This window comes from Rhodococcus sp. NPDC057297, assembly GCF_042667435.1.
Classification (GTDB): domain Bacteria; phylum Actinomycetota; class Actinomycetes; order Mycobacteriales; family Mycobacteriaceae; genus Rhodococcoides.
Window position 1 is genome coordinate 173,015 of the sequence record NZ_JBHUZE010000004.1, and the last position, 57,671, is coordinate 230,685.

57 protein-coding genes (2 of these 57 running past the window's edge) are annotated in these 57,671 nt (G+C 64.1%); 25 read left to right on the top strand and 32 right to left on the bottom strand.

Translation table 11 applies throughout. The features are described from left to right. Positions 1-1,283, top strand: partial view of an MATE family efflux transporter gene (locus tag ACFULT_RS14235; protein WP_378481747.1) — the 3' portion only. It extends 67 nt beyond the left edge of the window; 1,283 of the gene's 1,350 nt are visible here — the last part of the coding sequence; its start codon lies off the left edge, out of view; the stop codon is at positions 1,281-1,283. On the opposite strand, the gene ACFULT_RS14240 is transcribed toward ACFULT_RS14235, so the two are convergent. From ACFULT_RS14240 to ACFULT_RS14260, 5 genes are read right to left on the bottom strand one after another with little or no spacing between them, the layout of a single operon-like run. After that, entirely contained in the window at positions 1,265-2,338 is a 1,074-nt protein-coding gene (locus tag ACFULT_RS14240) for a sulfate/molybdate ABC transporter ATP-binding protein (RefSeq protein WP_378481748.1), read from the bottom strand. The genes ACFULT_RS14235 and ACFULT_RS14240 overlap by 19 nt on opposite strands. Before the next feature lie 13 nt (positions 2,339-2,351). Continuing rightward, the gene (locus ACFULT_RS14245) at positions 2,352-3,161 is read right to left on the bottom strand and encodes an ABC transporter permease (protein WP_378481749.1); all 810 of its coding nucleotides are present in this window, start codon (positions 3,159-3,161) and stop codon (positions 2,352-2,354) included. Beyond that, positions 3,158-3,970 (bottom strand): molybdate ABC transporter substrate-binding protein, encoded by an 813-nt coding sequence (gene modA / locus ACFULT_RS14250; protein ID WP_378481750.1) that lies wholly within the window; start codon positions 3,968-3,970, stop codon positions 3,158-3,160. The genes ACFULT_RS14245 and modA overlap by 4 nt, the downstream gene beginning before the upstream one ends. A 28-nt stretch (positions 3,971-3,998) precedes the next feature. Beyond that, on the bottom strand, positions 3,999-4,397 hold the full coding sequence (locus ACFULT_RS14255; protein ID WP_378481751.1) for a molybdopterin-binding protein: 399 nt from the start codon (positions 4,395-4,397) through the stop codon (positions 3,999-4,001). Positions 4,398-4,439: 42 nt separating this feature from the next. Continuing rightward, positions 4,440-4,619 (bottom strand): hypothetical protein, encoded by a 180-nt coding sequence (locus ACFULT_RS14260; RefSeq protein WP_037112771.1) that lies wholly within the window; start codon positions 4,617-4,619, stop codon positions 4,440-4,442. Positions 4,620-4,781: 162 nt separating this feature from the next. On the opposite strand from ACFULT_RS14260, the gene ACFULT_RS14265 reads away from it, so the two are divergent. The 3 genes from ACFULT_RS14265 to truB are packed head-to-tail and all read left to right on the top strand — an operon-like array spanning position 4,782 to position 7,317. Next, complete coding sequence (locus ACFULT_RS14265; protein ID WP_037113326.1) at positions 4,782-5,705, top strand: metallophosphoesterase; 924 nt, start codon at positions 4,782-4,784, stop codon at positions 5,703-5,705. Then, the gene (gene npt, locus ACFULT_RS14270; protein WP_037112775.1) at positions 5,702-6,364 is read left to right on the top strand and encodes a 4'-phosphopantetheinyl transferase Npt; all 663 of its coding nucleotides are present in this window, start codon (positions 5,702-5,704) and stop codon (positions 6,362-6,364) included. The genes ACFULT_RS14265 and npt overlap by 4 nt, the downstream gene beginning before the upstream one ends. Positions 6,365-6,390: 26 nt before the next feature. Next, positions 6,391-7,317 (top strand): tRNA pseudouridine(55) synthase TruB, encoded by a 927-nt coding sequence (gene truB, locus ACFULT_RS14275; protein WP_378481752.1) that lies wholly within the window; start codon positions 6,391-6,393, stop codon positions 7,315-7,317. Positions 7,318-7,327: 10 nt separating this feature from the next. Here truB and ACFULT_RS14280 read toward each other — a convergent pair whose 3' ends face one another. Genes ACFULT_RS14280 through ACFULT_RS14295 form a run of 4 tightly spaced genes read right to left on the bottom strand, consistent with a single transcriptional unit; the run spans position 7,328 to position 10,623 of the window. Further along, positions 7,328-8,038 carry a metal-dependent transcriptional regulator gene (locus tag ACFULT_RS14280; RefSeq protein WP_037112780.1) on the bottom strand — a complete coding sequence of 237 codons (711 nt, stop codon included), beginning with the start codon at positions 8,036-8,038 and terminating at the stop codon, positions 7,328-7,330. A 52-nt stretch (positions 8,039-8,090) separates the two neighbouring features. Then, positions 8,091-8,948 (bottom strand): metal ABC transporter permease, encoded by an 858-nt coding sequence (locus ACFULT_RS14285; RefSeq protein WP_378481753.1) that lies wholly within the window; start codon positions 8,946-8,948, stop codon positions 8,091-8,093. A gap of 2 nt (positions 8,949-8,950) precedes the next feature. Beyond that, entirely contained in the window at positions 8,951-9,694 is a 744-nt protein-coding gene (locus ACFULT_RS14290; RefSeq protein WP_037112785.1) for a metal ABC transporter ATP-binding protein, read from the bottom strand. Continuing rightward, complete coding sequence (locus ACFULT_RS14295) at positions 9,691-10,623, bottom strand: metal ABC transporter substrate-binding protein (RefSeq protein ID WP_037112787.1); 933 nt, start codon at positions 10,621-10,623, stop codon at positions 9,691-9,693. Before ACFULT_RS14295 ends, ACFULT_RS14290 begins: the two co-directional genes overlap by 4 nt. 103 nt (positions 10,624-10,726) lie before the next feature. Between ACFULT_RS14295 and ACFULT_RS14300 the strand changes: the two genes are divergently transcribed. The 4 genes from ACFULT_RS14300 to ACFULT_RS14315 all read left to right on the top strand — a co-directional run bounded on the left by ACFULT_RS14300 (position 10,727) and on the right by ACFULT_RS14315 (position 16,029). Next, positions 10,727-11,695, top strand: a complete 969-nt coding sequence (locus tag ACFULT_RS14300; protein WP_378481754.1) for a bifunctional riboflavin kinase/FAD synthetase — start codon at positions 10,727-10,729, stop codon at positions 11,693-11,695. 104 nt (positions 11,696-11,799) lie between these two features. Then, the gene (gene rpsO, locus ACFULT_RS14305; protein WP_020110253.1) at positions 11,800-12,069 is read left to right on the top strand and encodes a 30S ribosomal protein S15; all 270 of its coding nucleotides are present in this window, start codon (positions 11,800-11,802) and stop codon (positions 12,067-12,069) included. Between the two features lie 332 nt (positions 12,070-12,401). After that, entirely contained in the window at positions 12,402-14,675 is a 2,274-nt protein-coding gene (locus tag ACFULT_RS14310) for a polyribonucleotide nucleotidyltransferase (RefSeq protein WP_020110252.1), read from the top strand. A 73-nt stretch (positions 14,676-14,748) separates the two neighbouring features. Continuing rightward, positions 14,749-16,029 (top strand): pitrilysin family protein, encoded by a 1,281-nt coding sequence (locus tag ACFULT_RS14315; RefSeq protein WP_230595734.1) that lies wholly within the window; start codon positions 14,749-14,751, stop codon positions 16,027-16,029. Here the strand turns inward: ACFULT_RS14315 and ACFULT_RS14320 are convergent. Beyond that, entirely contained in the window at positions 15,993-16,616 is a 624-nt protein-coding gene (locus ACFULT_RS14320) for a TetR/AcrR family transcriptional regulator (RefSeq protein WP_378481755.1), read from the bottom strand. The genes ACFULT_RS14315 and ACFULT_RS14320 overlap by 37 nt on opposite strands. Positions 16,617-16,693: 77 nt before the next feature. Between ACFULT_RS14320 and ACFULT_RS14325 the strand changes: the two genes are divergently transcribed. Further along, positions 16,694-17,365 carry a 1-acyl-sn-glycerol-3-phosphate acyltransferase gene (locus tag ACFULT_RS14325; RefSeq protein ID WP_094721784.1) on the top strand — a complete coding sequence of 224 codons (672 nt, stop codon included), beginning with the start codon at positions 16,694-16,696 and terminating at the stop codon, positions 17,363-17,365. On the opposite strand, the gene ACFULT_RS14330 is transcribed toward ACFULT_RS14325, so the two are convergent. From ACFULT_RS14330 to ACFULT_RS14350, 5 genes are all read right to left on the bottom strand, one after another. Further along, complete coding sequence (locus tag ACFULT_RS14330; RefSeq protein WP_037113328.1) at positions 17,352-18,089, bottom strand: polyprenol monophosphomannose synthase; 738 nt, start codon at positions 18,087-18,089, stop codon at positions 17,352-17,354. The two genes, ACFULT_RS14325 and ACFULT_RS14330, sit on opposite strands and share 14 nt — an antisense overlap. A 123-nt stretch (positions 18,090-18,212) precedes the next feature. Continuing rightward, positions 18,213-19,034 (bottom strand): 2-phosphosulfolactate phosphatase, encoded by an 822-nt coding sequence (locus tag ACFULT_RS14335; RefSeq protein ID WP_378481756.1) that lies wholly within the window; start codon positions 19,032-19,034, stop codon positions 18,213-18,215. Then, positions 19,031-19,207 (bottom strand): hypothetical protein, encoded by a 177-nt coding sequence (locus tag ACFULT_RS14340; RefSeq protein ID WP_019664168.1) that lies wholly within the window; start codon positions 19,205-19,207, stop codon positions 19,031-19,033. The genes ACFULT_RS14335 and ACFULT_RS14340 overlap by 4 nt, the downstream gene beginning before the upstream one ends. 45 nt (positions 19,208-19,252) lie before the next feature. Beyond that, positions 19,253-20,338: a GGDEF domain-containing protein gene (locus ACFULT_RS14345; protein WP_037112795.1), complete on the bottom strand. Its 1,086-nt coding sequence runs from the start codon at positions 20,336-20,338 to the stop codon at positions 19,253-19,255. A 103-nt stretch (positions 20,339-20,441) separates the two neighbouring features. Then, the gene (locus ACFULT_RS14350) at positions 20,442-21,431 is read right to left on the bottom strand and encodes an endonuclease/exonuclease/phosphatase family protein (RefSeq protein ID WP_378481757.1); all 990 of its coding nucleotides are present in this window, start codon (positions 21,429-21,431) and stop codon (positions 20,442-20,444) included. Between the two features lie 208 nt (positions 21,432-21,639). Here ACFULT_RS14350 and ACFULT_RS14355 point away from each other — a divergent pair, with 208 nt between their 5' ends. Both ACFULT_RS14355 and ACFULT_RS14360 read left to right on the top strand, forming a co-directional pair. Further along, positions 21,640-23,055, top strand: coding sequence for a sugar porter family MFS transporter (locus tag ACFULT_RS14355; protein ID WP_094721783.1), 1,416 nt, complete (start codon positions 21,640-21,642; stop codon positions 23,053-23,055). Between the two features lie 29 nt (positions 23,056-23,084). After that, positions 23,085-23,441: a universal stress protein gene (locus ACFULT_RS14360; protein ID WP_037112798.1), complete on the top strand. Its 357-nt coding sequence runs from the start codon at positions 23,085-23,087 to the stop codon at positions 23,439-23,441. Positions 23,442-23,444: 3 nt separating this feature from the next. Here the strand turns inward: ACFULT_RS14360 and nuoN are convergent, their stop codons facing one another. The 16 genes from nuoN to ACFULT_RS14440 form a co-directional block, all read right to left on the bottom strand. Further along, entirely contained in the window at positions 23,445-25,022 is a 1,578-nt protein-coding gene (gene nuoN, locus ACFULT_RS14365; protein ID WP_037112799.1) for an NADH-quinone oxidoreductase subunit NuoN, read from the bottom strand. After that, positions 25,019-26,545 carry an NADH-quinone oxidoreductase subunit M gene (locus tag ACFULT_RS14370; protein WP_378481758.1) on the bottom strand — a complete coding sequence of 509 codons (1,527 nt, stop codon included), beginning with the start codon at positions 26,543-26,545 and terminating at the stop codon, positions 25,019-25,021. The genes nuoN and ACFULT_RS14370 overlap by 4 nt, the downstream gene beginning before the upstream one ends. Continuing rightward, positions 26,539-28,419, bottom strand: a complete 1,881-nt coding sequence (gene nuoL, locus ACFULT_RS14375; protein WP_378481759.1) for an NADH-quinone oxidoreductase subunit L — start codon at positions 28,417-28,419, stop codon at positions 26,539-26,541. The genes ACFULT_RS14370 and nuoL overlap by 7 nt, the downstream gene beginning before the upstream one ends. 1 nt (position 28,420) lies before the next feature. Further along, complete coding sequence (gene nuoK / locus ACFULT_RS14380; protein WP_020110242.1) at positions 28,421-28,720, bottom strand: NADH-quinone oxidoreductase subunit NuoK; 300 nt, start codon at positions 28,718-28,720, stop codon at positions 28,421-28,423. Next, the gene (locus ACFULT_RS14385) at positions 28,717-29,436 is read right to left on the bottom strand and encodes an NADH-quinone oxidoreductase subunit J (RefSeq protein ID WP_378481760.1); all 720 of its coding nucleotides are present in this window, start codon (positions 29,434-29,436) and stop codon (positions 28,717-28,719) included. The genes nuoK and ACFULT_RS14385 overlap by 4 nt, the downstream gene beginning before the upstream one ends. Next, positions 29,433-29,936 carry an NADH-quinone oxidoreductase subunit NuoI gene (gene nuoI / locus ACFULT_RS14390; RefSeq protein WP_037112806.1) on the bottom strand — a complete coding sequence of 168 codons (504 nt, stop codon included), beginning with the start codon at positions 29,934-29,936 and terminating at the stop codon, positions 29,433-29,435. The genes ACFULT_RS14385 and nuoI overlap by 4 nt, the downstream gene beginning before the upstream one ends. Continuing rightward, positions 29,929-31,179, bottom strand: a complete 1,251-nt coding sequence (gene nuoH, locus ACFULT_RS14395) for an NADH-quinone oxidoreductase subunit NuoH (RefSeq protein WP_037112807.1) — start codon at positions 31,177-31,179, stop codon at positions 29,929-29,931. The genes nuoI and nuoH overlap by 8 nt, the downstream gene beginning before the upstream one ends. Further along, positions 31,176-33,524 carry an NADH-quinone oxidoreductase subunit G gene (locus ACFULT_RS14400; protein ID WP_378481761.1) on the bottom strand — a complete coding sequence of 783 codons (2,349 nt, stop codon included), beginning with the start codon at positions 33,522-33,524 and terminating at the stop codon, positions 31,176-31,178. Before ACFULT_RS14400 ends, nuoH begins: the two co-directional genes overlap by 4 nt. Continuing rightward, entirely contained in the window at positions 33,521-34,834 is a 1,314-nt protein-coding gene (gene nuoF, locus ACFULT_RS14405; RefSeq protein WP_378481762.1) for an NADH-quinone oxidoreductase subunit NuoF, read from the bottom strand. The genes ACFULT_RS14400 and nuoF overlap by 4 nt, the downstream gene beginning before the upstream one ends. 1 nt (position 34,835) lies before the next feature. Then, entirely contained in the window at positions 34,836-35,663 is an 828-nt protein-coding gene (nuoE, locus tag ACFULT_RS14410; RefSeq protein ID WP_378481763.1) for an NADH-quinone oxidoreductase subunit NuoE, read from the bottom strand. After that, positions 35,660-36,991 carry an NADH dehydrogenase (quinone) subunit D gene (gene nuoD, locus ACFULT_RS14415; RefSeq protein WP_378481764.1) on the bottom strand — a complete coding sequence of 444 codons (1,332 nt, stop codon included), beginning with the start codon at positions 36,989-36,991 and terminating at the stop codon, positions 35,660-35,662. Before nuoD ends, nuoE begins: the two co-directional genes overlap by 4 nt. Continuing rightward, entirely contained in the window at positions 36,991-37,647 is a 657-nt protein-coding gene (locus ACFULT_RS14420) for an NADH-quinone oxidoreductase subunit C (protein WP_094721775.1), read from the bottom strand. The genes nuoD and ACFULT_RS14420 overlap by 1 nt, the downstream gene beginning before the upstream one ends. Beyond that, positions 37,644-38,198, bottom strand: a complete 555-nt coding sequence (locus tag ACFULT_RS14425) for an NADH-quinone oxidoreductase subunit B family protein (RefSeq protein ID WP_019664151.1) — start codon at positions 38,196-38,198, stop codon at positions 37,644-37,646. The genes ACFULT_RS14420 and ACFULT_RS14425 overlap by 4 nt, the downstream gene beginning before the upstream one ends. A 39-nt stretch (positions 38,199-38,237) precedes the next feature. Beyond that, entirely contained in the window at positions 38,238-38,597 is a 360-nt protein-coding gene (locus ACFULT_RS14430; protein WP_019664150.1) for an NADH-quinone oxidoreductase subunit A, read from the bottom strand. Positions 38,598-38,794: 197 nt separating this feature from the next. Next, a complete protein-coding gene (locus ACFULT_RS14435) occupies positions 38,795-39,202 on the bottom strand; it encodes a response regulator transcription factor (RefSeq protein WP_037142488.1) in 408 nt (135 codons plus the stop codon). 90 nt (positions 39,203-39,292) lie between these two features. Next, positions 39,293-39,922, bottom strand: coding sequence for a hypothetical protein (locus ACFULT_RS14440; RefSeq protein WP_378481765.1), 630 nt, complete (start codon positions 39,920-39,922; stop codon positions 39,293-39,295). A 162-nt stretch (positions 39,923-40,084) separates the two neighbouring features. On the opposite strand from ACFULT_RS14440, the gene ACFULT_RS14445 reads away from it, so the two are divergent. From ACFULT_RS14445 to ACFULT_RS14475, 7 genes are all read left to right on the top strand, one after another. Next, complete coding sequence (locus ACFULT_RS14445; RefSeq protein ID WP_037142485.1) at positions 40,085-40,264, top strand: hypothetical protein; 180 nt, start codon at positions 40,085-40,087, stop codon at positions 40,262-40,264. A gap of 76 nt (positions 40,265-40,340) precedes the next feature. After that, positions 40,341-41,870 (top strand): aldehyde dehydrogenase family protein, encoded by a 1,530-nt coding sequence (locus tag ACFULT_RS14450; protein WP_052068016.1) that lies wholly within the window; start codon positions 40,341-40,343, stop codon positions 41,868-41,870. A 40-nt stretch (positions 41,871-41,910) separates the two neighbouring features. Then, positions 41,911-43,431 carry an APC family permease gene (locus ACFULT_RS14455; RefSeq protein WP_378481766.1) on the top strand — a complete coding sequence of 507 codons (1,521 nt, stop codon included), beginning with the start codon at positions 41,911-41,913 and terminating at the stop codon, positions 43,429-43,431. Then, a complete protein-coding gene (locus ACFULT_RS14460; protein WP_378481767.1) occupies positions 43,428-44,981 on the top strand; it encodes a GMC family oxidoreductase in 1,554 nt (517 codons plus the stop codon). Before ACFULT_RS14455 ends, ACFULT_RS14460 begins: the two co-directional genes overlap by 4 nt. Then, a complete protein-coding gene (locus ACFULT_RS14465; protein WP_378481768.1) occupies positions 44,965-46,848 on the top strand; it encodes a putative nucleotidyltransferase substrate binding domain-containing protein in 1,884 nt (627 codons plus the stop codon). Before ACFULT_RS14460 ends, ACFULT_RS14465 begins: the two co-directional genes overlap by 17 nt. A gap of 23 nt (positions 46,849-46,871) precedes the next feature. Beyond that, positions 46,872-49,541, top strand: coding sequence for a glucosidase (locus ACFULT_RS14470; RefSeq protein WP_378481769.1), 2,670 nt, complete (start codon positions 46,872-46,874; stop codon positions 49,539-49,541). Between the two features lie 49 nt (positions 49,542-49,590). Next, complete coding sequence (locus ACFULT_RS14475; protein ID WP_378481770.1) at positions 49,591-50,694, top strand: alcohol dehydrogenase catalytic domain-containing protein; 1,104 nt, start codon at positions 49,591-49,593, stop codon at positions 50,692-50,694. Here ACFULT_RS14475 and ACFULT_RS14480 read toward each other — a convergent pair. Next, the gene (locus ACFULT_RS14480) at positions 50,676-51,482 is read right to left on the bottom strand and encodes an ABC transporter ATP-binding protein (protein WP_378481771.1); all 807 of its coding nucleotides are present in this window, start codon (positions 51,480-51,482) and stop codon (positions 50,676-50,678) included. The genes ACFULT_RS14475 and ACFULT_RS14480 overlap by 19 nt on opposite strands. Positions 51,483-51,598: 116 nt before the next feature. Here ACFULT_RS14480 and ACFULT_RS14485 point away from each other — a divergent pair, with 116 nt between their 5' ends. The 7 genes from ACFULT_RS14485 to zwf all read left to right on the top strand — a co-directional run. Beyond that, complete coding sequence (locus ACFULT_RS14485; protein WP_019664139.1) at positions 51,599-52,933, top strand: OFA family MFS transporter; 1,335 nt, start codon at positions 51,599-51,601, stop codon at positions 52,931-52,933. A gap of 186 nt (positions 52,934-53,119) precedes the next feature. Further along, on the top strand, positions 53,120-53,878 hold the full coding sequence (gene dapB / locus ACFULT_RS14490) for a 4-hydroxy-tetrahydrodipicolinate reductase (protein ID WP_378481772.1): 759 nt from the start codon (positions 53,120-53,122) through the stop codon (positions 53,876-53,878). Positions 53,879-53,882: 4 nt separating this feature from the next. Next, positions 53,883-54,347 (top strand): hypothetical protein, encoded by a 465-nt coding sequence (locus ACFULT_RS14495; RefSeq protein WP_378481773.1) that lies wholly within the window; start codon positions 53,883-53,885, stop codon positions 54,345-54,347. A 16-nt stretch (positions 54,348-54,363) separates the two neighbouring features. Then, positions 54,364-54,813 carry a flavodoxin family protein gene (locus tag ACFULT_RS14500; RefSeq protein ID WP_037112838.1) on the top strand — a complete coding sequence of 150 codons (450 nt, stop codon included), beginning with the start codon at positions 54,364-54,366 and terminating at the stop codon, positions 54,811-54,813. Between the two features lie 27 nt (positions 54,814-54,840). Next, positions 54,841-55,752 (top strand): alpha/beta hydrolase, encoded by a 912-nt coding sequence (locus ACFULT_RS14505; RefSeq protein WP_378481774.1) that lies wholly within the window; start codon positions 54,841-54,843, stop codon positions 55,750-55,752. A 34-nt stretch (positions 55,753-55,786) separates the two neighbouring features. Continuing rightward, positions 55,787-57,007: a winged helix-turn-helix domain-containing protein gene (locus ACFULT_RS14510; protein ID WP_378481775.1), complete on the top strand. Its 1,221-nt coding sequence runs from the start codon at positions 55,787-55,789 to the stop codon at positions 57,005-57,007. Between the two features lie 57 nt (positions 57,008-57,064). After that, on the top strand, positions 57,065-57,671 hold the 5' portion of the coding sequence (gene zwf, locus ACFULT_RS14515; RefSeq protein ID WP_019664132.1) for a glucose-6-phosphate dehydrogenase. The gene runs 848 nt beyond the window's last position; 607 of the gene's 1,455 nt are visible here — the first part of the coding sequence; it begins with the start codon at positions 57,065-57,067; the stop codon falls past the right edge of the window.

The window sequence follows — 57,671 nt, forward strand, 5'->3', positions numbered from 1 at the left end:
CGGCGCTCGGTGTACTCGCTGCGGAACCGTTGTACCTGCTCTTCGATGCGGCTGTCGTAGGCAGGCTCGGAGCAGCGGCACTTGCGGGTCTGGCGGTCGGCGGCCTGGTTCTGGCTCAGGTCAGTACGCAATTGACGTTCCTGTCCTACGGCACGACTGCCCGCGCTGCCCGCATGCACGGAGCGGGGCGCGAACGTGACGCTGTGGGCGAGGGCGCGCAGGCGACCTGGCTCGCACTGATACTCGGAACAGTCATCGTGGGCGTCATGCAGGTGCTGTGCGTACCGATCCTCACCGTCATCGGCGGCGGCGGCGACATCACGGCCCAGGCAGTGCAGTGGTTCCGCGTCGCGGTGCTCGGGGTGCCGTTCATTCTCGTGTCGCTTGCCGGGAACGGGTGGATGCGTGGTGTCCAGAACACGGTGAGACCTCTCCGATTCGTCCTGGTCGGGCTCGGCCTGTCCGCTGTGTTGTGCCCACTGTTGGTGCACGGACTGGCGGGGTTCCCAGATCTCGGCCTCGTCGGGTCCGCAGTGGCAAACGTCGTCGGCCAGGCTGTGTCGGGCGCGTTCTTCGTGGCCGCGGTGATGCGTTCCGGCGTGCCGCTCCGACCGTCGTGGTCGATCATGCGCGCACAGTTGGTACTGGGTCGCGACCTCGTCCTCCGCAGCCTGGCATTTCAAGCGTGCTTCCTGTCGGCGGCGGCCGTGGCGTCGAGATTCGGTGCCGCGTCGGTCGCCGCCAATCAGGTTGTTCTGCACATGTGGAACCTGGTGTCCCTCACGCTCGACTCTCTCGCCATCGCCGCACAGACCTTGGTGGGCGCGGCGCTCGGTAGAGGGGACGTGCGCGGTGCTACCCGCCTCGGATGGCGACTGACGGTGTGGTCCACGATTTTCGCGGCAGTCCTCGCGGCCGTGTTCGCGGTAGGCCGTCCGGTGATACCGGCTCTGTTCACCACCGACGGCAGCGTCGTGGCCGAGATGCACTCGATCTGGTGGATCTTCGTCGTCATCGTTCCGATCGCCGGTGTGGTGTTCGCCCTCGACGGGGTGCTTCTCGGCGCAGGCGACGCAGCATTTCTCCGCACGGCCACGTTGGCGTGCGCTCTGATCGGATTCCTACCCGCGATCTGGATGGCCCTGGCTTTCGACTGGGGACTGCGCGGAATCTGGTTCGGGCTCGGCGTGTTCGTCACCCTGCGGATGATCGCGGTCGTGGTGAGGACCCTGTCCGGCAAGTGGGCACTGGTCGGCGCCGACATTCAGCGCGAGGCCGGATGAATCGTCACTTCCTGGCTCTTGACGACGAAGAACACGTCTATCCCTGGTTCGAGGTGCAGCTCCGCGACGGCGGCAGGCGTCACGTCCGCGGCGATTCCGGGGCTGCCGTCCGGATGCTTGGCCGCACGTAGTCGAACGGTGGCGCCGTGGACGTCCATCTCGGCGATCGTCACCGGAAGGACGTTGCGCGGACTTGCATGCGGGGCCTCGATGTGGACGGCGACCGAGGACGGCGCGAACACGGCGACGGCACCGCCGGCCACGGACTCCCCGTGACCGTGGACCGTCGAACCCCAGGCGGTCGTCAGCGAGCCTGTGCTGTCCGCGGTCCCGGCGACGAGGTTCACCCCGGCTATCTTGGCGGCGAATGCGCTGCGAGGCGCGGTGAGTACCTCGGTCGTCGGGCCCCGCTCGACGATGTTTCCCTTCTCGACGACGACGACGGTGTCCGCGAGTGCCAGTGCGTCGAGGAGGTCGTGTGTCACCACGACGGCGGTGCGTCGCTGCTCGCGCAGGACGGTGCGAAGCAGGCGGCGCACCGCAGGTGCGGTGTCGATGTCGAGGGCGGCCATCGGCTCGTCGAGAAGAAGAACCCGAGGGTCGGCCGCGAGCGCTCGCGCGATGGCGACTCGCTGAGCTTGACCGCCCGAGAGCCCTCTCGGTGGGCGGTCGGCGAGCTCGAGAGCGTCGACCGCGCCGAGCCAAGTACGGGCCGTCGTACGCGCCCGACGTCGTGCGACTCCTCGGCTGCGCGGCGCGAACGCGACGTTGGCCTCGACCGACAGATGCGGGAACAGCAGTGCCCTCTGCGTGAGGCTTGCCACGCCTCGTGCATGGGCGGGGACGAATGTCCCTGTGCTGGTGTCGGTCACGACGTCCGACCCGAGCACGATACGTCCCGTATCAGGTCTGAGCAGGCCTGCTATCAGCGAGAGCAAGGTGGACTTGCCTGACCCGTTCGGTCCGAGGACTGCGACCGTCTCGCCGTCGTCGGCGTCGAACTGCATGTCCACGCCGCGGGCGGCGACTTCGGCGCTCAGGTGTATCGAACTCACGGCACAGGCCCCCTCACAACGCACCGGCGACACGGCGGCCACGTGCTGCGACGACGATGACGGCTGCGACCACGATCAGCAGCAGTGACAGTGCGACGGCAGCGTCGGCATCGGTTTCACGCTGGAGGTAGATCTCCAGTGGCAGCGTCCTCGTTTTACCTTCCAGCGATCCCGCGAACGTCAGCGTGGCACCGAATTCACCGAGGGCACGGGCGAATGCGAGAACCGCCCCGGACACGAGGCCGGGCAACACCAACGGAACGGTGACCCGGCGCAGCACTGTGGTGGGCTTCGCGCCGAGAGTGGCGGCCACCGTTTCGTAGTCGCGGCCCGAAGTCCGCAGTGCCCCTTCGAGGCTCACCACGAGGAAGGGGAGCGACACGAACGTCTGTGCCAGGACCACTGCCGTCGTCGAGAAGGCGATCGAGATTCCCCATGCTTCGAGATGTTCGCCGATCAACCCGAGTCGACCGAATGTGTAGAGCAGGGCGATTCCGCCGACGACGGGTGGCAGCACCAGGGGGAGCAGGACCAGCGCACGAAGAGCGGACAGACCGGGAAACTCCGTGCGGGCGAGAACGAGAGCCATCGGGACTCCGAACACGACACACAGCATCGTGCTGATCGCGGCGGTCTTCAGGCTGAGCATCAGGGCCGTCCGGGACGACTCCGACGTGACGAGCGGAACGAAGTCGGCCCAGTCGATCCTAAGAAGGATCGCGACGAGTGGAAGGACGACGAACACTGCGCCGACTGCCGCGGGGACGAAGATCCAGCACGGTAGGTCGAGTCGGACGTCGTTCCCGCCGCGGGTGAAGATCACGGTGCGGCGAATCCTGCCTCTGCCAGTACCTTTCGGCCTTCTTCGCCGGTGACGAGTGCTTCGAAGGCGGCTGCAGTAGCTGCGTTGTCGCTGTTCTTCAGCACCACGATCGGGTAGGTGTTGACGGCATCCGACGCCTCCGGGAACTCGACTGCGGTGATCTGGTCACCGGCGCCCGCGGCGTCCGTGACGTAGACCAGGCCCGCGTCTGCCTGACCCGAGATGACTTTACCGAGCACGTCGGTGACGGCGGACTCCTCACTGACCGCCGGGATCGTGGTTCCGGTGGCGTCCTCGACCTTCTGGGTGGCACTTCCGCACGGAACCTGGGGTGCGCAGACGACGGTCAGAATGTCCGGGTTCGCGAGGTCGGCGAACGACGTCACGTTCTCCGGGTTGCCCGGAGCGGTGACGATGGTGAGCGTGTTCGTGGCGAAGTTCACCGGGTCGCCGTCGACGAGATCCCCTTCCACCGCCTTCGTCATGTTGTTGGTGTCGGCCGAGGCGAAGACGTCGGCGGGTGCGCCCTGAGCGATTTGGTTCACCAGGTCGGAGGATCCGGCGAAATTGAATTCGACGGTCGCTCCGGGGTTCTCGGCCTCGAACGTCTCACCGAGCTCGATGAACGTCGCCTTCAGTGAGGCGGCAGCGAACACGGTGATGTCACCGGTGACGTCCGATCCCGACGACGATTCGGACGCGCTGGCGGACTCGGTCGGCTCTGCGGAATCGTCGGCATTCGAGCATGCGGACAGAAGTGTGGCGCACGATCCGAGTGCGACGAGGGTGGTGACGAGTGATCGTTTCAATGGATTTCCTCCACGAGAAATGGCCCGTTCAGGGCGCTTCGACGATGACAGTGGTTGCCTTCACGACGGCGACGGAGATCTTCCCCGGTTCGAGCCCCAGTGTGCGTACCGATTCCGTGCTCATCAGCGAGACGACGGTGAACGGTCCGCACTGCATTTCCACTTCGCTCATCACGGTGTCGGAGGTGACCTTGGTGACGAGTCCGACCAACCGGTTCCGCGCCGAACTCTCGGTGCCCGTCGGGTCCGGCGGCGGCGACGCGTGGCTTCTGGCGAACGTAGCGAGCACGGCGCCGTCGACGACCTTTCGGCCCGCCTCGTCCTTGCCTGCGGGTAGGGCTCCGCTGTCGATCCATCGGCGCACCGTGTCGTCGCTCACGCCGAGCAGTGCGGCGGCGTCGCGGACACGAATCCGTGATTGCGGCATAAGGGAGACTCTAGACCAGCAGATGCGGATGTAATGCGTCGATCATCGGTTACGTCGGGAGATTACCCTCTGCGCGGCGAAATGTGCCGCGAGCAACGCGACGACGCAGACGGCCGCGGTGATCGCGAACCCCGTCACGAAGTTGTCGGAGGCGATCCCGGCGAGGAACGCGGCCATGACCGACAGAATCAGACCCGCCCGGAGCGCGCTCTTGTTTCCCATGTGTCCAATTCTCGCATCCGGTCCTCGTATCCGGACGAAGCCGTGGGCCGACCGCGCATCGCCGGTAGTGGCAGGGGACAATCAGGAATGGCAGGGGTCGACCAGGCGTTGGTACTGGATCGAGGACGCACCCACACCCGTGATCGGAAGGACTTCTGGCCTGTGACAGCCAAGCTCTGGGCAGTCAGCGACATCCACGTCGGCCACCGAGGTAATCGGCCGGTCACCGAGGACATTCATCCCGAGTCTCCCGAGGATTGGCTCATCGTCGCCGGTGACGTCTCCGAGAAGACGGACGACATCAAATGGGCACTGGAACTTCTGCGCAGCAGGTTCGCCGAGGTGATCTGGGTGCCGGGCAATCACGAGTTGTGGACCACGGCCAAGGATCCGGTTCAGATCCATGGCGTTGCTCGCTACGAGTACCTGGTGAACCTGTGCCGCGAGATCGGCGTCGTGACACCGGAGGATCCGTATCCGGTGTGGGAGGGCGAAGGAGGACCGGCGACGTTGGTTCCGATGTTCCTCCTCTACGACTACTCGTTTCTGCCGCGAGGGGCGATCGACAAAGAGCACGGACTGAAGATCGCGCGGGACAAGAACGTCGTCGCGACCGACGAGTTCCTTCTCTCGCCCCAGCCGTACGCCACCAGAGATGCCTGGTGCCGGGCTCGAATCGACAGCACTCGTACACGACTCGATGCACTCGACACTTCTGTTCCCACGGTTCTGATCAATCACTTCCCGATGGTTCGGCAGCCGACCGACGTTCTGTTCTATCCGGAGTTCGCACTGTGGTGCGGCTCGACGCTGACCGCGGATTGGCACACCAGATACAACGCAATTTGCTCGGTGTACGGGCATCTGCACATTCCGCGGACGACGTATTACGACGGGGTGCGGTTCGAGGAGGTGTCCGTGGGCTACCCGCGTGAGTGGCAGCGACGTGGTCTGCCTGCGAACGTGCTGCGTCAGATTCTCCCGGTTCCCGAGTACCCCGAGGGCACGCTGAACAAATGGGGCGGCCACTTCACGGTCACTCCCGAGATGGAGGCGGAAGTAGAGAAGATGAGGGCGAACAAGTGATCGAGTCGATCCTGCCCAACGGTGTCGTGGCTGCAGAACTCTTCGACGATCCGCCTGGCTTGCAACCGCATCCGCTCGAGGCGCCGCTCGTGGCGAAGGCGGTGGACAAACGCAAGCGTGAATTCACGTCGGCCCGTCACTGCGCTCGAGTCGCGATGGACAAGCTCGGTGTCGAGCCTGCTCCGATCCTGCGCGGAAAGTCCGGCGCGCCGCAGTGGCCCAAGGGTGTCGTCGGCTCGCTGACGCACTGCGACGGGTATCGAGGTGCCGTCCTGGCACACGCCATGCAGATCCGCTCGGTGGGTATCGACGCCGAACCTCACGGCCCTCTCCCCGACGGGGTTCTCGACGCCGTGAGCCTCGACAAGGAACGAGAGTGGCTGTCGGGGGCGGACTCGAGTTTGCACTGGGATCGGCTTCTGTTCTGCGCCAAGGAAGCCACCTACAAAGCGTGGGAGCCGCTGACGGGTCGGTGGCTCGGATTCGAGGACGCACACATCACGTTCGAGCGAACGGGTACGGGAAACGACCTGTCCGGAACGTTCCATTCGACACTTCTGGTGCCGGGCGCCACGATCAGTGGACCACCGTTGAGCTCGTTCGACGGCAAATGGCTCGTGTCCGACGGACTGATCGTCACGGCGATTGCAGTGACGTGACCTGCCTCCTGGCAGAATGAACTCCCGTGTCTGCACGTGGAAAGTTGTCGTCCGGCCTCGTCGGCGCCGGGTTGTTGATCGTCGACAAGGGAGCCGGTGTGACGAGTCACGACGTGGTGGCGTCGTGCCGGAAGTTGCTGAACACTCGTAAGGTCGGGCATGCGGGGACCTTGGACCCGATGGCTACCGGAGTGCTCGTGTTGGGTATCGAACGGGCGACGAAGATGCTCGGTCTGTTGGCGCTGACGACCAAGGCCTACACCGCGACCATCCGGCTCGGGCGGACCACGACCACCGATGACGCCGAAGGTGACACTGTCCTCGACGTCGACGCGTCGGCAGTGACGAACGAGGCGGTCGCGCGGCACGTGGGCGCGTTGACCGGTGAGATCGATCAGGTCCCGTCCAGCGTCAGCGCCATCAAGGTCGACGGTCAGCGCGCGCACAAGTTGGTGAGAGCCGGCGAGGACTTCACGATTCCCCCGCGGCGAGTGACGGTGACGAGGTTCGACGTCGTCGGCCGACAGGACGTGCAGGGTAGCGGTTTCGTCGACCTCGACGTCGAGGTCGACTGTTCGTCCGGAACGTACGTCCGTGCTCTGGCGCGTGATCTCGGTGATGCGCTGGGGGTGGGAGGCCACCTGACGGTGCTGCGCCGCACGAGAGTCGGTCCCTTCACTCTCGAACATGCGCGCACGCTGGAGGACCTTGCCGAATCACCGTCGGTCAGCCTGGATATCGACGAGGCCGCGAGGACGGCGTTTGCGCACCGTGAGATCAGTGCGGAGGAAGCAGAATCGATCAGCCAGGGACGTTGGCTCGATCCGATCGGGTTACCGGGGGTGTACGCGGCGATCGATCCGACCGGTCACACGATCGCCCTGTTGCAGGAGAAGGGTAAGCGCGCAAGTTCGGTGATGGTCGTGAGGCCGGCAACTTTGCGCGGCCTGTAGGCCGCTGCTGTCAGGCCGGGATCATCCAGATCGCTTCGGCGGCCCGTTGGCCGAGGTCGATGGGGCCCGCGTTCTCGGTCTTGCCGAGTTCGATGGCAACCGTTCCGGCGAAGTCACGGCGCTCGACGACGGTGATGGACAGGTCGAGGGTGATACCGACGGAGTCGAAGTACCGAAGCATCGCAGGATCGGAATCCGAGATGCGGGCAACGCGACCGCACTGTCCGTCGACGTAGTCGCTCAGGCGCGTTGCTTCCGGTGATGCGATGTCGCCGTCGACGGACGGGATCGGGTCACCGTGCGGATCACGTTCGGGGAAGCCGAGTTTGGCGTCTATCCGCGCCATCATGAGATCCGAGACCGCGTGCTCGAGGATTTCGGCTTCGTCGTGCACCTCGTCCCATCCGTACCCGAGTTCGCGAACGAGGAAGGTCTCGATCAGTCGGTGACGCCGCACCATCGCGATCGCCGCGGTGCGTCCGCGTTCGGTCAACGAGATCGCGCCGTAGCGCGCGTGGTCGACCATGCCCTGGTCGGCCAGCTTGCGGATTGCCTCGGACACCGTGGATGCGGACACTCCGATGCGTTCGGACAGCATCTTGGTGCTGACCGAGTCCTCGCTCCACTCGCTGGCTGTCCAGATGACCTTCAGATAGTCCTGTGCGACGGCCGACAGTTGCACGTCTTCGGCCGCGACAGGTTCACCGGTTCTTTCCGCCACGAAAGCGAGCTTAGGCAATCCACTCGGAAATGACACGTTGCCACCGGCGCGTTCAGGCCGCGACCTCCGTGCGCCTGCGGACTGCGCGAGTGACCAGCCCCTGACTCGGGCTGAACAGATACGCGAGCAGGAACACCAGTCCCTGCGCCAGCACGACCATGCCGCCCGAGGACACGTCGAGGTAGAAGCTGACGTAGATGCCCACCACGGCGCAGCCGACTCCGATGGTCGGCGCAAGTACGAGCATCCGCCCGAATCGATCCGTCAGCAGGTACGCGGTGGCGCCCGGCGTGATGAGCATCGCGACCACGAGGATCACTCCGACGGCCTGAAGCGCGACGACGGTGGTGAGGGCGAGCAGCGTCAACATCAGACCCGAGAGCACGGTCGGGGAGATTCCGACGGCCTGAGCCTGCGTGCGGTCGAACGCGAACAGCGTGAAGTCGCGGCGCTTGGCGACCATGACGACGAACGCGAGACCGCCGAGCACGATCACTTGCCACATGTCGCCGCGGGACACTCCGAGGAGATTGCCGAACAGAATGTGATTGAGGTCGATCTGGCTCGGAAACTTCGAGATCAGCACCACACCGAGCGCGAACAGAGTGGTGAACACCACCCCGATGGCTGCGTCCTCTTTCACCAGGGTGGTGTTGCGGACGACGCCGATCGCCCCGACGGCGATCAGAGCGAACAGGAGTGCGCCGATCGCGAACGGTGCACCGAGCAGGTAGGACAGAGCGACGCCGGGAAGGACGGCGTGCGAGACGGCGTCGCCCATGAGCGACCATCCGATCAGCACGAGCCAGCAGCTCAGAACCGCGCACACGATCGATGCGACGACCGTCACCAGCAGTGCACGCTGGATGAAGGTGTACTGGAGAGGTTCGACGATGTCGACGAGAACCATGGTCAGCTCGCTTCCGATGTGGTCGAGACGCCGAATGCCATTGCCAGGTTGTCCGGTTTCAGAACCTCACGGGGATCCCCATGCATCAGGACACGTTGCTGGAGCAGGACGGCCTCGTCGCACAGATCGGGGAGGGCGTGCAGGTCGTGCGTCGAGACGAGGATCGTCGAGCCGGCTGCTGCCAGTTCCTTCAGTAACCGAGTGATGGTGGCCTCGGTGCGTTTGTCCACCCCCGCGAACGGTTCGTCGAGCAGCAGCAGCGTCGCCTCTTGCGCGATGGCCCGTGCAACGAACGCTCGTTTCCGCTGGCCGCCCGACAGTTGGCCGATCTGGCGATGCGCGAGGTCGGTGAGGTCCACTCGGCCCAGGGCGGCGTCGACGGCGTCGTGATCGCGGGCGCGCGGTGAGCGCATCCAGTTCTGCTTTCCGAAGCGGCCCATCATCACCACGTCTCGGACACTGACGGGAAACGTCCAGTCCACCGACTCGCTCTGCGGGACGTAGCTGACGGTCCCGTTCTTGCGCGCGGCGGCAGGCGCACCTCCGTGGATTCGGATCGATCCGGTGTTCGGTCGGACGACGCCCATGATCGCTTTGAACAGCGTCGACTTGCCTGATCCGTTCATGCCCACGAGACCGCAGACACGGCCGGATTCGAGGGTGAGGGAGGCGTTGCTCAACGCGGTCACGTCGCGGTAGGTGACGGACACTCCGACGATGTCCAGTGCTGCTGTCATGGTGGTCATTCCGGCTTTCCGAGTAGTGCGTCGGCGATGGTCCGAGCGTCGTAGGCGAGCAGGTCCAGATAGGTGGGAACGGGGCCGTCCTGATCGCTGAGAGAATCGACGAACAGCTTGCCGCCGAAGCGTGCTCCGGTGTCCTCGGCGACCTGCAACTGTGCTTTGTCCGAGACGGTCGACTCGCAGAACACCGCGGGCACGTCGTTGTCCTCGACGAACCGGATCGTGGACACCACTTGCTTCGGCGTGCCTTCCTGCTCGGCGTTGACCGGCCAGAGGTAGGCCTCGCGCAGATCGAAGTCCCTGGCGAGATAGCTGAACGCGCCCTCGCACGACACAAGTGCGCGTTGCTCTGCGGGCAACCGGTCGAGATCGCGCTTCAGCTCGTCGCCGACTGCGCGCAGTTCGAGCTTGTAGCCCTCGGCGTTGGCGCGGTAGTCCGACTCGTTGGCCGGGTCGAGGCGCACGAACGCCGCCGCGATGTTGTCCACGTAGGTCTCGGCCACGACCGGAGACATCCAGGCGTGTGGGTTGGTCTTCCCGGCGTACGCGTCGTCACGAATGAACACGGGCTCGACACCGGCGGTGACGACTGCGTGTGGAGCAGGAACTCGTTCGACGAACTTCTCGAACCACGATTCGAGCCCCAGGCCGTTGTCCAGGATGAGCTCGGCCGTTTCTGCCGTCCGCAGATCTCCCGGCGTCGGCTCGTAGCCGTGTATCTCCGCGCCGACCTTGGTGATCGATTCGACCCGAAGGTGGTCCCCGGCGACGTTGCGTGCCATGTCCGCGAGCACGGTGAAGGTCGTGAGGACGAGGGGGCGTCCATCGTCGGCGAGGATCGGTTCGTCTTCCCCGACGGACCGGGCGCAGCCTCCTAGAATCGCGACGCCGAGCACGATCGCTGCGATGCGTCGAAGAAATAAGTTCGGCACGCCGAAATCTTGGCAGAGTGTTTGCAGGTTTGTCCACTGGTGTTCGCTGCGACATGTCCATCCGGACGTGACCCGCGCGGACGCGGGCCGTAGGCTTCTCCTCGTGCAGAGATGGCGAGGTCTCGACGATGTACCTGCCGACTGGGGTCGTTGTGTTCTCACGATCGGCGTATTCGACGGCGTCCACCGTGGTCACGCCCAGTTGATCAGCCGTGCGGTGACGTCGGCCGAGGACCGTGGAATACCCAGTGTGCTCATGACTTTCGATCCGCACCCGATGGAAGTGGTACGGCCCGGAACGCATCCGGCTCAATTGACGACGCTCACTCGGCGCGCCGAATTGGCGGAAGAGCTGGGCATCGGCGTGTTCTGCGTGATGCCGTTCACGCCCGAGTTGATGAAGCTCACGCCCGAGCGCTACGTCCACGAGATTCTGGTGGAGCGGTTGCACGTCGCCGAGGTCGTGGTGGGGGAGAACTTCACCTACGGAAAGAAGGCACTCGGCAACGTGGAGTTGCTGCGTAAGGTCGGCGACCGGTCCGGTTTCGCCGTCGACGGAGTCAACCTTCTGGCCGAGCACGCGGTCACCTTTTCCTCCACGTACATCCGTTCGTGTGTCGACGCGGGTGACGTGTCCGCGGCTGCCGCAGCCTTGGGGCGTCCTCACCGCGTCGAGGGCGTCGTCGTGCACGGCGACGGTCGCGGCCGCCAACTGGGGTATCCGACGGCCAACGTCGCACCGCCGATGTACTCGGCCATCCCTGCGGACGGCGTCTATGCGGCGTGGTTCACCGTGCTCGGTCCCGGCCCGGTCATCGGCACCGTGATTCCGGGTGAACGTCACCGCGCTGCCGTGTCCGTCGGCACCAACCCGACGTTCTCGGGTCGGACTCGGACGGTCGAGGCGTTCGTGTTGGACAGTGACGGTGACCTCTACGGACAGCACGTCGCGGTCGATTTCGTCGAGCGGATTCGCGGAATGGAGAAGTTCGAGTCGATCGACGATCTGATCGAGGAGATGGGTCGGGACGCGGAGAAGGCTCGCGCCGCCCTGACCGACCGACTTTCGTGACCGGCTGCCTGCCCTGATAGGATCCCTTCTCGGTGCATGCTGCGGTCCGTGGTGGCTGCGCCGCTTTCCTTTCCCGCGGACGTCAGTGATCAGGAGTAGTACCAGTGGCATTGACCACCGAACAGAAGAAGGCCGTTCTCGGCGAGTACGGCTTGCACCCGACCGATACCGGTTCGCCCGAGGCGCAGGTCGCGATGCTCACCAAGCGCATCACCGATCTCACCGAGCACCTGAAGAAGCACAAGCACGACCACCACTCCCGCCGCGGCTTGCTGCTGCTGGTCGGACGTCGTCGCCGCCTGCTGAAGTACATCGCGAAGGTGGATGTCACCCGGTACCGTTCGCTCATCGAGCGTCTGGGACTGCGTCGATAACATCGGCGCCGACGCGCCCGCGAAAGTGGGCCGTCTTCGAAATATGCAGTAGCCAACGAGGCAGTGCTTAGACTGTTCCTCGTTGGCTATCTGTGTTTGGCATGCCAGCAAGACAAGCGAACACATGGGTGTTCGCACATCGCCGTGATCGCTCGACGCACCCAGGGTGTCGGTCTTCGGTAGTGGCCTTGGCGGACGAACTTCTCGTCCCCAGGGCTTCGATCGATGGCCGCCCCCGAGCAACAGCGACCGCAGTCCTGCCTGCACATGGCAGCGGGGCCAGTGGTCCGTCGGCGAGCGCACGGCAAAGACGAGAGGACGAGAAGAAGAGAATGACAGACACCACCAACCTGGACGTCGAAGAAGGCGTCTACGAAGCAACTGCCGTCATCGACAACGGCACCTACGGTAAGCGCAGCATCCGGTTCGAGACCGGTCGCCTCGCTCAGCAGGCATCCGGCGCCGTCGCTGCCTACCTCGACGAAGACACCATGCTGCTGTCCGCCACGTCGGCAGGCAAGAGCCCGCGCGAAGGGTTCGATTTCTTCCCGCTCACGGTCGACGTCGAAGAGCGTATGTACGCCGCCGGACGCATCCCCGGGTCGTTCTTCCGTCGTGAGGGTCGCCCGTCCACCGACGCCATCCTCACCTGCCGCCTCATCGACCGGCCGCTGCGCCCGACGTTCGTCGACGGTCTCCGCAACGAGATCCAGGTCGTCATCACCGTCCTGAGCCTCAACCCGGCCGATCTCTACGATGTCGTGGCCATCAACGCGGCATCTGCGTCCACGCAGATCGCTGGGCTGCCGTTCTCCGGCCCCATCGGTGGTGTCCGTGTCGCGCTCATCGACAAGCAGTGGGTCGCGTTCCCGACGGTCGAGCAGCTCGAGAAGGCCGTGTTCAACATGGTCGTCGCGGGACGCATCGTCTCGGGTTCCGGCGCCGACGCCGACGTCGCGATCATGATGGTCGAGGCCGAGGCCACCGAGAACGTCATCGAGCTCATCGAGGGCGGCGCGCAGGCTCCGAACGAGTCCATCGTCGCCGAGGGTCTCGAAGCGTCGAAGCCGTTCATCGCTGCGCTGTGCACCGCACAGCAGGAGCTCGCCGCCAAGGCCTCCAAGCCGACCGGTGACTTCCCCCTGTTCCCGCCGTACCAGTCCGACGTCTACGACGCCGTCGCCAATGCTGCTCAGATCCCGTTGAGCGAAGCACTGACGATCGCAGGCAAGGCCGAGCGCGAGAACAAGCTCGACGAGGTCAAGGCTCAGGTACTCGAGCAGGTCTCGGACTCGTTCGAGGGTCGTGAGAAGGAAATCGGTGCTGCGTTCCGCGCGCTGACCAAGAAGTCGGTGCGTCAGCGCATCCTGACCGACCACTTCCGCATCGACGGCCGTGGTGTCACCGACATTCGTTCGCTGTCCGCCGAGGTCGCGATCATTCCGCGTACCCACGGCTCGGCGCTGTTCGAGCGCGGCGAGACGCAGATCCTCGGTGTCACGACACTCGACATGGTCAAGATGGCGCAGCAGGTCGACTCGCTCGGACCCGAGACGTCCAAGCGGTACATGCACCATTACAACTTCCCGCCGTACTCGACCGGTGAGACCGGTCGCGTCGGATCGCCGAAGCGTCGCGAGATCGGCCACGGCGCGCTCGCCGAGCGCGCGCTGTTGCCGGTTCTGCCGAGCCAGGCCGAGTTCCCGTACGCCATCCGCCAGGTCTCCGAGGCGCTGAGCTCCAACGGCTCGACCTCCATGGGTTCGGTCTGCGCATCGACGCTGTCCTTGCTCAACGCCGGTGTGCCGCTGCGCGCTCCCGTCGCGGGCATCGCCATGGGCCTGGTGTCCGACGAGGTCGACGGCGAAACGCGTTACGTCGCGCTGACCGACATCCTCGGTGCCGAAGATGCCTTCGGTGACATGGACTTCAAGGTCGCAGGTACCAAGGACTTCGTCACGGCCCTGCAGCTGGACACCAAGCTCGACGGTATCCCGTCGAAGGTTCTGGCAGGCGCGCTGTCGCAGGCGAAGGACGCGCGCACCACGATCCTCGAGGTCATGGCCGAGGCCATCGACGCCCCGGACGAGATGAGCCCGTACGCACCTCGCGTCACGGCCATCAAGGTTCCCGTCGACAAGATCGGCGAGGTCATCGGACCCAAGGGCAAGATGATCAACTCCATCACCGAGGAGACCGGCGCCAACATCTCGATCGAAGATGACGGCACCGTCTACGTCGGTGCAGCGGACGGTCCGTCCGCTCAGGCCGCGATCGACAAGATCAACGCCATCGCCAACCCGCAGTTGCCGAAGGTCGGCGAGCGCTTCCTCGGAACCGTCGTCAAGACAACGGCTTTCGGTGCATTCGTCTCGCTGCTTCCCGGCCGCGACGGCTTGGTGCACATCTCGAAGCTCGGCGGCGGCAAGCGCATCAACAAGGTCGAGGACGTCGTGAGCGTCGGATCGAAGCTCCGTGTGGAGATCGCCGACATCGACAACCGCGGCAAGATCAGCCTCGTTCCCGTCGAGGAAGAGGGAGCAGCTGCTGCAGGCTCGTCCGATTCGGCTCCGGCCGACGCACCTGCCGAGGCGAACGCTGAGTAAGAAGCAGCAAGGCAGAACGGTACGTTCCTACGGGACGTACCGTTCTGCCGTTTCGGATCCCGCCGGGCAGAACCTGGGTGTCGAACGCACCACGCTGCCCGGTGGTCTTCGTGTGGTGACCGAGTTCGTGCCGGGAGTTCGGTCGGCGTCGGTCGGTGTGTGGGTCGGCGTCGGTTCGAGGGACGAGGGTCCGTCGGTGGCCGGTGCCGCTCATTTCCTGGAGCATCTGCTGTTCAAGTCGACGCCCACTCGGAGCGCGCTGCAGATCGCTCAGGTCATGGACGGGGTCGGCGGTGAGCTGAACGCGTTCACCTCGAAGGAGAGTACGTGCTTCTACGCTCACGTTCTCGACGACGATCTCGGTTTGGCGATAGACCTCGTCAGTGATGTCGTCCTCCGCGGGCGTTGTCGTGCAAGCGATGTCGACGTCGAGCGTCAGGTCGTCCTCGAGGAGATCTCGATGCGCGACGACGATCCGGAGGATCTCCTCGGCGATCTGTTCATCGAGGCAATGTTCGGTGATCATCCGCTCGGTCGGCCGATCATCGGAACCGTGGAATCCATCGAGGACATGACGCGCGCTCAGCTGCGCTCCTTCCACACGCGTCGGTACACACCGGAGCGGATGGTCGTCGCGGTGGCGGGCAACGTCGACCACCGCCAGGCGGTGGCGTTGGTCAAGCGTGCATTCGCGGGTCATCTGCACAAGGGCGTCAAGCCTGCTCCTCGGCGCGACGGTCTGGCGAGACTTCGTCATCGTCCTGAGCTTCGTTTCGAACGACGAGACAGCGAACAGGCTCACCTGTCACTCGGTGTGCGCGCGTTCGGTAGGCACGAGGGGCACCGGTGGGCGCTGTCCGTACTGAATGCGGCTGTGGGAGGTGGGCTTTCGTCGCGCCTGTTCCAGGAGATCCGTGAAGAGCGCGGGCTGGCCTATTCGGTCTACTCGTCGGTGGACACCTTCTCCGATTCCGGTGCGTTCTCGGTGTACGCCGGGTGCCAACCCGAAAACCTCGCCGAGGTGACGACGGTGGTGCGTGAGGTTCTCGCGCAGGTCGCCTCCGATGGCATCACCGAGGAGGAGTGCGCGCGTGCCAAGGGGTCGCTGCGTGGCGGTCTTGTACTCGGCCTGGAGGATTCGGGGTCACGGATGAACCGGATAGGCCGCAGCGAGCTCAACTACGGCAATCACCGGGATATCTCGGAGACCCTCGCCCGGATCGATCAGGTGACCGTGAGTGAGGTGCGCGACGTGGCTCGGGTCCTGTTGTCCCGGCCGTTCGGTGCTGCGGTGGTCGGCCCGTACACCAGCGTCCGTCAGCTGCCCGCGTCGGTGAAATCCATAGCCGGCTGACTCGGACCTTCTCGGTTCGGATCACCCCGGTTCGTATCGACGATCGACTCGACCGCCGCATCCACCAGAGCGGTCGAGTCGACCTCGGTGACGACCGACAGCGCGGTCGTCGAGCTCAACGCAGCGATTCCGTGGACCGCCGTCCAGATCTGCACGGCTCGGACGTGAGTGTCGGTGCCTGCCAACGGTTCGACGAGGTCGGTGACGAATGCGAACAGCGGCAACGACGTTCCGCGAAGATGCATTCCCGAGTTCGCGAGGATGTCGTGACGGAACACGAGTGCGAACATGTCGGGTCGTTCGACGGCGTACCGCACGTAAGCGAGGGCCGCGGCCCGTAGGCGCGCCGCCGGTTCGGTGTTCTCGCCTACCTCCCGTTCGATTCTTCTGCGGAGGTCCTGCAGACCCCGTTGCGCGACGGCGGCGTGCAGAGCCGCGAGGGTAGGGAAGTAGCGCCGTGGTGCGCCGTGCGACAGTCCCGAGGCACGTGCGACGGATCGCACGGTGACGCCCGAAATCCCTTCGGTCTCCATCAAGTGCTCCGCCGCGTCGATCATGCGCGCGGCGGACGATTCGCTCCCGTCCATGGTAGACAGTGTCTACTATGGACGTAGACGATGTCTACGATTCGTAGTTTCGGCAGACCCGAGGGAGTGCACCGCTCATGTGGTACTGGATGTTCAAGTACGTTCTGATCGGCCCTGTTCTGCGACTTCTGGGGAGACCGCGTATCGAGGGCATGGAACATCTGCCACGGTCCGGCCCCGTCATTCTCGCGGGCAACCATCTGACGGTGGTCGACTCGTTCTTCCTGGTGTTGGTCGTCAGGCGCAGAATCCGTTTCATCGCCAAGAGCGAGTACTTCTCGGGTGCGGGATTCAAGGGGCGTCTGCTGCGCTGGTTCTACACGAGTGCGGGCCAGGTCCCCGTCGACCGCTCCGGTGCAGGGGCGGGCGACCCAGCTTTGGCCGCAGCGCGAAAGATACTGGCCGACAACGGAGTGTGGGCCATCTACCCCGAGGGTACGAGGTCTCCGGACGGCCGGCTGTACAAGGGGAAGACGGGAATGGCGAGGGTTGCGCTGGAATCCGGCGCACCCGTCGTTCCCGTGGTCATGTTCGGTACCGAAAGATTCAATCCAGTGGGCAGTCGGATGTGGCGACCGACGAAGATCGTCGTGAAGTTCGGCGCTCCGATCGACTTCAGCCGGTACCGGGAACATGCGGGCAACCACGCCGTCGTGCGGTCCGCCACGGACGAGGTGATGTACTCCCTGATGGAGCTTTCCGGCCAGGAGTACGTCGACACCTACGCGGCGAAGGTCAAGGCCGCCTGACTCCGAAGAGCAACTTCCACGGTACGGCTGCGGATTCGAGCTGCACGGCGAGGCTCATCTTGGATTCGCCGTCGTTGCGTTCCTCGAAGCGAATGGGGACCTCGGCGATCTTCAAGCCGCGTCGGACGGTGCGGTGGTTCATCTCGACCTGGAACGCATAGCCGTTGCTCTCGACCGACTTCACGTCGATCGCCCGCAGCGTCGCAGCATGCCAGGCTTTGAAGCCCGCGGTCGCGTCCTTGACCTTCAACCGAAGAATTGCGTTGACGTAGAAGTTGGCCCATGCAGACAGTGCCTTCCGATGCCAGGGCCAATCGCTGGCCACGGCGCCGCCGGGGACGTAGCGCGAACCCAGTACGACGGCTGCGTCCGTTGTCGTGAGCGTGCGCACCATCGTGGGGATGACGTCGGCGGGGTGGGACAGGTCCGCGTCCATCTGGACGACGATGTCCGCACCGTCGTCGAGTGCGCGGCTCATGCCGGCCACGTACGCCCGGCCGAGCCCGTTCTTCTCGGTGCGGTGCAGAACCGTCACCGGCAGAGGCCCTGTCTCGGCGAGTTCGTCGGCGAGCGTGCCCGTGCCGTCGGGGGAGTTGTCGTCGACCACGAGCACGTGAAGATTGTCCAGTTGCAGACCGGCGAGAAGCTCGACGAGCTTCGGGAGGTTCTCGCGTTCGTTGTACGTGGGTACGACAACGGTCGTCTTCGGGGCGACGTTCGGAATGCTCACGCTCGTATGATCCGTGATCGGGTATCAAAGACCAAATAACGGACAGCCTCGTGTCCTGCCGTCGTCGGCGTTTGCGCAGTTCCGGGCCTCGAGCGGGACACTGGAATGTTGCGCCGGTCACACAGCTTCGTTGTGTGAACCAGCGTCGTTGTGCGAGCCAGCGCCGTTGTGTGAACCAGCGTCGACGAAGATTCCGGAGTCCAGGACGGGCACGGATCGCGAGGAGCCGACTTCCGCAGCGATCGTGACGTCGATTTCGTAGCCCTCGTCGATCAGCTCGCGACCTGATGCCGACTCGACGAGAGCGTGGGGGAGTCGACTGCACACAGCCTTCCACGCATCGCGTGCCATCTCGGCTTCCGGAGACAGAGTGCAGTCCGGGCGCCTGTCGCCCAGTTCCGCGAGGAGAAATCCGGCTCCCCACAGGTCTTCGATGCACGGTCGCAAGGCGCCGTTGGGCCAGTGTTCTCCTGCGGCGATCACCGCGACGACGGCGTCGGTATCGGTGTTCGCAGCGATCCACTGCGCCGCAGCCGGCGCGTTGCGAAGCGAGACCCCTGTACAGACCGGTACCTCGGCAGCCAGCTGCGCGGATATCGTCGACCCGTTCGGCGACGGCAGCACGAGCCGCTGTGGCGGCGTCCCCGCGCGGAGCGTGGCCGGGGACAAGCTGATGTCGCCCGGGCCCGCATCGCGCCGCCGGACCGCCATGACGGCATCGGTGCGGCGGGCGTATTCGGCGGCCGAGGCCTGGCCGACGGCCCAGGGCACCACCGCGGTCCCCGCATCGGCGGCGACGGTCAACGTGGTGGTGAACGACAGAACGTCGACGACCACGGCAACGTCCGCCCCGGAAGCAATTGCCGATGCACCCGAGGTGCCCCAATCGAACCGAACCGTCGACGTGAACTGTCGATGGGCACGATCCGGATCGGTCACGGAGTCGACACCTCCGAGGATGCAGGAGTGTCGTACGGCGACGGACCTTCCGGTGGTCCGAGGAGATGGCGAACGAGGAGAGTGGCTCCCAGAGCGAGAAGTGCGACGACGACGATGACAGCCACGACAGCCGCCAATCTGCGTGGGCCTCCGAAGAGATCGTTGGAACTCATTCGCTCATGATGGTGCATCGCGGCCCAGCTCGGTGGAGCGGGCCGTCAGGAGCCTGTTCTGACGTCGCCGTCGTAGACGTCGATCACTATCGAGTTGCCGCCGTGACTCTTGGCTCGGTACATCGCGGTGTCGGCGCTGTCGAGCAAATCGTCGAGGACCTCCGGGAGGTCGTGCACAGCGATCTTGCGATAGTGGATGCCGATGCTGGTGGTGGTCAATCCGGCGGAATTGCAGGACGGGATCGCATCTCGTAGGGCCTCGGCTGCCCGGGACATGTCGGACAGCGGGCCAGTGGAGACAACGACGAACTCCTCACCACCGGTGCGAGCGGTCACTGAGGGTGGCGGAAAGTTGGTGTTGATTGCCTGGGCAGTCTTGCGCAGGACATCGTCGCCGAAACTGTGCCCGAACTCGTCGTTGACGGCTTTGAAGTTGTCGAGGTCAGCGACGAGGACCGCAACTCCGGCTGCTCCGTCTTCCATCACTCCGACGGCCGAGTCGAGTCCGCGGCGGTTGCGCAGTCCGGTCAGAGGATCGAAGTGGGCCACCGCCGCGTCCCTCTTGAGGAACGTCAGATAGGCCTGAGTGAGGACCGGAGAGGACACCAGGACCATGACGAGAACGATGAGATATGCAGTCGTCTGGGCGAGGTCGGCGTCGGAATACGATAGTGCAAGGACGTACAGCGCGGCACACGCGCACAGGGACCATATCTGACGTGCTACGAAAACTCGGGTGTCGTGGTACGCCGCGACATAGTTGCCCATGACGGCGAAGAGCGCCGAACACAGGAGTGCCACCGGACGGTCGTCGAGAGAGAACAGAACGGCGGCGACGCCGATTTCGGCGAATGCAACGAAGAGCAGTGACTGACGATATGTCGGCCACGGACCGCGTATCCACAGGCAGCCGACGAATACCGAACACGACCCGAACGACGCGACGACGATGATGTCGGTGGGGCTCGACACAATCGGCGATGCAATGGCGAGCAGGCAGATCAGCCCGTAGAACCAACAGCACAGACCGATCGCGACGCGACTTTGTCGGAGGATCGGATGCGTTTGCGAGTAGGAGACATTCCACACGTAGTCGGTCCGTTGCGACCACCACTCGTGCAGCGAACTCATTCCAAGGACCTCTACATCCCGTGCATGACCGACCCGCAGATAGTTGACTACTAATCTAATCAGACAACGATACTGACCGGTTGGAAATGACAATCGAACACCGTCAACGCAGTTGAATCTCAGCGACGAGTCCCGCGTGATCGGATCCGAGGATGGAGACGGGTTCGAGTGCGGTGGCACGGGCACCCCGGGTGAGGACGTGGTCGATTCCGACGACGGGTGGATACGACTTGTCGGTCGGGTAGGTCGGTATCAAACCACTACCGGTCACGTCCGCCGCATCCTCGTACCCGGCGTCGAGGATGTGCCTGAACTTGCTGTGAGATCTGGTGGAGTTGAAGTCGCCGCTGACGATCACGTTGGACATCGACGTGGCTGTCGACACCTCCGACCGGAGCATGTCCATCTCCGAAGCCCACAGCGGCGTCGGAGACGGGTAAGGCGGTACCGGATGGACCGAGTAGACACGGACAGGTTGTTCGGCACCGACGTCCAGGTCGACCGACAGGTTGGACAGAGTGAACACCGGGAGCTCGCGCTCCCCGGAGATCGGGAATCGGCTGAATATGCCGGTTCCTCCTCCGCCACCCGGTGTCGGCTTGGTGTAACGGTACGGGAGCAACTCGGCGATTCCAGCCGCGTCCAGCAATCTTTCGGCGTCGAACGTCAATTCCTGTGCGGTGAAGACGTCGATGTCACGCGACCGGACGAGGTCCAGCACGTTGCCCGTATCGGCCAGCCCGAGCATCAGGTTGGCTTGCAGAACGTGCAGACTCCGCCCTTGGCCTGGTGTGTCGGCGGGCGGTCGATCGCTTGCGATGTACATGGGCGCGAGCAAGGCCGACGCCGTCACCGCGACGACGGTCGATGCCGCCGCCAGGATCCAGCGTCGTGACACCACGGCGACGGCGATACCGAGCAGGGAGAACGCCATGAGGATCGGTGCGAACGACGCCAACCCCACCACGTACCTGTTCTGTGTGTCGGTGAAGTAAGCGATGACGCCCGTCGCGCCGATCAACACGCAGCAGCCGGCAACGATGGCGGCGGCTATTTGCCGACCCCGAGCGCGATGTGCGGACCGATCAGACACTGCCGTTTCGTGTTGCACATGCGCAGCGTAACCACGGGCGAATGTCGCGGCTGTCGGTCCAGGTCGGATCGATTCAGTGAGTATCCTCCTCGGACGAAGAACTTGTGATCCAGTTCTCAGCACGCTAGAACTATGTAAAGACATACGTACAAGGATTCGGATGCGGGTGTAGGAGCAATTCTTCGCACGCACACAAGATTGGATCGAGATGACCCGTAGTGACGGATCGACCGGTGCAGTTCTCCCACCGGACACCGCAGGAACACACAGTCACCGGCTAGGCATCATTGCGGTGATCGCGACGTTCGGTGGATTGCTCTTCGGATACGACACCGGAGTGATCAACGGGGCGCTGGAGCCGCTCCGCGACGATTTGTCGCTGACCTCGTTCACCGAGGGCTTCGTGGTGAGCATTCTCATCTTCGGTGCTGCGATCGGCGCACTGGTGGGTGGGCGTCTGTCCGACCGATACGGCCGACGCCACAACATCATCATGCTCGCACTCGTCTTCATGGTCGGAACGCTCGGTTGTGTGCTCTCACCGAGCTGGGAGATCTTGGCCGTGTTCCGCTTCGTACTCGGACTCGCCGTCGGTGGCGCATCGGCGACAGTGCCCGTTTACCTCTCGGAGATTTCTCCCGTGGAGCGGCGTGGTTCGTTGGTCACGCGGAACGAGGTCATGATCGTCAGTGGGCAGTTCGCTGCCTTCGTGATCAATGCGATCATCTTCAACATATGGGGTGAGCACGAGTCCGTGTGGCGCTTCATGCTTCTCGTCGCAGTGGCCCCCGCAATCGTGCTTTTCTTCGGAATGCTGCGCATGCCCGAAAGCCCCCGCTGGCTTGTCCTGCAGGGCCGAGAGGACGAGGCTCTGGAAGTACTCAGGCAGGTTCGGTCGGAAGAACGCGCTCAGGCCGAGATGGCCGAAGTCCACCGACTCGCCGAGGAAGAGAAACTGGCGAAGACCGGTGGCGTGACCGACCTGTCCGTTCGTTGGATTCGTCGCTTGATCTACATCGGAGTCGGTCTCGGTGTCGCCAACCAGATCACCGGCATCAACTCGGTGATGTACTACGGCACTCAATTGCTGAGCGATGCCGGCTTCTCGTCCAGCGCAGCGATCATCGCGAACACCCTCAACGGATTGTTCAGCGTTCTCGGAATCACGGTCGGAATCTTCTTGATGAACAAGGTCAACCGACGGACCATGCTCATTGCAGGCTTCTCGCTGACTACAACGTTCCACCTTCTTGTCGGCCTGTCTGCGCTTCTGCTTCCCGACGGCACGGTCAAGGCTTATTTCATTCTGGTGTTCGTCGTTCTGTTCGTGTTCTGCATGCAGGGAACTATCGGACCCCTGGCGTGGTTGATGCTCGCCGAGATCTTCCCCCTGAAGATTCGCAGTTTCGCGATCGGCCTGTGTGTTTTCGCGCTGTGGATTGCGAACGCTGCCATCGCGCTGCTGTTTCCGCCGGTCGTGGCGGCCTTCGGAATCGCGGCCACGTTCTTCATCTTCGTCGGTCTCGGTGTGATCGCGCTCATCTTCTGCATCACCCAGGTCCCGGAGACGCGAGGTCAGACGCTCGAAGAACTGGAAACCCGGTTCCGCAAGGAATACTCCTAGAGGTCAGCTACACCGAGAGAGGTAAATTCATGTCAGTTCTGGTTGCAGTGACCGACAGTCCCGAGGGCATCCATTCACTGTCCGCCGCTGCGGACGAGGCGGCGCTTCTGGGCACCGATCTGATCGCGGTCAACCTGACCCTGGGCAAGCTCGACCTCTCCGTGCTTCCAGAAGACTGCGAGGTCACCGTCGTCGAACGTGCGGGCCGCGAAGACCGCGACCCAGTCACCGCCGTGCTCGACGAGTTGGAAGTGTTCCCCGATGTCACGCGTCTGGTGATAGGAATCAGGAAACGTAGCAGGGTCGGAAAGGCTTTGCTGGGCAGCGTGAGTCAACGTCTTCTGCTGACCTCCCCGGTTTCGGTTCTTGCGGTCAAGGCCCCGTAGGGCTCACCAGACCGCCGCACTAGCGGCGAGATCCAACAGCGGTTGTGGATACACACCGAACACGACGGTCGCGACGACGCCGAGGCCGATGGCCACGGCTGTTGCGACACCTGGAGTGACGACGGTGGGACGCCCACCGTCGTCACTGTCGTTCGTGCCGGCCACGGGGTCGGCGAAGAACATGAGGACGATGACGCGTACATAGAAGATCGCCGCGATGGCACTACTGAGCACCCCGACGACCACGAGCGCGGTTGCGCCGCTACCGGCCGCAGCCTGGAAGACCGCGAACTTACCGACGAATCCAGCCGTCAGCGGGATCCCCGCGAACGACAACAGCAGCAACGCGAAGACGGCGGCGATCGCGGGGGAGCGACGACCGATGCCGGCCCATCGCGCCAGTTCGGTCACCTCACCGTTGCCGTCGCGCACGACGGTGACGACGGCGAATGCCGAGACAGTGCTGAACCCGTAGACGAAGAGATAGAACATCGTCGCGGACAGCCCGTCGGCGTCCAGAGCGACGACGCCGGTGAGAATGAATCCCGTGTGGGTGATCGACGAGTACGCGAGCATCCGTTTGATGTCGGTCTGGGTGACCGCAAGAAGGGCACCCACCAGCATCGTGACGATCGCTACGGCCCACAGTGCCGGTCGCCAGTCGTCGCGCAGGTCCGGCAGTGCGATGTAGAACAGGCGGAGCATGGCACCGAACGCGGCGATCTTCGTCGCGGCGGCCATGAAGGCGGTGATCGGAGTCGGTGCACCCTGATACACGTCGGGAATCCACGAATGAAACGGAATCGCACCGACTTTGAACAGTAGGCCGACACCGACGAGTGCGGTACCGAGCACGGCCAGCACGTCGTTGCCGTCGCCGAGAGCGATGGCAGCACCGATGGGGCCGAGCTCGAGCGAGCCTGCGTACCCGTACAGCATCGCGGTACCGAACAGAAAGAACGCCGACGAGAACGCGCCGAGCAAGAAGTACTTCATCGCAGCTTCCTGCGACAGCAGCCTGCGCCGACGGGCCAACCCGCACATCAGGTACAGCGGCAGCGAGAACACCTCGAGGGCAACGAACATCGTGAGCAGATCGTTCGACGCGGGAAACAGCAGAAGGCCGCCGATCGCGAACATCGTCAGCGGGAACACCTCCGTCTGCGCGGCGCCTGCCTGGCCTGCCTGGCGTTCGGACAGACTTCCGGGAACGGTGGAGGCCTGCGGGGCGAAGGAGTCCACCCGGGTGCGTTCGAGTGAGCGTTCCCCGACCATGAGCAACGAGGGCACGGCCACGAGCAGCAGGGTGCCCTGGAGGAACAGCGAGGGGCCGTCGACCACGACCGAGCCCATAACGGCCCGGGTGCCGGGTGAGCTGGAGCCGGACACGGCCAAGACGACGACCGCCACGAGAGACGCAATCGTCGCAGTCAAGGCAAGCGTCATCTGGATGCGACGACGGGCGGCACTCGGTGCGAACGCCTCGACGAGTACGCCGAGAACAGCTGCGGCGAAGACGATCAGCATGGGCGACAGAACGCTGTACTCGATGCTCGGCGCAGTCAGGACGGAGTCGTTCATCGGGGTCCCTCCGGCGTCTCGGCCACGTTGTCGATGCCCTGCACGGTGGTCACTGTCGTCTGCACCGCGGGAGAAACGATGTCCAACAGGGGCTTCGGGTACACGCCCAGTACGACGAGCAGCACGATGAGCGGACCCATCACGGCCAGTTCACGCGGGACGAGGTCCTTCATTCCGTCGTTCTCGGCGCGGCGCGGACCCGTCATCACCCGTTGGTACAGCCACAGGATGTAGATCGCGGACAGCACGAGAGCGATCGATGCCACGATGGCGGCCACGTGATACTTCGCGAATGTACCGATCAGTACCAGGAATTCGCTGACGAACGGTGCGAGCCCAGGGAGCGACAGAGTGGCGAGACCGGCGACGAGAAAGGATCCGGCCAGCACCGGTGCGACCTTCTGAACGCCACCGTAGTGGGAGATGACGCGGGTGCCACGACGCGAGACCAGGAAGCCGGCGACGAGAAACAGTGCCGCCGTCGAGAGTCCGTGATTGACCATGTACAACGCGGAACCGGCCTGGCCTTGGCTGGTCATGGCGAAGATGCCCAGAATGATGAAACCGAAGTGCGAGATCGACGTGTACGCGATCAATCGCATCACGTCGGTCTGCGCGATCGCCAGTACGGCGCCGTAGACGATGCCCACGACCGCGAGAGTGACGATGACCGGCGCGAAGTACGACGACGACTCGGGGAAGAGTTGCAGACAGTAGCGAAGCATCGCGAACGTGCCCACCTTGTCCACGACGGCCATCATCAGAACGGCTGTGGCAGGGGTGGATTCGACGGCGGCGTCGGGTAGCCACGAGTGGAACGGCCACAGGGGTGCCTTGACGGCGAAAGCGAACATGAACCCGAGGAACAACGCGTTCAGAACCCCAGGGGTGACGCCGAGGTCGCCGAGAGCAGCCGTGTCGGCGATCTCGCGGAACGAGAAGGTTCCCGCCACGACGTACAGTCCGATGACCGCAGCGAGCATCACCAGACCGCCGACGAGGTTGTACAACAGAAATTTCACGGCCGCGGCGGCGCGTCCCGGACCGCCGAATCCTCCGATGAGGAAGTACATCGGGATCAACATGGCCTCGAAGAAGACGTAGAACAGCAACACGTCGAGGGCGCAGAAGGACATCAGGACCATCGACTCGACGAGAAGAATCGATGCGACATAGACGTGCGTGGACTGCCCGACGCGCGGATCGTTCCATCCTGCTACCAGCAGAATCGGAAGCAGGACCGTCGTCAGCAGGACGAGCACCAGCGCGATGCCGTCGATTCCCAGCTCGTATCGAGCTCCGAACGACTCGATCCACCAGTGGGATTCGACGAACTGGAATTCGTCACCGGACGGATCGAAGCCGGCGAACAACACCACCGCGACCGCCAGAGTGAGCAGCGAGGTCGCGAGCGCGCACACTTTCGCGAGCTGTGGCCTCGTGCGAGGCAGGATCAGGGTCAGGACAGCACCTGCCACCGGCAGCAGCCACAACATGGTCAGCCACGGAAAAGTGTTCACCACACCATCACCGCCACCATCATCGCGAGGACTACCGCCGTACCGGCCAGCATCGTCAGAGCGTACGAGCGCACGTATCCGGTCTGCGTGCCACGAATGCGAGCGGAGAGCGACGTCAGCCCGCTCGCCAGTGTGCGGGTTCCGCCCTCGACGGCGACGTCGTCGAAACGCTGCGCGGCCTCGGCCACCTTGAGACCCGGTCGCATCAGAAGCGCTTCGTTGACGGCGTCGCCGTACAGGTCGACACGTGCGGCAGTTGTCAGCGCGGTCACGGGTGTCGGCGCGATCGGCGGTACGGGAGTTCTCGCGTAGCGGTGATACGCGAGTCCGACGCCGACGGCCACCACCGTCAGTGCCATCACGGTCACCAGCCATGCGGGTATCACGTGCGCCTCCTCTGCCTCGCCGACGACCGGTTCCAGCCAGTGCGTCAGCGCTCCACCGACGGTGAACAAAGCTCCTGCCGCAACCGAACCCACCGCTAGAACGATCATCGGCACGGTCATGATCGACGGCGACTCGTGTGGGTGCGCGTCGGGCTCCCACCGCTTCTCGCCGAAGAAGGTCATCACCATGACCCGGGTCATGTAGAACGCGGTCAAGCCTGCACCGACGAGCGCGACGATTCCCAGCACGGCGCCCTGTACTCCGCCGGCACCGAACGCGACTTCGATGATCTTGTCCTTGGCGAAGAAACCCGAGAACGGGGGAACACCGATGATCGCGAGATAACCCAGTCCGAAGGTGACGAACGTGACGGGCATGACGGTTCGGAGCCCGCCGAACTTGCGCATGTTCACTTCGTCGTTCATGCCATGCATCACCGAACCGGCACCGAGAAAGAGTCCGGCTTTGAAGAATCCATGGGCGAGTAGCAGCATGATCGCGAATGCATAGCCGGACGGACCCAGGCCCGCGGCGAGAACCATGTACCCGATCTGGCTCATCGTCGATGCGGCCAGCGCCTTCTTGATGTCATCTTTTGCGCAGCCGATGACGGCTCCGAACAGCAGTGTCACGGTACCGACGACGATCACCGCCGTTTGCGCGACGGGGGCTGCTTCGAAGACCGGTCCGGATCGGACGATCAGATACACCCCGGCGGTCACCATCGTCGCCGCGTGGATCAACGCCGACACCGGAGTCGGGCCTTCCATGGCGTCACCGAGCCACGATTGCAGAGGTACCTGGGCCGACTTTCCGCACGCAGCGAGGAGCAGCACGAAACCCAACGCGGTGAGTGTTCCGCTCGACGCAGTCTCGGTACCGGAGAAGACGACCGTGAACGAGACGCTGCCGAAGTTCGCGAACATGATCATCAACGCGACCATCAATCCGATGTCTCCGACACGGTTGACGACGAACGCCTTCTTCGCCGCCGTCGCCGCGGACGGTTTGTACTGCCAGAACCCGATCAGCAGGTAGGACGCCAGACCCACGCCTTCCCAGCCGACGTACAGTCCGAGGAAGTTGTCGGCCGTCACCAGTAGGAGCATCGCGGCGAGGAAGAGGTTCAGGTACGCGAAGAACCGTCGTCGGTCCGGGTCCTCCGCCATGTACCCGATGGCGTAGACGTGAATGAGCGTGCCGACGCCGGTGATCAGGAGTACGAAGCACATCGACAGTTGATCCAGGCGAAAGCCGAAGTCCACCTGCAACTGTTCGACGGGAACCCAGCTGAACAGCGTGGTCGTCACCGCCCTGTCGTCTGCAGCCCGGCCCGCCATGTCGACGAAGAGGACCACGGCGAATCCGAAGGACACTGCGGCCATGCTGGTTCCCAGCGCATGTCCCCATCGATCGGTTCGCCGGCCTCCGAGTAGCAGCACGACGGCGCCGAGCAGCGGCAGCGCCGGCAACAGCCAGATGGCGTCCATGTCAGTTCTTCAGCAGGTTGGCGTCGTCGACCGAGGCCGAGCGGCGGGCACGAAAGATGGTCATGATGATCGCGAGGCCGACGACCACCTCGGCTGCTGCCACGACCATGGTGAAGAACGCGAAGACCTGGCCTTCGAGATTGCCGTGCATACGGGCGAACGTCACGAATGCGAGGTTGGCGGCGTTGAGCATGAGCTCGATGCACATGAACACGACGATCGCGTTGCGGCGCAGCAGAACACCCGCAGCACCGATCGTGAAGAGGAGGACCGACAGATACAGGTAGTTCTCGGGATTCACATCTCACCGTCCCGGTGACCCCGGTGCATCGGGTTGACGGACAGCTCCGACGGTGACCCGTCGGGCAGACGCGCGGGCCAGTCGACGGCGTTGTGCCGGGCATATACTCCGGGACTCGGCATCGGCGTGACGTGAGTGCCGTCGCGGAATCGCTGCACGGACAGCTCGCGCTGACCTTGCCGCTCGGTGAACCGCTCACGGTGGGCGAGGATCATCGCGCCGACCGTGGCGATGATCAGCAGCGCACCGGTGAGCTCGAACGCCCAGAGGTAGCGAACGAAGATGAGCTCGGCGAGGCCTTCGACGTTGCCGCCCGCATTGGCGGCGTCGAGTCCGACGAAGTCCGGTCGCCCGCTCTCCACCGATGCGTTGCCGATCGCGCCGATGACGACGAGCCCGAAGCCGATGCCTGCGGCGATCGCGGCAGGTCGTTGACCTTTCAGCGTTTCGGTCAACGAGTCCGCCGAGTCCACTCCGACGAGCATGAGCACGAACAAGAACAGCATCATCACCGCGCCGGTGTAGACGACGACTTGTACGACGCCGAGGAACACTGCGCCCTGGGCGATGTAGAACACGGCCAGGATGATCATCGTGACCGCGAGGAACAATGCCGAGTACACGGCTTTGGTGGCGCAGACCATCGCGATCGCACCCAGTACCGCCAATCCGCCCAGCAGCCAGAACTGGACGGCCTCGGCGGTCCCGGTGCTCATCGGATCGTCCCCCGGTAGTAGTCGGCCGCAGTCGTGTTCTCGGCCATGGGATGTGGCGCGGGTTCCATGCCCGGTTCCATCGGCGCGAGCAGGCGGTCCTTCTCGTAGATGAGGTCGGCGCGGTTGTCGTCGGCCAACTCGTACTCGTTTGTCATGGTCAGCGCGCGCGTCGGGCAGGCTTCGATACAGAGCCCGCATCCGATGCAGCGGAGATAGTTGATCTGATAGACCTGCCCGTATCTTTCACCGGGGGAGTAGCGCTCTTCTTCGGTGTTGTCCGCGCCCTCGACGTAGATCGCGTCCGCCGGGCAGGCCCACGCGCAGAGCTCACACCCGATGCACTTCTCGAGGCCGTCGGCGTAACGATTGAGCTGGTGCCTGCCGTGGTAGCGCTGAGCGGTCGGTACCTTGTCCTCGGGATAGAACTCCGTCACCGGCTTCTTGAACATCGTCGAGAACGTGACACCGAAACCTGCCACCGGACCCAGAAATTCAGGCATCGCTACGCTCCTTCACTGGTGTCGGCAGTGTCTGTCCCGGCATCGGTGGGACGGGAAAACCGCCGGCGAACGGATCGAACGGTTCGTCGTGCGTGGACGGTGGGGACGGATCGTCCGGCTCGCGGTGCAACCGGCGCCGGACGAAGACCGCCACCAACAGAGCTACGACGGCGCTGACGACGACCAGCGCGACGGCCAGTGATCCGTATCCCTCGACACGGAATGCGCGGACGGTCGCCACGAGCACTATCCAGATCAACGAGATCGGTATCAGGACCTTCCAGCCGAGGTTCATGAACTGGTCGTAGCGCAGGCGCGGCAGCGTACTTCGAAGCCAGATGAAGACGAACAGGAACAGCCACACCTTCAGGGTGAACCACAGAACCGGCCACCACCCTGCATTGGCACCGTCCCACAGGCTGATCGGGAACGGTGCATGCCATCCGCCGAGGAACAGTGTTGTCGCGAGTGCAGACACCGTGACCATGTTGACGTACTCGGCGAGCATGAACATCGCGAAGTTGAGGGAAGAGTACTCGGTGTGGAACCCGCCGACCAGCTCGCCCTCGGCCTCGGGGAGGTCGAACGGGGCGCGGTTGGTTTCACCCACCATGGACGTCAGATAGATCGCGAACGACGGGAAGAGCAAGAAGATGTACCACGTGTTCGACTGCGCAGCAACGATTCCGGAGGTGGACATCGTGCCCGCGTGGAGGAACACCGCGGTGAAGGACAGGCCCATCGCGATCTCGTACGAGATGACCTGAGCGGTGGATCTCAATCCGCCGAGCAACGGGTACGTCGAACCCGACGCCCACCCGGCGAGCACGATTCCGTACACACCGACGGATGTCACGGCAAGGATGTACAGGACGCCGACCGGAAAGTCTGTCAGCTGCAACGCAGTTCGGTGACCGAGGATCGACACCTCAGGGCCGAATGGAATCACGGCGAAGGCCATGAATGCGGGCACTGTCGCGATCACCGGAGCCAGAAGGTAGATCGGTCTGTCGACGCCCTTGGGGACGATCCCTTCCTTCAGCGCGAGCTTCACGCCGTCGGCGAGGCTCTGGAGCATGCCACCTGGCCCGACTCGGTTCGGCCCGACGCGGTTCTGCATACGTGCCATGACCTTGCGTTCGACGAGGATACAGACGAGGGGTGTCAGGATCAGGAAGACGAAGATCGCCAGCGACTTCGCGACCACGAGCCACCACGGGTCCGTCCCGAACGTCTCGCTCACGACGACACGCCCTCGATACGGACGACAGCACCGTTGCCTACACCGAGCGCCGAGTTGACCTCGGACCCGGTCGAGCGCATCGGCAGCCACACCACTCGATCGGGTAAGTCGGTGATTGCCAGCTCGAGTGTGATCGATCCTGAGTCCGACGACACCGTCACCGGATCACCGTCGGAGACCCCGATCTCTGCTGCCGTGCCAGGGGACAGTCGCACCACCGGGGTGCGCGCGGTACCGGCGAGATGCGGTTCACCGTCCTGCATACGGCCCGCATCCAACAGCATTCTCCACGTGGCGAGAACGGCTTGGCCGATGCTCGGCCTCGGGGCGGAAGATGGAGCATGGCTCGGCGCTGGGGGCGGCGCGCCCGTCCAGGATCCCAGGCGGTCGATCTCGCTGCGCGTGCTCTGGACGTCGGGAAGGCCGATGGGAGTGTTCATCTCGGCGGCGAGTGCGTGGAGCACCCGCCCATCGGTCAGCGACCGTGAATTGGGAATCGCAGCGTCGAAGGAGCGAGAGCGCCCTTCCCAGTCCAGATAGGTCCCCGCTTTCTCGGTCACCGGAGCGACGGGGAACACCACGTCGGCATGTTCGGTGACGCTGCTGTGGCGGATCTCGAGGCTCACCACGAACGATGCGCTCTTCAGCGCCTCGGCGGCGCCGGCTGGGTCTGGTAGGTCCGCGAGTTCGACTCCGCCGACCACGAGTGCGCCGCCCGAACTCGCCGAGCCGAGGATGCCCGTCGTGTCCAGGCCGTCGGACTCGGGTAGTGCGTCCGTGCCCCAGAACTCGGCGAGGTCGGTGCGCGCGCCGGTGTCGCCGACGGGTCGCCCACCCGGAAGCAAGGTCGGCAGTGCTCCCATGTCGAGTGCACCACGATCACCTGCGCGCCGGGGGATCCACACCAGAGCCGCACCGGTTTCCCGCGATGCGGCGACGACAGCTGTGTAACCGCCGGGAGTGTCCGCAATTCGTTCGCCGACCAGAATCACACTGCCCTCGGGCAGGTCGCCGACGCCCGCCAGCGCCGCGGGCTCCTGGCCGGGCACACAGGAGATCAACGACGCCCCGAGCTTGGACGTCCCGGCCGACAGGAACGGTGCGACGGCCCGCACCTTCTGACCTTTCGTGCGGACGGCTTTACGCAGTCTGAGAAAGACGATGGGCGATTCTTCCTCGGGCTCGAACCCGACCAGGACAACCGAGGGGGCGTTGTCCAGTCGCGCGTAGGTGACGTTCATGTCGGTGCCGGCGACATGCGAAGCGAGGAACTCGGCCTCCTCGACGCTGTGTGCACGAGCACGAAAGTCGATGTCGTTCGTGCGCAACGTGACCCGGGTGAACTTCGAGTACGCGTAGGCATCCTCCATGGTGGCGCGACCGCCGACGAGCACGCCGACTCGATCAGCCTTGTTCAGTCCCGCGGCCGCGACAGCCATGGCCTCGGACCACGATGCGGGTTCCAGAGTTCCGTCTGCCGTGCGTACGAGCGGAGTGGTCAGCCTGTCCGGCTCGGTGGCGTACGTGAACGCCCACCGTCCCTTGTCGCAGTTCCATTCCTCGTTGACGGTCGGGTCGTCTCCCGCCAGGCGGCGCAACACTTTTCCGCGGCGATGGTCGGTCCGTTGCGCGCACCCGCTGGCGCAGTGCTCGCAGGCACTCGGAGTCGACACCAGGTCGTACGGCCGAGCGCGGAATCGGTACGCCGCACCGGTCAGTGCTCCGACCGGACAGACCTGCACGGTGTTGCCGGAGAAATAGGATTCGAACGGCTCGTTCTCGTAGATGCCGACCTGCTGCAACGCCCCTCGCTCGACGAGTTCGATGAACGGGTCGCCGGCGATCTGCGAGGAGAATCGAGTGCACCGCGCGCAGAGCACACACCGCTCACGGTCCAGCAGCACTTCCGTGGACAGCGGAATCGGTTTCGGGTATGTGCGCTTCTCCTCGACGAACCGCGACTCGGATCGGCCCGCCGACATCGCCTGGTTCTGCAGGGGGCACTCGCCGCCCTTGTCGCACACCGGGCAGTCGAGCGGGTGATTGATGAGCAACAGCTCCATCACGCCCTTCTGCGCCTTCGCGGCAACCGGCGAGCTCAGCTGCGTGCGAACGACCATGCCGTCGGTCACCGTCGTGGTGCACGACGCCAATGGCTTCCGCTGGCCCTCCACTTCGACGAGACATTGGCGGCATGCCCCCACCGGATCGAGGAGCGGGTGGTCGCAGAACCTGGGAATCTGGATACCGATCAGCTCCGCGGCCCGTATCACGAGGGTGCCGGGAAGAACCTGGATTTCCTGGCCGTCGATGCTGACGGTGACGGTGTCCACCGAGGTGCTCATGACGAAAGCCCTCCCGCTGTCAGTTCGGCGGACATCAGCGTGCTGCGGTGCGGATCGAACGGGCATGGTGCGCCGATGTGCTGTATGTACTCGTCGCGGAAATGCTTCAGCGACGACGTGATCGGACTCACTGCACCGTCGCCCAGGGCGCAGAAGGACTTGCCGAGAATGCTGTCCGCGATGTCCAGCAGAGTGTCGAGATCCGATTCCGTTCCGCGGCCGGTTTCGAGTCTCTCGTAGATCTGCACGAGCCAGTACGTTCCTTCGCGGCACGGCGTACATTTGCCGCAGGATTCGTGGGCGTAGAACTCCGTCCATCGCCGTACTGCACGTACGACGCACGTGGTCTCGTCGAATATCTGCAGCGCCTTGGTGCCCAGCATGGATCCGGCTGCGCCGACGCCCTCGTAGTCGAGCGGGACGTCGAGGTGGTCGGCAGTGAAGATCGGCGTCGACGACCCGCCTGGCGTCCAGAACTTCAGCGAATGACCCTCGCGCACGCCGCCCGCGTAGTCCAGAAGTTCCCGCAGCGTGATACCGAGCGGAGCCTCGTACTGTCCGGGAGTCGTCACGTGTCCCGACAACGAGTACAGGGTGAAACCCGGGGACTTCTCGCTCCCCATGGACCGGAACCAGTCGACACCGTTGCGCAGAATCGACGGGACGCTCGCGATGGACTCGACGTTGTTGACGACCGTCGGGCACGCGTACAGGCCTGCCACCGCAGGAAACGGTGGCCGCAGTCGGGGTTGCCCACGTCGACCCTCGAGCGAGTCCAGCTGAGCTGTCTCCTCGCCGCAGATGTACGCGCCCGCGCCCGCGTGCACCACGACGTCCAGATCGAATCCGCTGCCGAGGATGTCCGAGCCGAGATATCCCGAGGCGTAGGCCTCCTCGACCGCGGCCTGAACGCGTCGGAGCACGGGGACGACCTCCCCTCGCAGGTAGATGTAGGCGCGATGCGCCCGAATCGCATACGCCGCGATCACGATTCCCTCGATCAGGACCTGCGGCGTCGCGAGAAGCAAGGGCATGTCCTTGCACGTGCCGGGTTCGGACTCGTCGGCGTTCACCACCAGATAGTGTGGCTTGCCGTCACCCTGCGGAATGAAGCTCCACTTCATGCCCGTCGGGAAACCGGCCCCTCCTCGGCCTCGAAGTCCCGCGTCTTTCACCGAGGCGATCACGTCGCCTGCGGGCATGCCGAGTGCGCGGCGGAGGCCGTCGTATCCACCGTGGCGTTCGTAGGTTTCGAGAGTCCATGATTCGGGGTCGTCCCAATAACTGCTCAGGACAGGTGTCAGCGCCACGTCACGGTCCTTTCTCGGGCGGAACCGATTCCGTCGGTGCGGGGGCAGGCTTGTCCTTGGTGGTCTCGGCGGCGTTGGCCTGTTCGGAGCCCAACGGAGCAGCTCCGCTGTCCCGCACTTCTTCGGCTGTCGGCGCGGACATTCCGTGCTCACGAGCGATCCGGAGACCTGCCAGTGTCGGCGCACCTGCTTGTCCACCGGCGTGCACCGCACCGAGCCGTTCGTCGGGGAAACCGGCGAGAATTCGCTCCGTCTCCTTGAACGTGCACAACGACGCACCACGGGTGGGAACCACTTCGGCGCCGGAGCAGAGGGAATCGACGAGTGTACGTGCAGATTCCGGTGTCTGATTGTCGAAGAACTCCCAGTTGACCATGACGACCGGCGCGTAGTCGCATGCCGCATTGCATTCGACGTGAGTGAGAGTCACGGCCGGATCGGTGGGATCGACGTGTTCTCGCAGAGCATCCATGATCGCGTCTCCGCCCATCACGGCACACAAGGTGTTGGTGCAGACGCCGACCAGATACTCGCCCGTCGGTTCGCGCCGATACATGGAGTAGAAGCTCGACACCGCAGTGACTTCGGCACCGGTCAACCCGAGGTGTTCGGCGCAGAATTCGATTCCTGTGGGGGAGACGTACCCGTCCTCCGACTGCACCAGATGGAGCAACGGCAGCAGTGCGGATCGCGCCATCGTGGGATCGGGCGCTTCGGGAGACGAGTATCTCGCGATGATCTTCTTGGCGTCCTCGTCGAGGCGGGCGCGGACGTCGTCCGGGTAGGGGGCTGGGCGGGTTCGGAGTTGGAGATGGACCTTCTCGCTCATCGGTCGACACCGCCCATCACGGGATCGATGCTGGCGACGGCGGCGATGACGTCGGCAACCATTCCGCCCTCGCATGTCGCTGCCACGGCTTGGAGGTTGGTGAACGACGGATCCCGATAGTGCACTCGGAACGGCCGAGTTCCACCGTCACTCACCATGTGCACGCCGAGCTCACCGCGCGGCGATTCGACGGCAACGTAGACCTGCCCGGCCGGAACGCGGAACCCCTCGGTCACCAACTTGAAATGGTGGATCAAAGATTCCATCGACGTGTTCATGATGTCTCGGACGTGTTCCGTGGAATTTCCCATCCCGTCGGTGCCGACGGAGAGGTCGGCAGGCCACGCGATCTTCTTGTCGTCGATCATGATCGGCCCCGGTCGGAGCCGATCGAGGCACTGTTCCACGATCTTCAGCGACTCACGCATCTCCGCGACTCGGATGATGTAGCGGCCGTACGCGTCGCACCCGGTGTCGGTGCACACGTCGAACTCGTAGTTCTCGTAACCGCAGTACGGTTGCGACACCCGCAGATCGTGAGGCAGACCGGTGGATCTGAGCATCGGTCCGGTGATCCCGAGCGCCATGCATCCGGTGAGGTCGAGATAACCGATTCCCTTGGTGCGTGCCTTCCAGATCCTGTTGTCGTCCAACATGTTCGACATGTCCGTCAAGCCGGACGGCAGGGTGTCGAGAAGACCGCGGATCTTCTGAATCGCTCCCTCGGGCAGGTCCTGAGCCAACCCGCCGGGACGAATGTATGCGTGGTTCATCCTCAGACCCGTGATGGTTTCGAAGACGTCGAGGATCTGTTCTCGTTCGCGGAACCCGAACAGCATTGCTGTCACGGCGCCCAGTTCCATCCCACCCGTCGCAAGGGCGACGAGGTGAGACGAGATTCGATTGAGTTCCATCAGCAGAACGCGAATCACGGTTGCGCGCTCGGGAATCTCGTCGGTGATGTCGAGGAGCTTCTCGACGCCGAGGCAATATGCAGTCTCGTTGAAGAAAGGCGACAGATAATCCATCCGCGTGACGAACGTGACGCCCTGGGTCCAGTTTCGGAATTCGAGGTTCTTCTCGATCCCGGTGTGCAGATAGCCGATTCCGCACCTGGCTTCGGTCACGGTCTCTGCTTCGATCTCCAGAATCAGCCGTAGTACACCGTGCGTCGACGGGTGCTGCGGACCCATGTTGACGACGATCCGCTCCTCCGACGACGCCGACGTGTCGGCGGCTGCCGCCACGATGTCGTCCCAGTCCTGCCCGGACACGGTGAAGGACTTCTCCGGAGCGGTCGATGTGTCGTGGCCGGCTGTGTTCGTCATCAGTTGTACTCCCGCCGTCGATCCGGTGGGGGAATGCTCGCGCCCTTGTACTCGACGGGAATTCCACCCAATGGATAGTCCTTGCGCTGGGGATGACCCACCCAGTCGTCAGGCATCTGGATACGTGTCAGCGACGGGTGTCCGTCGAACTCGATGCCGAAGAAGTCGAAGGTCTCGCGTTCGTGCCAGTCGTTCGTCGGGTATACACCGACGAGACTCGGGATGTGCGGATCCGATTCCGGCACCGACACTTCCAGACGAACACGGCGATTGTGAGTGATGGAGAGCAGAGGATAGGACGCGTGAAGTTCTCGACCGGTGTTGTGTGGATAGTGAACGCCGTTGACGCCCAGGCACATCTCGAACCGTAGTTCCGGACCGTTTCGAAGCGCGGTCGCAACTGCGAGCAGGTGCTCGCGCCGGACATGCAGGGTCAATTCACCTCGGAAAACGACGACGGATTCGACGGCAGTGTCGAAGTGGACACCGAAGTCTTCTCGGAGTGCGGACGCGAGTTCGTCGGCGACCGAGTCGAAGAATCCTCCGTAGGGCCGCTCGGTGCTGCCCTGAACCAGCGCCGGGATCACGAGCCGTCCGTACCCTGAGGTGTCGCCCGTCCCGCGGACGCCGAACATCCCGCGCTTGTCCACCGTCATCGAAGCAGTCCCTTCAGCTCGATGGTCGGCCTGGAGTTCAGTGCTGCTTCCTCGGCTGCACGCGCTACCGTCTCGCGGTCCACGCCCAGCGGCATCTCCTGAATTTTCTCGTGCAGCTTCAGGATTGCGTCGAGCAGCATCTCCGGCCGCGGTGGGCAGCCCGGCAGATAGATGTCGACTGGAACGACATGGTCGACGCCCTGGACGATGGCGTAGTTGTTGAACATTCCGCCCGAGGATGCGCACACGCCCATCGCCAGAACCCATTTCGGCTCGGCCATCTGGTCGTAGATCTGCCGGAGAACCGGCGCCATCTTCTGGCTGACCCGTCCTGCGACGATCATCAGGTCTGCCTGCCGAGGGGATGCGCGGAACGCCTCCATGCCGAAACGGGCGATGTCGAACCGCCCCGAGCTGGTGGCCATCATCTCGATCGCACAGCATGCAAGTCCGAACGTCGCGGGCCACAGCGAGCCTTTTCGAACGTAGCCGGCGAGGCCCTCCACCGTGCTCAGCAGAAAGCCGCTCGGGAGCTTCTCTTCGAGACCCATGTCGGACCTTTCTTGTTGTTCGGTGCGCGATCGGGGGGGCTAATCCCAGCTCAGACCGCCTCGACGCCACTCGTAGGCGTACGCGACGGCTGCGCTGACGATGAACATGCCCATTGCGAGAAGACCGAAGATGCCGAGCGCGTCGAAGTGAACAGCCCAGGGATAGAGGAAGACGATCTCGATGTCGAAGATGATGAACAGCATGGCCGTCAGGTAGAACTTGACGGGGTATCGACCCGCCCCCATCGGCTGCGCGGTCGGCTCGATCCCGCATTCGTAGGCATCCAATTTCGCGCGGTTGTAACGCTTGGGCCCGACGACTGCTGCGATGACCACGGACACGAGGGCGAAGGCGACCGCAACAGCGCCCAGGACCAGAATGGGGATGTACTCGTTCAACCTGTGTCGCCTCTCCGTGCCTGCCTTGTGAGCAAATGAGGAGTTCTGCCGACCAAGAAGTCCTTAGCCAACAGAAATTGTGAGCTGGAACACAGCCTACCGGTGTGATGCCCCGACTTGTCTCGGTTTTCGGCCAGCCAGGTCGGCGTGTCGGTCAGAAAGTTGATCTTGCGCCGGGGAGTGGCAGCGAATGGAAATCAGTTGTGACCGACAGATTTCGACGACTCGCGCAGCAAGCCCGTCACTGCCTCGGTCAGGACGAACGGGTCGATGGGTTGCGACACCGCAGCCTCGGCCCCGGACCACTCGGCCAGCCACCTGTCGTCGGGGCGGCCGGTGAGCACGACCAGCGGCGGGCAGTGTTCGAGCTCGTCTCTCAGTTGCTTGGCGACGCCCATTCCGCCCGCCGGCGCTGCCTCTCCGTCGAGGATCGCCAGGTCGATTCCACCTGTGTCGAGGTAGTGCACCACCATGGGCTCGCTCGCGACCTCGAGGTACTCGAAATCCGGAAGCGCCGGATCGGGGTGTCTGCCGATGGCGGAGGTGACGTCGGCGCGCGTGTGTGCATTGCTGCTGTAGACGAGGATGCGCAGCGAGGCGGTCACGTGAGCGATGCTACGTCCGAACCGTCGCCGCGGGTACGGTTCCGCAGTATTAGGTAAACCTCTGTCCGGCAACAAGTCCGTAGACGTCGGTCAGTGCTCGTGCGGCCTGATCCAGGCCAGGACGACGGGCTCGGACTGACCGGGCCAGGTGCCGGTCAGGGATGGGCCGGCCGCGGTCGATCGAGTCGTGTCCACGACGCGGACGAGGTCGATGCGCGTCGTCCCCGCAGTGATGTTCGTCGACTGGTCGGAATCGACCGACGACACCGAGTCGATGGCAGGAACCTGGGTGCCCGGGGTTCCGGTCCCGACCACCCGGGTGGTGACGGCCCGCTTTTCCGGCGGAGCCTGGTAGTCGTACTCCAAGGCGGCCTCGGTTCCACCGGTCAGGATCGCGGCTGCCAGCGCGGTCACGTAGACGGGATCGGCCACACCGTCGTAGGCCCATCTCGTACCGAGCACCGAGTGCTCCATCGTCGTCACGAGGGAGTCCACGGACCCGGACAGAGGTGCGCCGCGGTACGTGATCGGGACCTGCAGTACTCGGCCGCCGGTCGAGATCAGAAATGTCTCGATCCCGACGGCACCGGTGGGATCGTCGAATCTGTACGTGCCGAGAATGTCGACGTCGGTGCGGGTTGCCCATGGGCGTGTAGGTAGCCAAGCGCGGAGAGCGTCGCGCTTGCTCGGCGTCAACTCGGCGGCGTGAATGATGGCCATGACGTGCACGCTACCTGCACATCGACGTTCCATTTGGTATCAATGTGTAACGGTTCAAGTAGTTGGACTGATGAACAGTTCAACTCCGGAGCGCGGTACCGCAGACCCCCGACTCGGCACCGCCCCGGAGCCCTGAACATCGGACGAGCTGCGAGGAAGCCCATGCACGATCACGTGACAGACCAGTTTCCGCACGGCGAAGGACCGAGCGAGGACGTGTTGACGGAGTTCGGAGTCAGTCGCCAGGCCTTCGTCGGTCGACTTCGCGAAATTCTTCTGCGTAACCCTCCCGCGGCTCTCGACGACGTCGACGTCGCGCGGGTTCTCGCAGCCTGCTCCTGACGGCACTGGCACACGAAGTCCCCTCGCGGGCTTACGGTTGATCACGAGTCACCCGGTCAGCGAGAAGGAGTCCTACGTGCCCACCTCCGGAAACGAAGCACTCGACGCAGCAAATCTGCGTCCGTCGTTGTGGATCGACGGACGATGGACGGAGTCGTCCGACGGGGGCACCCGTGAGATTGTCGATCCGTCGAACGGAAGCGTCGTCGTTGTGGTCGACGAAGCGACGCCCGAGGACGCGCGAGACGCTGTCGCGGCGGCGCGACGCACTTTCGACGACGGCGCCTGGCCGGCAACGGCAATCTCCGAACGGGCAGCGCTGCTGACCACGATCGCGGACCTACTGCAACGGGACAAAGAGCAACTCGCGCACCTCGAAACCGTCGACACGGGTAAAACGTTGGCCGAGAGCCGAATCGACATCGACGACGTGACATCGGTGTTCCGGTACTACGCGGAACTCGCGGCGGTGCACAGCGACCGGCTCGTCGACGTCGGACGGCCGGAAATTCTCAGCCGAGTCGTGCACGAGCCGATCGGCGTGTGCGTCATGATCGCGCCGTGGAACTATCCGCTCCTGCAGATCTCCTGGAAGATCGCACCGGCGCTGGCGGCAGGGTGCACGATGGTGCTCAAGCCCAGCGAAGTGACCCCGCTCAGCACCATCGCGTTCGCCAAACTCGTCGAAGAGGCAGGAGTGCCTGCAGGTGTGGTCAACCTCGTGCAGGGCAGCGGTGCCGTACTCGGTGAGGCGCTGACGACCGATCCGGACGTCGACTTCATCTCGTTCACCGGGGGTCTGGCGACGGGCCGAACGATCCTGGCGGCAGCAGCCGCGAACGTGACCAAGGTGGCCGTCGAGCTCGGCGGGAAGAATCCACACATCGTGTTCGCCGATGCACTCGTCGACGACGACGCGTTCGCGAACTCGGTCGATCACGTGTTGACCGGCGTGTTCCTTCACTCGGGCCAGGTGTGCTCGGCCGGTACCCGTCTCATCATCGAGGACTCGGTCGCGGACCGGTTCGTCGCTGCCGTCGCCGAACGCGCCGGCCACATCACGATGGGACCGGGCCTGGACGAGAGATCCGAGACCGGGCCGCTCGTGTCGGAGGCGCAGCTGACGAAGATCGCGGGCTTCGTCGAACTGGGTATAGCCGAAGGTGCCGAGCTCGTAGTCGGAGGCAGTAGGCCCGAGGATCCGCGCCTGGCTGCCGGCAGCTTCTTTCTGCCGACGGTGTTCGACAAGTGCGATCGCTCGATGAAAATCGTCCAGGACGAGACGTTCGGGCCCATACTCACTGTTGAGCGCTTCACGACCGAGGAGGAAGCTTTGCGTCTCGGCAACGACACGAACTACGGTCTCGCGGCAGGTGTCCGAACGTCGGACAGTGCACGGGGCGAACGTATGGTGCGCGGATTGCGGCACGGAACGGTGTGGCTCAACGACTTCGGCATTTACACTGCTGCGGCTGAATGGGGCGGTTTCAAACGATCCGGAAACGGCAGAGAACTAGGTCCGTCCGGATTGTCCGAATATCAAGAAGCCAAGCACATCTGGCACAACACCTCGCCGACGGCGGCGGGGTGGTTCAGCACCTCCTGAAATCCCACGAGTTTCTGCCGGACGAAAGGCAGTACGGGCTATGACAGTCGATTCCGACAGCGGCATGGACGATTTCGGATACAAGGAATCGCTCGATCGAAGTCTGGGAAAGTTCGCCAGCTTCGCCGCAGGTGTGAGCTACATATCGATTCTGACCGGCACGTTTCAATTGTTCTACTTCGGGTTCGGTACTGCCGGACCCGCCTACCTGTGGTCGTGGCCTGCAGTGTTCGTCGGGCAACTCTGCGTTGCACTGTGTTTCATGGAGCTCGCCGCCAAGTACCCCGTCGCGGGATCGGTCTACAACTGGGCGAAGCTTCTGGGTAGGCGCGTCGTGGGGTGGTCCGCGGGTTGGTTGATGTTGACGGCGTCGATCGTCACATTGTCCGCCGTGGTGCTTGCGCTGCAGTTGAATCTCCCGCGGATCTGGAGTGGGTTCCAGATCATCGGCGACGGCAGTGGAGACAACGATTTCGCGACCAACGCAGTCCTGTTGGGTGCCATCATGATCGCGATTACCACAACGATCAATGCATTGGGTGTCAAGTTGATGGCGATGATCAACAGCGCCGGTGTGTTCATCGAACTGATCGCCGCAGTGCTGATCGCCGTCATCCTCGCGGCCAATATCACGCGAGGCCCCGAGGTCTTCTTCTCCACCAACGGGTACGGCGCAGGTGAGAGCGGCGGTTTCCTTGCCGCGTTCCTCGTCGCCTCTCTTGCGTCCGGCTATGTCATGTACGGATTCGACACGGCGTCGTCACTCGGCGAGGAGACTGTCGAGCCGAGGAGGACGGCACCGAAGGCAATCCTGCGCGCCATTCTCGCGTCGTTCGTCATCGGTGGCGCAATTTTGGTGTTCGCCGTGATGGCAGCCCCCGACCTGGACGATCCCTCGCTCGGCAGTCCCGACGGGAGTCTTCAGTCGATTGTCGAATCGGTGATGTGGGGTCCACTCGGAACGGTCTTCCTGATCTGCATTGTCATCGCTGTCATCGTCTGCTCGCTGGCCGTCCACACCGCAGCGATCCGCCTGACTTTCGCGATGGCGCGCGACAACGCGTTACCGTTCGGCGAGAGCCTGGCCAAGGTCAATCCGAAGACCCAGACTCCGGTCGTGCCTGCCGTGACGATCGGCGTGCTGGCCATCGCGATCCTGGTCGTCAACGTCGGTCAGCCGCAGATCTTCACGGTGCTGACGTCGATCGCGATCATCATGATCTACCTTGCGTATCTGATGGTGACCGGTCCGCTGCTCGTCAAGCGGTTCAAAGGGGAATGGCCACCGAAGGACCTGAAGCCCGGCGGTTACTTCACGATGGGCAGAGCCGGCCTGATCGTCAACCTGGTCGCCGTCGTCTGGGGAGCAGGCATGGCCTTGAATCTGGCGTGGCCGCGCGTCGCGGTGTACGGCAGTCCCTGGTACAACACGTGGGGTGCGTTCGTCTACATCGGTGTGATTCTGGTGCTGGGTCTGGCCTGGTACGGAACGACGGGTCGTCGCCACATCGGTACGTTGAAGTCACATGCATCCACCGGTGAGGAGAGGAGTCCGTCGTGACGGACGCGGCATTCGATTACGTCATCGCAGGAGGCGGTACCGCAGGCTGTGTTCTCGCTGCACGACTGAGTGAGGATCCGTCCGTGACCGTGTGCCTCGTCGAGGCTGGTCCGTCCGATGTGGGCGACGACAGCATTCTCGAACTGTCGCAGTGGATGCACTTGTTGGATTCCGGTTACGACTGGGACTATCCCGTCGAACCGCAGGAGCGGGGCAACAGTTTCATGCGCCATGCGCGGGCGAAAGTGCTCGGAGGGTGCTCGTCGCACAACTCCTGCATCGCATTTCACCCACCCGCGCAGACGCTGGACGACTGGGAAGCCGCGGGCGCAACGGGGTGGGGAGCGAAGGATGTGCTGCCGTTGGTGGCGCGAGTGGAGAACAACGACACCGGGCGCGGTCACGACGGGCCCGTGCGCATCCGCGACATTCCTCCCGTGGATCCCTGCGGGACAGCGGTTCTGGAGTCTGCAGCCGCGGTCGGTCTGCCCACCGTACAGTTCAACCGCGGTGACACCGTCATCGACGGTGCCGGGTGGTTTCAGATCAACGCAGGCGAGGACGGCACGCGCATGTCCACCTCACACGCGTACTTGCATCCGATTCTGGACTCACGCCCCAATCTCGAGGTTCGGACTCACAGCTGGATCAGCGAAATTCTGATCGACGACGCACTCACCGCAACCGGGATCCGCTGCCAGCGACCTGATCTGACGGGGTACGACACGATCACCGCGCGCCGCGAAGTCGTTGTCACGGCCGGCGCGATCGACACACCGAAATTGCTCATGTTGTCCGGCATCGGACCCGCGGATCATCTGCGCTCCATGGGAATCGATGTGCGAGTCGATTCACCCGGTGTCGGTGAGAATCTCGACGACCACGTCGAAGGGCTCGTCTTCTGGGAAGCGTCGCGGCCCATGGTGACGACGTCCTCGCAGTGGTGGGAAATCGGTATATTCGCTGCCACCGAACCGAACCTGAGCTACCCCGACGTCATGATGCACTACGGCAGCGTCCCGTTCGACATGAACACCCTGCGTTGGGGATACCCGACGACCGACAACGGATTCTGCCTGACGCCCAACGTAACTCAGGGCCGGTCGCGGGGCACGGTACGCCTGCGGAGCCGTGACTTCCGGGACCGCGCGAAAGTGGACCCCCGATACTTCACCGACTCGGAAGGACACGACGACGCAGTCATGCTCGCAGGCCTGAAACTGGCGAGGAAGATCGCCGCGCACGGGCCGCTGTCGTCCTGGATCGAACGTGAACTCGCTCCGGGGCCCGACGTAGTGACCGACGACGACCTGCTCGACTACGTTCACAAGACCCACAACACCGTCTATCACCCGGCGGGCACCGCACGCATGGGGTCCACCAGCGACGTCATGGCGGTGCTGGACCCTGAACTGAGGGTCAAGGGCGTACGCAACCTCCGCGTGGTGGATGCGTCGGCAATGCCCAAGTTGCCCTCGGTCAACCCGAACATCACCGTCATGACCATGGCAGAGAAATGCGCAGACCTGATCCGTGGACGACACAGCTGATTTCCTTGCCCGCTACCCTCCGTTCCGGACCGCGACGCCGGGAGAATTGGACGCGCTGAGCGCCGAGGCTCGTAGCGTCGAGTATGCAACCGGGGCAACGATTCTCGACGTCGACATGCGCGACGTCGATTCGGTGTGGGTGGTCCGACGCGGTCGAGTCGTCATTCTGCAGCCGGACGACACGGCTCTGACGGCTCTTCCCGTCGACACGGTCGACGTCGGCGGTGTGTTCGGGTTCTCTGCCATGCTGTCCGGATCGACGTTCGGTTTCGTTGCTCGTACGACCGAACCGAGCGTCGTCATCCAGCTGCCCGGGGCGCTCATGCGCCCGCTGTTCTCCGAACCTGCGGGCCTGGCGTTCCTTGCCGAGGCGGTGACCACGGCCAACGCGGCTGTGGCCGGTCCGACCGACCGAACCACACGCAGAACCGTCGGCGACCTGGTGTCCGGTCCAGCGATCGTGGTCGATGCGGCCACCACAGTTCGCGACGCAGTGCGGGACATGACCGAACGCGGGGCGTCGTGCGTACTGGTGCAGCTGGGCCGAGGCCGCTACGGGATCTTCACCGATCGCGATCTCCGCATTCGAGTCGTCGCCGCCGACATCGGCGTCGACACACCGATCGGCGCGGTGATGACCGCGCCTGCCGAGACCGTCACCGCCGACCGGCTGGCTGCCACTGTGTTGGTGGACATGCTGGATCGAGGGTTGCGGCACATGCCAGTGCTGTCGGGGCGAGGTGAGGTGGTCGGCGTCATCGAGGACTCCGAACTGCACGCGGCGTCGACCCGGCGGAGCTTCGTGCTGCGACGGTCGGTTGCGCTGGCCGCGACCACGAGCGAACTGATCGACGCTGCACAGAGGATTCCGGGGCTCGCGATCGATCTGTTCCGCGGTGGGACGGAACCGACCGCGGTGAGCGCAATCCTGTCGGTCGTCATGGACAGCGTCGTTCGACGAGCGCTCGAGCTCGAGCGGGGAGCCGATCCCGAAGTTCCGCGGTCCGACGTCGCATGGTTGACGCTCGGTAGCGTCGCACGTCGGGAAGCGATGCCGTCCTCGGACGTCGACAGCGCCCTGTCCTGGTCGGATCTACTGCCCGATCCGTCGGACGGCGGGCGAACCCGGGACACCGCTCTGATGGACCTCGCGGCCCGAGTACATCTGACCCTTGCCGCGTGCGGTCTACCGGCCGACTCGAACGGTGCAGTTGCGAGCTCGCCGAGATTTGCCAGATCAGCGACCCAGTGGCGATCCGCCGCCGGACATTGGCTGAGCAACCCTTTCGGCGACAGGGGCAACCCGTCGTCGGATTCGGGCCTGATCATGTCGTCTCTGCTCGTCGACGGTCGAGTCGTGTGGGGAAATCGCGAACTGCACACAGTTCCCGACGTGTACCGCACGATGGCCACGGATCATCCCGACGCGCTTCGACTTCAACTGCGCGACGCACTGGCCGGGCGTGCCCGCCTCCGATCGCTGCGCGACGTGCTGGCACGACGAGGCGGCACGTTCGATCTCAAGGCTCACGCGATCACCCCGATCGTCAATCTTGCTCGGTGGGGCGGCTTGTCCGTCGGATTGGCCTCCGCGTCCACTCCGGCACGACTGGCAGCGGCGTCGGGCAACGGGTTTCTGGCCGACCGCGACGTCGAGATTCTGACCGAGGTGTTCTCTCTGTTGCAGCGCCTGCGGCTCGGACATCAGATCGAACAGCTCGAAGCGGGTCTTCCGCCGGGGGACGTGCTCGTCATGGGAGATCTCTCCGCGATCGAGCGCAGTGTGCTCGGAGACGGTGTCCGCGAGATCGCAGCCGTTCAGCGACGTGTGGGATATCTCGCGAGCAACGTCGGCGTGCGTCCGTGACTCCGAGATAGCAGACTGGGCGCGTGACCGACGACGCTGACACACCTTCGACCGCCGAACATTCACGCCTTGCCGAATCGCCCGGTGTGTCGGGCCCGTGGCGCCAGTGGGGTCCCTACCTGGCGGGACGACAGTGGGGGACAGTGCGTGAGGATTACTCGGCCGACGGTGATGCGTGGCAGTCGTTCCCCTTCGACCAGTCGCACGCCCGTGCGTACCGCTGGGGAGAGGACGGATTGGGCGGAATCAGCGACCGCTTCGGCTTTCTCAACTTCGCCTTCGCGTTGTGGAACCGCAAGGACCCGATTCTCAAGGAGCGGCTGTTCGGGCTGACCAACGGCGAGGGGAACCACGGCGAGGACGCCAAAGAGTACTGGTGGGTCGTCGACGGCACCCCGACCCACAGTTGGATGCAGTGGCTCTACCGTTACCCGCACGCCGAATACCCGTACCGAAAGTTGCGTGAGGCCAATGCAGCGCGCGGACGAGACGAACGCGAATACGAACTGTCCGATACCGGAATCCTGGACGACAACCGCTTTTTCGACGTGCAGGTGACGTACGCCAAGGCATCGCCGGACGACATGTGCATCGTCATCTCCATCACCAATCACGGACCCGAGGCGGCGTCGGTCGACTTGCTTCCTCATCTGTGGTTACGCAATACCTGGGCATGGGGCCGTGACGACAGGGCCGGAATGCTCAGGGCCGTCGAAGCGCCGGAACTGCAGGTCGGTGGTGTGAGTGCCGTCGAGGCCGAGCACGGATTCCTCGGCAAGTACTATCTGAGCGCCGAGGGCCACCCCGAAGTCCTGTTCTGCGACAACGAAACCAACGCGGCCGAACTGTGGGGTCAGGAGAACCGCTCCGCGTTCAGCAAGGACGGAATCGGCCGACGCGTCGTCGGTGGTGATGTGGAGGCAGTCAACCCCGAGAAGTTCGGCACGAAGTCGGCGTTCTGGTTCTCGTTCGACGATATCGCACCAGGTTCGATGGTGGAGGTCAAGCTCCGACTCTCGACGAGAATTCCCGACGAGCAGACATTCGGACGCGGATTCGACGCCGTCGTGGCGGACCGACGTGCCGAAGCGGACGAGTTCTACTCCAGTGTCATCGGACCCGAACTCGACGAGCAGGATCGGCATGTCGCGCGGCGCGCCTACGCGGGCCTGCTGTGGACCAAGCAGCTCTACCGATACGACGTCGAACAATGGCTCGAAGGCGACCGGGTGGGCGAGCCCGCGCCGGAATCGCGTCAGGGTCCCGGCGGTCGCAACACCCATTGGCGTCACCTTGCTCTCGCCGACGTCATCTCGATGCCCGACGAGTGGGAGTATCCGTGGTTCGCCGCGTGGGATCTTGCCTTCCACACGATTCCGCTCGCGCACGTCGACCCGGATTTCGCGAAGGAACAACTCGTGCTCATGTGCCGCGAGTGGTCCATGCACCCCAACGGCCAACTGCCCGCCTACGAATGGGAATTCGGCGACGTCAACCCGCCGGTACATGCATGGGCAGCGTGGCACGTCTATCGGATCGACGGCTACCGGGACCGTGAGTTCCTGGTTCGCGTGTTCACCAAGTTGCTGCTGAACTTCGCCTGGTGGGTCAACCGCAAGGACTCCGAGGGATCGAACATCTTCGAGGGCGGGTTTCTCGGGATGGACAACATCGGGTTGTTCAACAGATCCGCACCCCTTCCGCCGGGGTTCCGGCTCGAGCAATCCGATGCCACCAGTTGGATGGCGTTCTACTGCCAGCAGATGTTCAAGATCGCGTTGGAGCTCGCGCGGCACGACAGTGCCTGGGACGACGTGGCGACCAAGTTCTTCGCGCATTTCCTGTCGATCGCCAAAGCCGTGAAATCGTTCGGATCGCAGCATATTTCGCTGTGGCACGAGGAAGACGGATTCTTCTACGACGTGCTCGTTCCACCCGAGGGTGACGCCGTTCCGCTGCGCGTGAGGTCGATGGTGGGCCTGCTACCGATCCTGGGGGCGACGGAGATTCCGTCGTGGGTGGAGGACGAATGCCCGGACCTGACGGCGCGGCTCCGGTGGGTGCAGCGACGCAGGCCGGAGATGATCAGTCCCCTGCTCGCACGCAAGGACGGAAACGAAGTACGGGTGCTGCTCTCTCTCGTCGAACCGGAGCGTCTCAAGCGTGTGCTGGCCAGGATGTTCGATTCCGAGGAATTCCTGTCGCAGTTCGGCATACGTTCACTGTCTGCGTCCTACCGCGACGGTGTCACGTACGAGATCGACGGCCGGAGCCTGTCGATCGAATACGAGCCGGGGGAGTCCCGCACCGGGATGTTCGGCGGGAACTCGAACTGGCGCGGGCCCATCTGGTTCCCGGTCAACGTCCTGCTGGCAGACAAGTTGCGGGCGTACGGACGGCACTACGGCGACTCGTTCACCATCGAGATTCCCACCGGGTCGGGGAACCACTGCACCCTGACCGACGCCGCGGATCTCATCGACAACGGTCTGGCTGATCTGTTCCGGCCCGTCGACGGGAAACGACCCGCCGACGGGGATCGCATCGAGTCCAGTGACAACCCTCTGTGGAGTGTGCATCCGACGTTCAACGAGTACTTCGACGGCGACACCGGGGAAGGGCTGGGAGCGTCCCACCAAACCGGCTGGACCGGATTGGTCGCGCATCTGCTGCGGCCCCGCCTTCCGCTGTGAGTACTTGTGTAGGGCAGGGTGCGCATTTTCGCTCACCTAGAGTGAGGGGATGAAGATCCGCGGCGCAGTTCTCGAGGAAATCGGACGACCACGGCCATTCGCCGAGTCGAGGCCCATCTCCATCTCCGAGCTCGATCTGGCTCCACCGGGTCCGGGGGAAGTGCTCGTGCGGATCGAAGCAGCCGGGCTGTGCCACTCGGACCTGTCCGTCGTCGACGGCAACCGAGTCCGACCGGTACCGATGCTACTCGGCCACGAGGCCGCGGGCCGCGTCGAATCGGTCGGGGACGGTGTCGACGATCTGCCGGTCGGCACCCGAGTGGTCATGACGTTCCTGCCGCGGTGCGGAGAATGCGCAGGATGTCTGACGGACGGCCAGATGCCCTGCATTCCGGGCAGTGCCGCCAACAATGCCGGCACCCTGTTGGGCGGTGGAGCCAGGTTGGACCGAGCCGGTTCGGAGGTGAAACACCACCTCGGCGTCTCCGGTTTCGCTACCCACGCCGTCGTCAGTCGTAAATCTGTCGTCGCCGTCGACGACGACATCCCGGCCGATGTCGCGGCTGTGCTCGGGTGCGCGGTACTCACCGGTGGAGGAGCAGTGCTCAACGCCGGCCGGCCGCGGGAGGGACAATCGGTGATGGTGATCGGCCTCGGCGGCGTCGGAATGGCTTCGATCCTCACCGCTGTGTCGGTGGGGGCAGGCGAGGTGATCGGCGTCGACGGTGTGCCGGACAAATTGGATGTCGCCCGTGAACTCGGTGCAACACAGACGTTCTCGCCCGCAGAGCGAGAAGAACGCGGCGTCAAGGCGGACATCGTGATCGAGGCGGCCGGCAACGCGCGTGCGTTCGAGGCCGCGGTAGCGGCGACGGCACCTGGCGGTACGACGGTCACCGTCGGACTACCCGCGCCCGACGCCCGGTCGTCGATTTCACCACTGGGTCTCGTCGCCGAGGCACGCACGATCATCGGCAGCTACCTGGGCTCGGCGGTGCCGTCGCGGGACATCCCGCTCTACGCCCAGATGTGGCGCGAGGGACGGCTTCCGGTGGAGAAACTCATCAGCTCGCGGATCGGCTTGGCCGACATCAACCGCGGAATGGACGAGTTGGCCGACGGCAAAGCCATCCGTCAGGTGATCACGTTCTGAACTGCGGTTGCCACCCACCGGCCGCCTCGACGGTCGATCTCGATGGGGTGATCGAAGGATGCGCTGATGTTGGCCGTGGTGATCACCTCGTCGACGGCCCCGCTCGCCGTGATTCGACCGTCCCGGATGAGAACGGCGTGCGTCGTCGACGTCGGGATCTCCTCCAGGTGGTGAGTCACCAGAATGCTTGCGAGCGAGGGATGTTGGCGTCGCAAGCTGTCGACCGCGGTCAGAAGCTGTTCGCGTGCAGCGAGGTCGAGTCCGGTGGCGGGCTCGTCGAGCAGCAACAGTGCGGGGTCGGACAGTAGTGCGCGTGCAATGAGTGCGCGTCCTCGCTCGCCTTGAGACAGTGTGTACCACGGTGACGAGGATCGGTTCTCGACGCCGAGGGATTCGATCAGGCGCTGTGCGCGGGACCTCTCGTCGTCCGACGGCGACCATCGGGGAATCAGATCCGGAGTGTTCGTCAGCCCGGTGAGCACTGCCTCTACCAGCGTCAGCGACGGTTCGATGTTCAGACGCGGGTCGACGTGACCTATGTGCGTGCGAAGTTCGCGCATGTCCACCCGACCCAGTCGATGCCCGAGGACGTGCACGGTGCCGTTCGTGGGATGAACGAACGCCCCGAGAAGGCTCAACAACGTGCTTTTACCTGCGCCGTTCGCGCCGAGCAGTACCCAGTGCTCACCCTCGGCGATGCTGACGGACGCATCGCGCAGCAGGAAACGACCATTTCTGACCAGGTCGACGTGATCCGCTCGGAGAACGGCACCGGTTTCGTCACTCACCAGCTGGACGCTAGCGCCGTCGGTCGGACCCGGTGTGATCGGCCCCCCGGGTCTGATGTTTGACTCACCCAAGTCAGTGGAAAGTTGTACTAGTTGCCACCGAACAAGGGATCTCGATGACTCTCGCGATACTCGAACGATCACGTATCGTTGCCACCCCGGAATGGAGCCGATGGCTCATCCCACCCGCAGCACTGTCGATCCATCTGGCGATCGGATCCGCATACGCGTGGAGCGTCTTCAAGAACGCCATCTCCGCGCCCACCGCCATGGATCTCAGCGGAACGGTCACGGCCATACCGTTTCAGCTCGCCATCGTCATGCTCGGTCTGTCCGCAGCCGTTTTCGGAACGAGGGTGGAGAAGAACGGGCCTCGGTGGGCGATGACCGTGTCCCTGATCTTCTTCGTGAGTGGACTGTTGCTGTCCGCCTTGGGAATGAGCCTCGACCAGTTCTGGCTCGTGATCTTCGGGTATGGGTTCGTCGGCGGCATCGGACTCGGCATCGGGTACATCTCACCGGTCTCGACGCTGATCAAATGGTTCCCGGACCGGCCAGGGATGGCGACGGGTATCGCGATCATGGGCTTCGGCGGCGGCGCTCTGATCGCATCACCGTTGACCACCCAGTTGCTTTCGGGCTTCGGTGGTTTCACCGATGCGTCGATCGCACAGACGTTCCTGGTACTGGCCGTCGGCTACGCCGTGTTCATGGCGCTGGGCGTCGTTTTGATTCGTGTGCCGGCCGACGACTGGAAACCCGCAGGCTGGAACCCCTCGGCGTCGTCTCCGTTGGTCGCGACACACAACGTGTCGGCGGCCAACGCGGTCAAAACGCCTCAGTTCTGGCTGCTGTGGATCGTGCTGTGTTTCAACGTGACCGCTGGAATCGGCATTCTGGAACGCGCGTCGGGGATTTACCAGGACTTCTTTCCCGACGCCACCTCCCCGGAGTCACTTGCGGCTGCTGCAGCCGGTTTCGTGGCCTTCCTGTCGCTGACCAACATGATCGGACGGTTCGTGTGGTCGTCCGTGTCCGACCTGGTCGGCCGCAAGAACATCTACCGCCTCTATCTCGGCGTCGGTGCGCTGCTGTATCTCTACATCGCACTGTTCACCAACTCCAACAAGGTTCTGTTTCTCGTCTCGGCGCTGCTCATTCTGTCCTTCTACGGCGCGGGATTCGCGACGATGCCCGCGTATCTGAAGGACATGTTCGGCACCTACCAGGTCGGCGCGATCCACGGTCGATTGCTGACGGCATGGTCGGTCGCCGGTGTCCTCGGTCCGCTGATCGTCAACGCCATCGCCGACGCCGGAGAGGACGGTCAGGTCGGCCGCTACCTACCGGCGTTCTACGTGATGATCGCCCTGCTCGCCATCGGATTCGTCGCGAACGAACTGATCAAGCCCGTGAATTCGAAGTACCACGAACCGGAGGTCGACGCATGAACCCGACACGTCAGCGCACCGTCATGATCGTGGCCTGGCTGTGGGTGACCGTGCCGTTCGTCTACGGGCTCTACGAGCTGATCCTCAAAGCCAAGAATCTCTTCGGCAGCTGAGTGCTCTGCGTTCGCGGGTCGTCAGTAGGCTTCACTCGACGAATTGTGTCGATGAGAAGAGAGTGGAGCAGACGTGAGTTCAGAAGCACCTATCCGGGTCGGCGTACTGGGTGCCCGCGGCAAGGTGGGCCAGGCGATCTGTGCCGCCGTCGAGGCTGCGGCGGACCTCGAACTGGTCGCAACCGTCGACGCCGGTGACCCGCTCTCGCTGTTCGTCGACTCGTCCACCCAGGTTGTCGTCGACTTCACTCATCCCGACGTCGTCATGCCCAATCTGCAGTTTCTCGTGGAGAACGGAATTCACGCCGTCGTCGGAACCACCGGGTTCGACGAGGAACGGCTCGCGTCGGTGACGGAGTGGCTGGGGTCCTCGCCTCGGACCGGTGTGCTGATCGCGCCCAACTTCGCCATCGGTGCAGTCCTCACCATGCGCTTCGCGGAGCAGGCTGCACGCTTCTTCGATTCGGTCGAGGTCATCGAGCTGCATCACCCGAACAAAGCCGACGCCCCCTCGGGGACCGCCTACCGCACTGCCGAACTCATCGCGAAAGCACGCGCGAAGGCAGGCATCCCGAAGAGCCCCGATGCCACGACGGTGGAGTTCGACGGTGCCCGCGGCGCCGAGGTGGACGGAGTTCGCGTTCACTCGATCAGGCTGGCAGGTCTGGTCGCGCATCAGGAAGTTCTGCTCGGCACGCTCGGGGAGACACTGACGATCCGTCACGATTCGCTCGATCGCACGTCGTTCGCACCAGGCGTCCTGCTGGGGGTCCGCGAGATCGCCGGACGGCCGGGGCTGACCGTCGGACTCGATTCCTTCCTCGATCTGTAAGACCATGAACAAAGCGACGAAAGTCCTGCTGACCATCGGTGTGATGGTGCTGATCCTCGGGTTCTACTTCTACCTTCTCGGAACCCGCGGAATCTCCCTCGTCCAGACGGGCGGACCGGTCAACATCGGGCTCGGCATCGGAGTGCTCATCCTCCCGATCATCGGCGTCTGGATCGTCGGGGCCACCCTCAAAGCGGGATTCGACCATCAGCACCTGGCGCAACGTGTCGACGACGAGGGTCTCGAACTGGACGTGACGGACCTGCCGCGCATGCCCTCGGGCAGGATCTCCCGGGAGGCAGCGGACGAGCTGTTCCAGACGATCAAGGCCGAATGGGAAAAGGACCCGGACAACTGGCGTAATTCCTACCGACTGGCGAGGGCGTACGACTACGCGGGGGACCGAGGTCGGGCACGCGAGACCATGAAGCGAGCCGTCGCGCTCGAGCGCCAGGAATCCTCGTCATGACGGCGACCCCGAACTGATGGCAACTCTCCTCGTCGTGCACCACACGCCGTCGCCGCCGACGCGGGAGCTGCTCGAGGCCGTCCTCGCCGGTGCAGCCGACCCCGCCATCGAGAATGTCACCACCCGGGTCGTCCCCGCGTTGGCAGCAACAGTGCCGGATGTTCTCGCAGCCGACGGATTCCTGTTCGGAACACCGGCGAATCTGGGATACATGTCGGGGGCGCTCAAACACTTCTTCGACACCACCTACTACCCGTGCCTGGGCGCAGTTGCCGGTCGGCCCTACGGGTTGTGGGTCCACGGCAACAACGACACAGTCGGTGCCACTTCCGCCGTCGAGAAGATCGCGACCGGATGGAGTCTGGACGGGGTCACCCAATCGCTCCAGCTCACCTCGGTGGACAGAACTGCACGAGAGAAGTGTTACGAACTCGGCGCAACGCTGGCCGCGACTCTGATGAACTGACTTGGTCTTTCGCCTAGTCTGGCACGCGTGACCGGTGACCGATATGCGAGGTTCCTGCCCGAGAAGTATCGGCCGAACGAACAGCCGGTCTCGACGAGATGGCAGTGGCGCGACGCCGATGTTCACATCGTCCGTGCCGGCGACGCGCACGCGCCGCTGAAGGTACTCGCCGTCCACGGCGCGGGCGGACATTCCGGTGCGTTGTGGCCGTTCGCGGCGCTGGCGGCAACCCGGGGCGCGGAAGTGTTGTTTCCCGACTTGCCGTTGTACGGCCGCACCGCAGTCCCGGATCCGGGAAGCATCACGTACGAGGACTGGATCGACATGATGTGCGATCTCGTCCTGGCGGAACGACGACGAGATCCGAGGCCGCTGGTGCTGTTCGGCGCCAGCATGGGCGGAATGCTGGCCTACGAGGTCGCCGCGCGTACCGGCGAGGTCGCCGATGTTGTCGCGACGTGTCTGCTCGATCCGTCCGACCCACAGGCGCGTTCGGCGGCAGCGCGGTTCGGTTTCCTCGGCGGACCGTCACCGGCGCTGCTGAAGCTCGGCGCTCGGCTGTCCCGCCGTACGAGGCTACCGATCCGATGGTTGATCGACATCGACAACATGAGCGCCGATCCGGAGTTGTCGGCGCTGTGCGCATCCGATCCGTTGGGTGGGGGAGTGTCGGTACCCCTCGGCTTTCTGAGCAGCTTCTTCTCGTTCGAGCACACTCCGCCGCAGACGTACCGCGGTCCCCGGGTGACACTGGTCCATCCCGCCGAGGATCGGTGGACTCCGCCGGAGATCAGCGTTCGATTTCTCGAGCGCATCGCCGCCGACACGACTCTGGTGTACCTCGAAGGGTGCGGGCACTTTCCGATCGAGGAACCAGGCCTGTCGCAGCTCGTGTCGACGATGGAGGACCTCGCCCGGACACACGGCTGGCAGAGCTGACCGATCTGTCGGACCTTCGTGGCAGGGTGGGGCCATGCGCGAGATGAGTGCCGCGATGGCGAAGCGTACGGCCCTGGCGGCTCAAGGTCTGGCGTCCCCCCATCGTGTGACGGAGCGGGGCGCGTCGTCGAGGGCGGTGCACAAGGTCATCGAACGAAATCGGTTACTGCAGATCGATTCGGTGTCCGTGCTCGTTCGTGCCCACTACGCGCCACTGTTCAGTCGGGTCGGAAAGTACGACCGATCGGTGCTCGACGCCGCAGCGTGGACCGACACCGCGCGCACGCCGCGCAGGCTCGTCGAGTACTGGGCGCACGAGGCCGCCCTGGTGCCGGTCGAGGACTGGCCACTGTTTCGCTGGCGCACCGAGCTGTACGCGCACGGGCGTTGGGGTGGTGCATACACCGTTCTGGAGCGTAATCCGTCTCTGTCGCAGGACATCCTGGATGTCTTGCGAGATGCGGGTCCGTCGAGCGCCGGGGACATCGAGCGAGTCCTCGACTCTCCGCGTCCCGGTCGAAAAGGCCCGTGGTGGGACCGCAGTGACGTGAAGGTGGTCGTCGAGCAACTGTTCGCTGCGGGTGTTGTGTCGGTCGCCACCCGCAGCGGATTCGTCCGGCGATATGACCTGGTCGAGCGTGTCGTACCCGAACATGTTGCAGCGCAGGTGGTGTCGGAACCCGATGCGGTACGGCAGTTGGTCGCACAGTCGGCGTCGGCGCTCGGGATCGGAACGGAGCCCGATCTCCGTGACTACTATCGCTTGTCGCAGAAGCAGACGAAGGCCGCCATTGTCGATCTCGTCGAGGACGGCACACTGGAACCTGTCGCGGTCCGGGGTTGGGGAGCGACGGCATACCTTCACACCGGTGTTAAAACCCCTAGAGCGGCAACAGGATCGGCGCTTCTGTGCCCGTTCGACCCGATGATCTTCTTTCGTCCCCGCGTCGAGCGGATCTTCGATTTCCACTACCGCATCGAGATCTACACACCCCAGCACAAGCGAGTGCACGGGTATTACGTGTTCCCGTTCCTGATGGACGGGGACCTCGTGGCCAGAGTCGACCTGAAGGGCGACCGTGCGGCGTCGCAACTGCAGGTCCTCGGAGCGTTCGTCGAAGGGGACCGCGATCCCGGACCCATCGCCGATCGCCTCGTTCCGCACTTGCGGGAGATGGCCGAATGGCTCGAACTCGAGTCGGTGGTGGTCGGTGAACGCGGGGACCTCGTGGGTGCACTCTCTCGCGCGCTCTGAGACGAGGATCAGTGCTTCGGCCTGCGAGACGGGCGTATCGGTGCCACTATCTCCACTGTGACGACGTCGGCCACCGCGCCCAAGAGCGAACTCCCTCCGCAGGTCGTGGTGCTCTTCGGTGCCACCGGTGATCTGTCCAAACGCAAGTTGCTGTCCGGAATGATGCACCTGGCGCTGTCCGATCTCGCCCCGCGCATCCGCGTCGTCGGGACCTCGCTCGAGGAGATGTCCAGCGACGAGTTCCGGCAGATGGCGCTCGAAGCGATCGACGAGTTCTCCAGCCGGAAAGTGTCGGACGAGCAGTGGCGGCAATTCGCCGGAAAGCTCAGTTACGTATCCCAGAAGGCGGGGCCGGCGGCGCTCGCCGAAGCTGTTGCCCGCGCCGAGATGGAACTCGGACCGGGGACTCGGAAGCTGCACTACCTGTCCGTGCCACCGAAGGCCGCGCTGGCCGTCGTCGAGATGCTCGGCGCAGCAGGATTGGTCAAGGGGTCTCGCATCATCATGGAGAAACCCTTCGGTACCGACCTGGCCAGTGCCATCGAACTGAACGCCACCGTGCACGAGACCTTCGACGAGGACCAGATCTTCCGGATCGATCACTTCCTGGGAAAGGAACCGGCGCAGAACATTCTGGCGTTCAGATTCGCGAACGGCTTGTTCG

What these genes read in the sequence shown, in the direction of transcription:
- nuoI (WP_037112806.1), bottom strand. Translation starts at nt 29,936, where the DNA reads ATGCCTGAATTTCTGGGTCCGGTGGCAGGTTTCGGTGTCACGTTCTCG.
- ACFULT_RS14325 (WP_094721784.1), top strand. Translation starts at nt 16,694, where the DNA reads ATGTGGTACTGGATGTTCAAGTACGTTCTGATCGGCCCTGTTCTGCGA.
- ACFULT_RS14345 (WP_037112795.1), bottom strand. Translation starts at nt 20,338, where the DNA reads ATGAGTTCGCTGCACGAGTGGTGGTCGCAACGGACCGACTACGTGTGG.
- ACFULT_RS14475 (WP_378481770.1), top strand. Translation starts at nt 49,591, where the DNA reads ATGAAGATCCGCGGCGCAGTTCTCGAGGAAATCGGACGACCACGGCCA.
- ACFULT_RS14320 (WP_378481755.1), bottom strand. Translation starts at nt 16,616, where the DNA reads ATGGACGGGAGCGAATCGTCCGCCGCGCGCATGATCGACGCGGCGGAG.
- ACFULT_RS14510 (WP_378481775.1), top strand. Translation starts at nt 55,787, where the DNA reads ATGCGCGAGATGAGTGCCGCGATGGCGAAGCGTACGGCCCTGGCGGCT.
- ACFULT_RS14400 (WP_378481761.1), bottom strand. Translation starts at nt 33,524, where the DNA reads ATGAGCACCTCGGTGGACACCGTCACCGTCAGCATCGACGGCCAGGAA.
- ACFULT_RS14500 (WP_037112838.1), top strand. Translation starts at nt 54,364, where the DNA reads ATGGCAACTCTCCTCGTCGTGCACCACACGCCGTCGCCGCCGACGCGG.
- ACFULT_RS14420 (WP_094721775.1), bottom strand. Translation starts at nt 37,647, where the DNA reads ATGACGGTGGACAAGCGCGGGATGTTCGGCGTCCGCGGGACGGGCGAC.
- nuoD (WP_378481764.1), bottom strand. Translation starts at nt 36,991, where the DNA reads ATGACGAACACAGCCGGCCACGACACATCGACCGCTCCGGAGAAGTCC.
- ACFULT_RS14260 (WP_037112771.1), bottom strand. Translation starts at nt 4,619, where the DNA reads ATGGGAAACAAGAGCGCGCTCCGGGCGGGTCTGATTCTGTCGGTCATG.
- ACFULT_RS14290 (WP_037112785.1), bottom strand. Translation starts at nt 9,694, where the DNA reads ATGACCACCATGACAGCAGCACTGGACATCGTCGGAGTGTCCGTCACC.
- ACFULT_RS14255 (WP_378481751.1), bottom strand. Translation starts at nt 4,397, where the DNA reads ATGCCGCAATCACGGATTCGTGTCCGCGACGCCGCCGCACTGCTCGGC.
- ACFULT_RS14340 (WP_019664168.1), bottom strand. Translation starts at nt 19,207, where the DNA reads ATGAGTTCCAACGATCTCTTCGGAGGCCCACGCAGATTGGCGGCTGTC.
- ACFULT_RS14360 (WP_037112798.1), top strand. Translation starts at nt 23,085, where the DNA reads ATGTCAGTTCTGGTTGCAGTGACCGACAGTCCCGAGGGCATCCATTCA.
- ACFULT_RS14285 (WP_378481753.1), bottom strand. Translation starts at nt 8,948, where the DNA reads ATGGTTCTCGTCGACATCGTCGAACCTCTCCAGTACACCTTCATCCAG.
- ACFULT_RS14495 (WP_378481773.1), top strand. Translation starts at nt 53,883, where the DNA reads ATGAACAAAGCGACGAAAGTCCTGCTGACCATCGGTGTGATGGTGCTG.
- nuoL (WP_378481759.1), bottom strand. Translation starts at nt 28,419, where the DNA reads ATGGACGCCATCTGGCTGTTGCCGGCGCTGCCGCTGCTCGGCGCCGTC.
- ACFULT_RS14355 (WP_094721783.1), top strand. Translation starts at nt 21,640, where the DNA reads ATGACCCGTAGTGACGGATCGACCGGTGCAGTTCTCCCACCGGACACC.
- nuoE (WP_378481763.1), bottom strand. Translation starts at nt 35,663, where the DNA reads ATGAGCGAGAAGGTCCATCTCCAACTCCGAACCCGCCCAGCCCCCTAC.
- ACFULT_RS14310 (WP_020110252.1), top strand. Translation starts at nt 12,402, where the DNA reads ATGACAGACACCACCAACCTGGACGTCGAAGAAGGCGTCTACGAAGCA.
- ACFULT_RS14485 (WP_019664139.1), top strand. Translation starts at nt 51,599, where the DNA reads ATGACTCTCGCGATACTCGAACGATCACGTATCGTTGCCACCCCGGAA.
- ACFULT_RS14425 (WP_019664151.1), bottom strand. Translation starts at nt 38,198, where the DNA reads ATGGGTCTCGAAGAGAAGCTCCCGAGCGGCTTTCTGCTGAGCACGGTG.
- nuoN (WP_037112799.1), bottom strand. Translation starts at nt 25,022, where the DNA reads ATGAACGACTCCGTCCTGACTGCGCCGAGCATCGAGTACAGCGTTCTG.
- ACFULT_RS14440 (WP_378481765.1), bottom strand. Translation starts at nt 39,922, where the DNA reads ATGGCCATCATTCACGCCGCCGAGTTGACGCCGAGCAAGCGCGACGCT.
- ACFULT_RS14445 (WP_037142485.1), top strand. Translation starts at nt 40,085, where the DNA reads ATGCACGATCACGTGACAGACCAGTTTCCGCACGGCGAAGGACCGAGC.
- ACFULT_RS14385 (WP_378481760.1), bottom strand. Translation starts at nt 29,436, where the DNA reads ATGAGCACCGGGACCGCCGAGGCCGTCCAGTTCTGGCTGCTGGGCGGA.
- ACFULT_RS14455 (WP_378481766.1), top strand. Translation starts at nt 41,911, where the DNA reads ATGACAGTCGATTCCGACAGCGGCATGGACGATTTCGGATACAAGGAA.